General features: G+C 65.1%; 50 protein-coding genes and 1 tRNA gene (1 of these 51 running past the window's edge). 36 read left to right on the top strand and 15 right to left on the bottom strand.

The window, feature by feature from the left end:
* Nucleotides 1-36 precede the first annotated feature (36 nt).
* The 6 genes from A7Q26_RS11325 to A7Q26_RS11300 all read left to right on the top strand — a co-directional run bounded on the left by A7Q26_RS11325 (nt 37) and on the right by A7Q26_RS11300 (nt 8137).
* Nucleotides 37-2259: a S9 family peptidase gene (locus A7Q26_RS11325; protein ID WP_066859457.1), complete on the top strand. Its 2223-nt coding sequence runs from the start codon at nt 37-39 to the stop codon at nt 2257-2259.
* Between the two features lie 356 nt (nt 2260-2615).
* Nucleotides 2616-3641: an aspartate-semialdehyde dehydrogenase gene (locus tag A7Q26_RS11320; protein WP_066859456.1), complete on the top strand. Its 1026-nt coding sequence runs from the start codon at nt 2616-2618 to the stop codon at nt 3639-3641.
* A gap of 9 nt (nt 3642-3650) precedes the next feature.
* On the top strand, nt 3651-4289 hold the full coding sequence (locus tag A7Q26_RS11315; RefSeq protein ID WP_066859455.1) for a DUF2238 domain-containing protein: 639 nt from the start codon (nt 3651-3653) through the stop codon (nt 4287-4289).
* A 44-nt stretch (nt 4290-4333) separates the two neighbouring features.
* The gene (locus A7Q26_RS11310; RefSeq protein ID WP_066859454.1) at nt 4334-5095 is read left to right on the top strand and encodes an alpha/beta fold hydrolase; all 762 of its coding nucleotides are present in this window, start codon (nt 4334-4336) and stop codon (nt 5093-5095) included.
* A 53-nt stretch (nt 5096-5148) separates the two neighbouring features.
* Nucleotides 5149-6957 carry a M2 family metallopeptidase gene (locus tag A7Q26_RS11305; protein ID WP_066859453.1) on the top strand — a complete coding sequence of 603 codons (1809 nt, stop codon included), beginning with the start codon at nt 5149-5151 and terminating at the stop codon, nt 6955-6957.
* Nucleotides 6958-6988: 31 nt separating this feature from the next.
* On the top strand, nt 6989-8137 hold the full coding sequence (locus A7Q26_RS11300) for a GGDEF domain-containing protein (RefSeq protein WP_066859452.1): 1149 nt from the start codon (nt 6989-6991) through the stop codon (nt 8135-8137).
* A gap of 10 nt (nt 8138-8147) precedes the next feature.
* Here the strand turns inward: A7Q26_RS11300 and A7Q26_RS11295 are convergent, their stop codons facing one another.
* Nucleotides 8148-9602 carry an AMP nucleosidase gene (locus A7Q26_RS11295; RefSeq protein WP_066859451.1) on the bottom strand — a complete coding sequence of 485 codons (1455 nt, stop codon included), beginning with the start codon at nt 9600-9602 and terminating at the stop codon, nt 8148-8150.
* 82 nt (nt 9603-9684) lie between these two features.
* A complete protein-coding gene (locus A7Q26_RS11290; protein WP_066859450.1) occupies nt 9685-10167 on the bottom strand; it encodes a peroxiredoxin in 483 nt (160 codons plus the stop codon).
* 143 nt (nt 10168-10310) lie between these two features.
* Here A7Q26_RS11290 and A7Q26_RS11285 point away from each other — a divergent pair, with 143 nt between their 5' ends.
* The 9 genes from A7Q26_RS11285 (at nt 10311) to trxA (ending at nt 23811) form a co-directional block, all read left to right on the top strand.
* A complete protein-coding gene (locus tag A7Q26_RS11285; RefSeq protein ID WP_066859449.1) occupies nt 10311-10871 on the top strand; it encodes a YqgE/AlgH family protein in 561 nt (186 codons plus the stop codon).
* 135 nt (nt 10872-11006) lie between these two features.
* Complete coding sequence (ahcY, locus tag A7Q26_RS11280; RefSeq protein ID WP_066859448.1) at nt 11007-12416, top strand: adenosylhomocysteinase; 1410 nt, start codon at nt 11007-11009, stop codon at nt 12414-12416.
* Between the two features lie 170 nt (nt 12417-12586).
* Nucleotides 12587-14935, top strand: coding sequence for a sensor histidine kinase (locus A7Q26_RS11275; RefSeq protein WP_066859447.1), 2349 nt, complete (start codon nt 12587-12589; stop codon nt 14933-14935).
* Nucleotides 14936-14942: 7 nt separating this feature from the next.
* Nucleotides 14943-15386 (top strand): tRNA (adenosine(37)-N6)-threonylcarbamoyltransferase complex ATPase subunit type 1 TsaE, encoded by a 444-nt coding sequence (gene tsaE / locus A7Q26_RS11270; RefSeq protein ID WP_443018158.1) that lies wholly within the window; start codon nt 14943-14945, stop codon nt 15384-15386.
* On the top strand, nt 15383-16369 hold the full coding sequence (locus tag A7Q26_RS11265) for an aminoglycoside phosphotransferase family protein (protein ID WP_066859445.1): 987 nt from the start codon (nt 15383-15385) through the stop codon (nt 16367-16369). The genes tsaE and A7Q26_RS11265 overlap by 4 nt, the downstream gene beginning before the upstream one ends.
* Nucleotides 16366-17076 (top strand): nucleotidyltransferase family protein, encoded by a 711-nt coding sequence (locus A7Q26_RS11260; protein WP_066859444.1) that lies wholly within the window; start codon nt 16366-16368, stop codon nt 17074-17076. Before A7Q26_RS11265 ends, A7Q26_RS11260 begins: the two co-directional genes overlap by 4 nt.
* Nucleotides 17069-20041 carry a double-strand break repair protein AddB gene (gene addB / locus A7Q26_RS11255; RefSeq protein WP_066859443.1) on the top strand — a complete coding sequence of 991 codons (2973 nt, stop codon included), beginning with the start codon at nt 17069-17071 and terminating at the stop codon, nt 20039-20041. Before A7Q26_RS11260 ends, addB begins: the two co-directional genes overlap by 8 nt.
* Entirely contained in the window at nt 20022-23462 is a 3441-nt protein-coding gene (gene addA / locus A7Q26_RS11250) for a double-strand break repair helicase AddA (protein WP_066859442.1), read from the top strand. The genes addB and addA overlap by 20 nt, the downstream gene beginning before the upstream one ends.
* A 28-nt stretch (nt 23463-23490) precedes the next feature.
* Nucleotides 23491-23811, top strand: coding sequence for a thioredoxin TrxA (gene trxA / locus A7Q26_RS11245; protein WP_066859441.1), 321 nt, complete (start codon nt 23491-23493; stop codon nt 23809-23811).
* A 22-nt stretch (nt 23812-23833) separates the two neighbouring features.
* Here the strand turns inward: trxA and A7Q26_RS11240 are convergent, their stop codons facing one another.
* Genes A7Q26_RS11240 through argJ form a run of 3 tightly spaced genes read right to left on the bottom strand, consistent with a single transcriptional unit; the run spans nt 23834 to nt 26488 of the window.
* Nucleotides 23834-24442, bottom strand: coding sequence for a glutathione S-transferase family protein (locus A7Q26_RS11240; protein ID WP_066859440.1), 609 nt, complete (start codon nt 24440-24442; stop codon nt 23834-23836).
* A gap of 11 nt (nt 24443-24453) precedes the next feature.
* On the bottom strand, nt 24454-25251 hold the full coding sequence (locus A7Q26_RS11235; protein WP_066859439.1) for an inositol monophosphatase family protein: 798 nt from the start codon (nt 25249-25251) through the stop codon (nt 24454-24456).
* 13 nt (nt 25252-25264) lie between these two features.
* Complete coding sequence (gene argJ, locus A7Q26_RS11230; RefSeq protein WP_066859438.1) at nt 25265-26488, bottom strand: bifunctional glutamate N-acetyltransferase/amino-acid acetyltransferase ArgJ; 1224 nt, start codon at nt 26486-26488, stop codon at nt 25265-25267.
* Between the two features lie 133 nt (nt 26489-26621).
* Here argJ and A7Q26_RS11225 point away from each other — a divergent pair, with 133 nt between their 5' ends.
* The 3 genes from A7Q26_RS11225 to A7Q26_RS11215 all read left to right on the top strand — a co-directional run bounded on the left by A7Q26_RS11225 (nt 26622) and on the right by A7Q26_RS11215 (nt 31026).
* Nucleotides 26622-27683 carry a hypothetical protein gene (locus A7Q26_RS11225; RefSeq protein ID WP_066859437.1) on the top strand — a complete coding sequence of 354 codons (1062 nt, stop codon included), beginning with the start codon at nt 26622-26624 and terminating at the stop codon, nt 27681-27683.
* A gap of 135 nt (nt 27684-27818) precedes the next feature.
* Complete coding sequence (secA, locus tag A7Q26_RS11220; RefSeq protein ID WP_066859436.1) at nt 27819-30554, top strand: preprotein translocase subunit SecA; 2736 nt, start codon at nt 27819-27821, stop codon at nt 30552-30554.
* A gap of 115 nt (nt 30555-30669) precedes the next feature.
* The gene (locus A7Q26_RS11215) at nt 30670-31026 is read left to right on the top strand and encodes a PilZ domain-containing protein (protein WP_066859435.1); all 357 of its coding nucleotides are present in this window, start codon (nt 30670-30672) and stop codon (nt 31024-31026) included.
* Nucleotides 31027-31052: 26 nt separating this feature from the next.
* On the opposite strand, the gene A7Q26_RS11210 is transcribed toward A7Q26_RS11215, so the two are convergent.
* Nucleotides 31053-31142, bottom strand: a tRNA-Ser gene (locus tag A7Q26_RS11210).
* Between the two features lie 132 nt (nt 31143-31274).
* Here A7Q26_RS11210 and A7Q26_RS11205 point away from each other — a divergent pair.
* The 13 genes from A7Q26_RS11205 to A7Q26_RS11145 all read left to right on the top strand — a co-directional run bounded on the left by A7Q26_RS11205 (nt 31275) and on the right by A7Q26_RS11145 (nt 43221).
* Nucleotides 31275-32321 carry a lytic murein transglycosylase gene (locus A7Q26_RS11205; RefSeq protein WP_066859434.1) on the top strand — a complete coding sequence of 349 codons (1047 nt, stop codon included), beginning with the start codon at nt 31275-31277 and terminating at the stop codon, nt 32319-32321.
* Nucleotides 32305-33270, top strand: a complete 966-nt coding sequence (locus A7Q26_RS11200) for a septal ring lytic transglycosylase RlpA family protein (protein WP_066859433.1) — start codon at nt 32305-32307, stop codon at nt 33268-33270. The genes A7Q26_RS11205 and A7Q26_RS11200 overlap by 17 nt, the downstream gene beginning before the upstream one ends.
* 46 nt (nt 33271-33316) lie before the next feature.
* The gene (locus A7Q26_RS11195; protein ID WP_066859432.1) at nt 33317-34480 is read left to right on the top strand and encodes a D-alanyl-D-alanine carboxypeptidase family protein; all 1164 of its coding nucleotides are present in this window, start codon (nt 33317-33319) and stop codon (nt 34478-34480) included.
* Nucleotides 34477-35103, top strand: a complete 627-nt coding sequence (tmk, locus tag A7Q26_RS11190) for a dTMP kinase (RefSeq protein WP_066859431.1) — start codon at nt 34477-34479, stop codon at nt 35101-35103. Before A7Q26_RS11195 ends, tmk begins: the two co-directional genes overlap by 4 nt.
* Nucleotides 35100-36071: an AAA family ATPase gene (locus tag A7Q26_RS11185; RefSeq protein WP_066859430.1), complete on the top strand. Its 972-nt coding sequence runs from the start codon at nt 35100-35102 to the stop codon at nt 36069-36071. Before tmk ends, A7Q26_RS11185 begins: the two co-directional genes overlap by 4 nt.
* A 41-nt stretch (nt 36072-36112) precedes the next feature.
* Nucleotides 36113-37681 carry a methionine--tRNA ligase gene (gene metG / locus A7Q26_RS11180; protein WP_066859429.1) on the top strand — a complete coding sequence of 523 codons (1569 nt, stop codon included), beginning with the start codon at nt 36113-36115 and terminating at the stop codon, nt 37679-37681.
* Nucleotides 37682-37685: 4 nt separating this feature from the next.
* The gene (locus tag A7Q26_RS11175) at nt 37686-38459 is read left to right on the top strand and encodes a TatD family hydrolase (RefSeq protein WP_066859428.1); all 774 of its coding nucleotides are present in this window, start codon (nt 37686-37688) and stop codon (nt 38457-38459) included.
* Nucleotides 38456-39241 (top strand): MBL fold metallo-hydrolase, encoded by a 786-nt coding sequence (locus tag A7Q26_RS11170; RefSeq protein WP_066859427.1) that lies wholly within the window; start codon nt 38456-38458, stop codon nt 39239-39241. The genes A7Q26_RS11175 and A7Q26_RS11170 overlap by 4 nt, the downstream gene beginning before the upstream one ends.
* The gene (locus A7Q26_RS11165; RefSeq protein ID WP_066859426.1) at nt 39241-39870 is read left to right on the top strand and encodes a retropepsin-like aspartic protease family protein; all 630 of its coding nucleotides are present in this window, start codon (nt 39241-39243) and stop codon (nt 39868-39870) included. Before A7Q26_RS11170 ends, A7Q26_RS11165 begins: the two co-directional genes overlap by 1 nt.
* Complete coding sequence (locus A7Q26_RS11160) at nt 39867-41183, top strand: MFS transporter (protein ID WP_066859425.1); 1317 nt, start codon at nt 39867-39869, stop codon at nt 41181-41183. The genes A7Q26_RS11165 and A7Q26_RS11160 overlap by 4 nt, the downstream gene beginning before the upstream one ends.
* Before the next feature lie 161 nt (nt 41184-41344).
* Nucleotides 41345-42124, top strand: coding sequence for a nucleoside triphosphate pyrophosphohydrolase (gene mazG / locus A7Q26_RS11155; RefSeq protein ID WP_066859424.1), 780 nt, complete (start codon nt 41345-41347; stop codon nt 42122-42124).
* On the top strand, nt 42121-42600 hold the full coding sequence (locus tag A7Q26_RS11150; protein WP_198162911.1) for a GNAT family N-acetyltransferase: 480 nt from the start codon (nt 42121-42123) through the stop codon (nt 42598-42600). The genes mazG and A7Q26_RS11150 overlap by 4 nt, the downstream gene beginning before the upstream one ends.
* A gap of 90 nt (nt 42601-42690) precedes the next feature.
* Nucleotides 42691-43221 (top strand): tetratricopeptide repeat protein, encoded by a 531-nt coding sequence (locus A7Q26_RS11145; protein ID WP_157102531.1) that lies wholly within the window; start codon nt 42691-42693, stop codon nt 43219-43221.
* A gap of 79 nt (nt 43222-43300) precedes the next feature.
* Here the strand turns inward: A7Q26_RS11145 and hflX are convergent, their stop codons facing one another.
* The 7 genes from hflX to dusB form a co-directional block, all read right to left on the bottom strand.
* The gene (hflX, locus tag A7Q26_RS11140; RefSeq protein ID WP_066859422.1) at nt 43301-44635 is read right to left on the bottom strand and encodes a GTPase HflX; all 1335 of its coding nucleotides are present in this window, start codon (nt 44633-44635) and stop codon (nt 43301-43303) included.
* Between the two features lie 65 nt (nt 44636-44700).
* The gene (hfq, locus tag A7Q26_RS11135) at nt 44701-45183 is read right to left on the bottom strand and encodes an RNA chaperone Hfq (RefSeq protein WP_066859421.1); all 483 of its coding nucleotides are present in this window, start codon (nt 45181-45183) and stop codon (nt 44701-44703) included.
* 177 nt (nt 45184-45360) lie between these two features.
* Nucleotides 45361-46731, bottom strand: coding sequence for a nitrogen assimilation response regulator NtrX (gene ntrX, locus A7Q26_RS11130; RefSeq protein ID WP_066859420.1), 1371 nt, complete (start codon nt 46729-46731; stop codon nt 45361-45363).
* Complete coding sequence (locus A7Q26_RS11125; RefSeq protein WP_066859419.1) at nt 46721-48976, bottom strand: sensor histidine kinase; 2256 nt, start codon at nt 48974-48976, stop codon at nt 46721-46723. Before A7Q26_RS11125 ends, ntrX begins: the two co-directional genes overlap by 11 nt.
* Nucleotides 48977-49087: 111 nt before the next feature.
* Nucleotides 49088-50533, bottom strand: a complete 1446-nt coding sequence (ntrC, locus tag A7Q26_RS11120) for a nitrogen regulation protein NR(I) (RefSeq protein WP_066859418.1) — start codon at nt 50531-50533, stop codon at nt 49088-49090.
* Nucleotides 50533-51642 carry a two-component system sensor histidine kinase NtrB gene (locus tag A7Q26_RS11115; RefSeq protein ID WP_066859417.1) on the bottom strand — a complete coding sequence of 370 codons (1110 nt, stop codon included), beginning with the start codon at nt 51640-51642 and terminating at the stop codon, nt 50533-50535. The genes ntrC and A7Q26_RS11115 overlap by 1 nt, the downstream gene beginning before the upstream one ends.
* On the bottom strand, nt 51639-52661 hold the full coding sequence (dusB, locus tag A7Q26_RS11110; RefSeq protein WP_066859416.1) for a tRNA dihydrouridine synthase DusB: 1023 nt from the start codon (nt 52659-52661) through the stop codon (nt 51639-51641). The genes A7Q26_RS11115 and dusB overlap by 4 nt, the downstream gene beginning before the upstream one ends.
* A gap of 133 nt (nt 52662-52794) precedes the next feature.
* Between dusB and A7Q26_RS11105 the strand changes: the two genes are divergently transcribed.
* Complete coding sequence (locus A7Q26_RS11105; RefSeq protein ID WP_066859512.1) at nt 52795-53964, top strand: bifunctional 2-C-methyl-D-erythritol 4-phosphate cytidylyltransferase/2-C-methyl-D-erythritol 2,4-cyclodiphosphate synthase; 1170 nt, start codon at nt 52795-52797, stop codon at nt 53962-53964.
* Nucleotides 53965-53968: 4 nt separating this feature from the next.
* Nucleotides 53969-54481 (top strand): CinA family protein, encoded by a 513-nt coding sequence (locus tag A7Q26_RS11100; RefSeq protein WP_066859415.1) that lies wholly within the window; start codon nt 53969-53971, stop codon nt 54479-54481.
* On the opposite strand, the gene A7Q26_RS11095 is transcribed toward A7Q26_RS11100, so the two are convergent.
* Nucleotides 54433-54903: a type II toxin-antitoxin system RatA family toxin gene (locus A7Q26_RS11095; protein WP_066859414.1), complete on the bottom strand. Its 471-nt coding sequence runs from the start codon at nt 54901-54903 to the stop codon at nt 54433-54435. The genes A7Q26_RS11100 and A7Q26_RS11095 overlap by 49 nt on opposite strands.
* Before the next feature lie 7 nt (nt 54904-54910).
* A complete protein-coding gene (lipA, locus tag A7Q26_RS11090) occupies nt 54911-55909 on the bottom strand; it encodes a lipoyl synthase (RefSeq protein WP_066859413.1) in 999 nt (332 codons plus the stop codon).
* Nucleotides 55910-55918: 9 nt separating this feature from the next.
* On the opposite strand from lipA, the gene A7Q26_RS11085 reads away from it, so the two are divergent.
* The 3 genes in view from A7Q26_RS11085 to A7Q26_RS11075 are tightly spaced (at most 14 nt apart) and all read left to right on the top strand, a layout consistent with a single transcriptional unit that may run on beyond the window.
* Nucleotides 55919-56557 (top strand): carbonic anhydrase, encoded by a 639-nt coding sequence (locus A7Q26_RS11085; RefSeq protein WP_066859412.1) that lies wholly within the window; start codon nt 55919-55921, stop codon nt 56555-56557.
* A 14-nt stretch (nt 56558-56571) separates the two neighbouring features.
* Complete coding sequence (locus tag A7Q26_RS11080) at nt 56572-57345, top strand: NYN domain-containing protein (protein WP_066859411.1); 774 nt, start codon at nt 56572-56574, stop codon at nt 57343-57345.
* Nucleotides 57345-57347, top strand: the beginning of a protein-coding gene (locus A7Q26_RS11075; RefSeq protein ID WP_066859410.1) for an acylphosphatase. Its footprint extends 279 nt past the window's final position; 3 of the gene's 282 nt are visible here — the first part of the coding sequence; the start codon lies at nt 57345-57347; the stop codon falls past the right edge of the window. The genes A7Q26_RS11080 and A7Q26_RS11075 overlap by 1 nt, the downstream gene beginning before the upstream one ends.

Here is a 57347-nt window from a genome sequence, read left to right as displayed (position 1 = left end):
AGCGGCGTGTCCGCGCGCCGGCCTGAAAGGACGAATATGCCCCCCTATCTGAAAGGTAGCGCTGCTCTCGGCGCGCTGCTGCTGATCCCCGTCATTCCCGTCCATGCACAGGAAAGGCTGACGCTGGAGCGCGTCTTTGCCAGCCCCGATCTTGCAGGCCCCCAGCCGCGCGCGCTGAAGCTGTCGCCCGACGGATCGCTGGTGACCCTGCTCAAGCCCCGCGCCGAGGAGAAGGAACGGCTCGACCTGTGGGCGATCGACAGCAGGACCGGCGCCGAGCGGATGCTGGTCGATTCTAAGAAGACCGGGACGGGCGCCGAACTTTCCGAAGCGGAGAAGATGCAGCGCGAGCGTGACCGCTCCGTCGCGGGCAGCACGGGCATCACCAGCTATGACTGGTCGCCGGACGGCAAGAGCGTTCTGGTGCCGGTGGACGGCGATCTCTATCTCGCCGGGCTGGACGGGAATGTCAAACGGCTGACCGACACCCCGGACGGCGAACTGAACGGCGTGGTCAGCCCGAAGGGCGGGTTCGTGTCCTTCGTGCGCGGCGGCAATCTCTTTGTCCAGCCGATCGATGGCGCCGAACGGCAGGTAACGCAGGGCGCGAGCGAGACCGTAAACTGGGGTGTTGCGGAGTTCGTCGCGCAGGAGGAAATGGACCGGCGCACCGGATATTGGTGGTCGCCCGACGACAGTCGCATCGCGGTGGCGCGGGTCGATGAAGGCCCGGTCGGCATCGTCACCCGCACCGCGATCGGCGGGGAGGGGACGAAGGTCTATCAGCAGCGCTACCCCGCGGCCGGCACGCCCAACGCCGTCGTCGATCTCTATGTGCTGAAACCGGACGGATCGGCGCAGGTAAAGGTCGATCTGGGCAGCGATACGGACATCTATCTCGCCCGCGTGAACTGGTCGAAGGATGGGCGGACGCTCTATGTCCAGCGCGAGAGCCGGGACCAGAAGCGGCTCGACCTGCTCGCTGTCGATCCCGCGACCGGCAAGGCGAAGGTGGTACTGACCGAGACGGCGAAGAACTGGATCAACCTGTCCAACAACTTCCGCCCGCTGAATGATGGCAGCTTTCTCTGGTGGTCGGAAAAAAGCGGTCATGGCCATCTTTATCGCATCAGGGACGCCAAATGGACGGCGCTGACCGGCGGCGACTGGGAGGTGCGCGACGTGGTCGGTTTGGACGAGGCCAAGGGGCTGGTCTATTTCACCGGCAATCGCGAAACGCCGCTGGAACAGCAACTCTATGTGACTTCACTCGGCAAGCCTGGTCCTGCGCGTGCGCTGACTGCCAAGGGCTGGTGGAACGACGCCGTCATGGACGGCGCAGCCAGCCGGGCGGTGGTGACGCGCCAGAATAGCGACCAGCCCAAGCAGGTCTACCTGGCCGACAGTGGCGGCAAGCGGTTGCAATGGCTGTCCGAAAATGCGCTGACGGGCAGCCATCCCTATGCCCCCTATGTCGCCGGCCATGTGAAGACGACATTCGGAACGGTGAAGGCGGCGGATGGGACGACGCTTTATACGAAGATCATGACCCCGCCGATCGAGCCGGGTAAACGCTATCCCGTGTTCATGATCCATTATGGCGGTCCCGGCGGCGGGCGTCAGGTCACGAACACATGGTCCGGCGCGCTCAACCAATATCTGGTCGACCGGGGCTGGATCGTCTTTGCCATCGACAATCGCGGCACGCCCGATCGCGGCAAGGCGTTCGAGGATCATCTCTACCGCGCCATGGGCACGGTCGAGGTCGAGGACCAGTTGAAGGGTGTCGAATGGCTGAAGGACCAGCCCTATGTCGATCCGAAGCGGATCGCTACCTATGGCTGGTCCTATGGGGGCTATATGTCGCTCAAGCTGCTGGAAAAGGCGCCGGGCGTCTTCGCGGCGGCGGTGGCAGGTGCGCCGGTGACCAAGTGGCAACTCTACGACACCCATTATACAGAGCGCTATCTGGGCCGGCCGCAGGACAGGCCGAGCGCTTATCCGGCGTCGGGTGCGATCGATGAGGCCGCGAAGATCACCGATCCGCTGTTGCTGATCCATGGCATGTCCGACGATAATGTCGTGTTCGACAATGCCACCGCACTGATGGCGAAGATGCAGGGCGCGGCGGTGCCGTTCGAGATGATGGCCTATCCCGGCCAGACCCACCGCGTCGGCGGGCCGGGCATCAGCGTCCATCTGTGGCGCACGATCGGGCGATTTCTGGCTGCCCATGCCGGCGGGCCGGACGCAGACTGACGGGTAGGGCTATCGCCAGGCGTGGAAGATCGCCCGGCGATAGCGGTCCTTGCGCCGGACCGGCATCGCCCATTTGCGCCAGCCCTTGTTGTCCAGCGCTGCCGGCGTCACATGAAACCGGGAATAGCCAAATCTCGCGGAGGGCGAGGATGTAATCAACGCTGGGGCAGGGGTGGCAGCGGCATTGACTGCATCAACTGAAGATCCGGTGGTGTGAGGAGGATGGGAAGGGTTGGTCGGGGCTTGAGCGGTAATCTGCGCGCTATCGGGCCGGCAAGCCCTTCTTTCTGGACAAACGCCGCAGTATCGCTATGGCGCGCACTCCGCAATATTGCATTGGAGTGGAGACTTTAGTCATGGGTTACAAGGTCGTCGTCGTTGGTGCCACCGGTAATGTGGGCCGCGAGATGCTGACCATTCTCGCCGAGCGCGAGTTCCCTATTGACGAGATCGCGGCGGTCGCATCGCCCCGGTCGCACGGCACCGACGTCGATTTCGGTGACACCGGCAAGACGCTCAAATGCAAGAATATCGAGCATTTCGACTTCACCGGCTGGGACATCGCCCTGTTCGCCGCCGGCTCCGGCCCGACCGCCGAATATGCGCCCAAGGCTGCTGCGGCCGGCTGCGTCGTGATCGACAATTCGTCGCTCTATCGCATGGACCCGGACGTGCCGCTGATCGTGCCCGAAGTTAACCCGGACGCGATCGACGGCTATACGAAGAAAAACATCATCGCGAACCCGAACTGCTCGACCGCGCAGATGGTCGTTGCCCTGAAGCCGCTTCATGACGCGGCGAAGATCAAGCGCGTCGTCGTCGCGACCTACCAGTCGGTGTCCGGCGCGGGCAAGGCGGGCATGGACGAACTGTTCGAACAGTCGCGCAACATCTTCGTCGGCGACCCGGCCGAACCCAAGAAGTTCACCAAGCAGATCGCCTTCAACGTGATCCCGCATATCGACGTTTTCCTGGATGATGGTTCGACCAAGGAAGAATGGAAGATGGTCGCGGAAACCAAGAAGATTCTCGATCCGAAGGTCAAGGTCACGGCGACCTGCGTGCGCGTGCCGGTGTTCGTCGGTCACTCCGAAGCGCTGAACATCGAGTTCGAGAACGAGATTTCGGCCAAGGAAGCCCAGGACATTCTCCGCGAAGCGCCGGGCGTGATGCTCGTCGACAAGCGCGAGGATGGCGGTTACGTCACCCCGGTCGAATGCGTCGGGGACTATGCGACCTTCATCAGCCGCGTGCGGGAGGATTCGACGGTCGATAACGGCCTGTCGCTCTGGTGCGTCAGCGACAATCTCCGCAAGGGCGCGGCGCTCAATGCGGTGCAGATTGCCGAACTGCTGGGCCGCCGTCACCTCAAGAAGGGCTAAGTCGCCCCGATGACCTCCGGTGCTGTCGCGATGTGGAAGACCCTTCCGATCGCGCAGCGCCGGATGATCCTGTTGCTGCTCGCTGCGATCAGCCTTGCCAATGTCGCGCAACCCTATCCCGATCTCGCGCCGCTCCAGCATGGGCCGACGGTCGGGCTGATCTTGGCCGCGCCATGGCTGCTGCGGCGCTGGCCGCTCTCCACCGCCGCCTTTGCCTGCATCTGGCTGTTCCTCCTGCTTCACACTTTCGGCGCGCGCTGGATCTACAGCTATGTGCCCTATGACGAATGGGCGCGGGCGGTGAGCGGGCAGGATCTGTCCAGCCTCGTCGGCATGACCCGCAACGGCTATGATCGACTGGTTCATCTGGCTTTCGGTGCGTTGCTGACCTTGCCGGTCGCCGAAAGCGCGCGGCGGCATGGCGGGTTGTCGCGATGCTGGAGCCTGGCCTTCGCCTTCGCTGCCATCGGCCTGGGCAGCGCGGCCTATGAGATATTCGAATGGTTGCTGACCATCGTCGCCGCCGGCGAGACGGCGGACTATTATAATGGCCAGCAGGGTGATGTGTGGGACGCGCAGAAGGATATGGCGGCCGCACAGGTCGGCAGCGCGGTCGCGCTCATCGCGCTCTTGCGCCGCCGGGGATGACGCCATATCGGCAAGCCGACCCTGTCCGACAAGGAAATGCGCCGATGACCGACCTGCCGATCCAACGCCATGACATCAAGGGCCGGGATGGGCTGCCGATCGCGGTGCATGTCGTGGGCGAGGGCCGCGATCTCGTGCTGATCCATGGCTATTTCTCCAATGCCTGGACGAACTGGATTCGCTACGGCCATGCCGCGCGGCTGGTGGAGGCCGGTTTTCGCCTGATCCTGCCCGACCTGCGCGGTCATGGCGAAAGCGCCAAGCCGCATGACGCCGCGGCCTATCCGCCCGATGCGCTGACCGACGACAATCTGGCGCTGGTGGAGCAGATGGGCCTGACCGATTATGATCTCGGCGGCTATTCCCTTGGCGCGCGGACGACGGTGCGGATGTTGGCGCGGGGGGCAACGCCGCGCCGCGTGATCCTGGCCGGGATGGGGCTGCGCGGCCTCGTCAGGACGCTGGACAAGGGCGGCTATTACAGGAATGTGCTGACCAACCTGGGCACGTTCGAGCGGGGCACGTCGGAGTGGATGACCGAAGCGTTCCTCAAGACCACCAAGGGCGATCCGGTGGCGATGCTCAACATCCTCAACACCTTCGTCGATACGCCCGAAGATGTGATCGCTCGCTTCCAGCAGCCAACCGAAATAATTTGCGGCGCCGACGATCAGGACAATGGCATTGCGCAGGAACTGGCTGAAACTTTGCCCAATGGTCGCTATGTCGAAATTCCTGGCAACCATATGAATGCGGTCACGCGCAAGGAACTGGGGCAGGCTATGGTCGATTTCCTGACAGCTTGACTGTATCGCCTGACCAAGTCAGCTTCCCCGCATAAACAGATCAGGGGAACCCCATGAAAATCGCACTCTCGCTGGCCGCTCTTGCGGCCGCCCTCGTTGCTTCGCCGGCGGCGGCGCAGCAGGCGCCGACGGCGGCCGACGCCGAAGCCTTCCTCGCCAAGGCGGAGAAGAGCCTGTTCGACCAGTCCATCATCAGCGGTCGCGCGCAGTGGATCAATGCGACCTACATCACCGACGACACCGACGCGATCGCATCCTATTTCGGCGCGATCGACACGAAGATGCGGGTCGATTATGCGCTGGACGCGGCGAAATATGCTGCCGCGCCCGGCCTGTCGGAGGAGACGAAGCGCCGCCTGACATTGCTGCGTACCGCACTGACCCTACCCGCACCGACGACGCCCGGAGCGGCCGAGCAGCTCAACGATCTCGCGACCAGACTCCAGTCCGCCTACGGCAAGGGCAAGGGAACGCTGAAGGGGCAGCCGATCAACGGCAGCGACATCGAAGAACAGATGGGGGAGAATCGCAACCCCGAAGAGCTGAAGGAAATGTGGGTCAGCTGGCATGATAATGTCGGCGCGCCGATGCGGCAGGATTATGCCAGGCTGGTCGGCATCGCCAATGCCGGGGCGAAGGAACTGGGCTTTGCCGATACAGGCGCGATGTGGCGGTCCAAATATGACATGCCGGCCGATGATTTCGCTCGGCTGACCGACAAGATCTGGGCGGAGGTCAAGCCGCTCTATGACGAGCTTCACTGCTATACCCGTACCAAGCTCAACGAGAAATATGGCGATGCCGTGCAGCCGAAAACCGGCCCGATCCGCGCCGACCTGCTGGGCAATATGTGGGCGCAAGAATGGGGCAATATCTACGATATCGTCGCGCCTGCGGGCGCGGGTGACCTGGGCTATGACGTCACCGACCTGCTCAAGGCCAAGGCCTATGATCCGGTCAGGATGGTGAAGGCGGGCGAGGGCTTCTATAGCTCGCTCGGCTTCGATCCGCTTCCGCAGAGCTTCTGGGAACGGTCGCAGATCGTGAAGCCTCAGGACCGCGAAGTGGTCTGCCATGCGTCGGCCTGGGATCTGGACAACAAGAACGACATCCGCATCAAGATGTGCACGAAGGTGAATGGCGACGATTTCGTAACGATCCATCACGAGCTGGGCCACAATTATTACCAGCGCGCCTATCAGGTCCAGAAGCCGCTGTATCTGGACGGCGCCAATGATGGCTTCCATGAGGCGATCGGCGATTTCGTGGCGCTATCCATCACCCCCGACTATCTGGTGAAGATCGGGCTGCTCGATCCGGTAAAGGTGCCGGGAACGGACAAGGATCTGGGCCTGCTGCTCCGCCAGGCAATGGACAAGGTGGCGTTCCTGCCCTTCGGCCTCCTGATCGACAAATGGCGCTGGGGCGTGTTTGATGGGTCGATCCCGGAAAGTCAGTATGAAAAGGCCTGGACCGACCTGCGGCTCCAATATCAGGGCATCGTCCCGCCGGTGTCCCGCGATGAGACGAAATTCGACGCCGGGGGCAAATATCATATCCCCGGTAATACGCCCTATACGCGCTACTTCCTGGCGCGTGTTCTCCAGTTCCAATTCTATGCCGCCGCGTGTCGACAGGCCGGCTGGAAGGGGCCGCTGCATCGCTGCTCCTTCTACGGTGACAAGAAGGTGGGGGCGAAGCTGAACGCGATGCTGGAGATGGGAGCATCGAAACCCTGGCCCGATGCGCTGGAGGCATTTACCGGAAGCCGTGAGATGTCGGGCAAGGCGCTCGTCAATTACTTCGCGCCACTCCAGAAGTGGTTGATCGAACAGAATAAAGGCAAGTCTTGCGGCTGGTAAGCCCGAGTATATCTTGGTAAACGGCTGACGCATGAGCGTGTCAGCCGTCATCCTTTCTCTCCTTTTCGGCACCAGCATCGTCATGGCGATCGCCATGGCGGTGGCCTGGCTGCATTTTGGTCGCCAGAAGCATGTCCTGACCTGGACGGCCTCCTATGCGGTCGCGGTGCTGCAATGGCTGGCCAATGCGGGGGGCTATTTCCTTCAGAATCGTCCGCTGTTCGTGATTGCCGGCATCGGCTTGGTGACGAGCGCGACGCTGCTGGCGATCGGCATCCGGCAAAGGTCCGGGCGACTGGTGTCGATCCGGCTTTTCGCCATTCCGGCGTTGCTGGCGATCGTCGCCACGGCCATCGCCATTTCACCGATCGGCAGCCAGGTGATGCAGGGCATGATCACGCCCGCCTATGTGGGCGTGCTGATGGCGATCAGCGCCGCGTCGCTCTGGCCCAGGGACAGGCGCTTTACCTCGCCCGAACTTGCCTTCTTCGTGCTGCTGGTCGCATTCGCCCTTGTCCAGATAGCGCTGGCCGCTTCGGCCTCGATGATTCGTGGCCCTGAAGACGGCAAGCAATTATATCGCGCCATTCTGAGCCTCTTCATGCCGTCCATCTACGTCGGGACGGGCGTTGCCGCGGTCCTCGTCGTCGCGGGCGATCTCGCCCAGCAGTTGCGGCGGCAGATGCGGCATGATCCCCTGACGCAGGTTCTCAACCGCCGCGGCCTGGATGAAGCGGCCGAACGGGCTATCGCGCAGGCCCGGCGCCATGGACGGCCGCTGGCGCTGGTCGTGTGCGATCTCGACGGGTTCAAGGCGCTCAACGACAGCCACGGACATATCGCCGGCGACCAGGCGTTGCAGGGTTTTGCCCAACTCCTGACCCTGGCCGTGCGCCGTGGCGACATAGTCGGTCGGATGGGCGGGGACGAATTCGGCCTTCTACTACAGGATTCGGACGCCCGCGCGGCTGCCGACGTCATGGAGCGGGTGCGCGCGGAAGTCAGTCACCTGTCACTTCCGCGCGTTCCGGACATGCGCCTGCGCGCCAGCTTCGGCGTTGCCGAGTTGGCGACCGGCGACATGCAACTGGAGGACATGGTCGCGCGCGCCGACGAGGCGCTTTATGCGGCGAAGAAGGACGGGAAGAACCGGGTCAGCATCGCGCGCAGCGCGGCCTGATCCAACCCTCTCATCGAAATGGCGGCTCGTTGAACGCTCGCAGCTTGCGGCTGTGCAGCTTCGCACCCTCTTGTCGCAGCAGTTCGCAGGTCATCAGGCCGACCCGCAGGTGGCCCGCGATCGCTTCCTCGTAAAAGCGGTTGGCCTGGCCGGGCAGCTTGAGTTCGCCATGGATCGGCTTGTCCGACACGCAGAGCAAGGTGCCGTAGGGCACGCGGAAGCGATAGCCCTGGGCCGCGATCGTCGCCGATTCCATGTCGATGCCGACCGCGCGCGACAGGCTGAACCGCAGCGCGGAACTGGAATAGCGCAATTCCCAGTTGCGGTCGTCGGTGGTGACGACGGTCCCTGTGCGCAGGCGGCGCTTGAAGTCCTCCGGATCATTGCCGCCCAATATGGCCTCGGCCGCCGTTTCCATCGCAACCTGGACTTCCGCGATTGCGGGCACCGGAATTTCCGGCGGCAGCATATCGTCCAGCACCTTGTCGTCGCGCAGATAGGCGTGGGCGAGGACATAGTCGCCGATCCGCTGGCTCGGACGCAGGCCGCCGCAATGGCCGATCATCAGCCAGGCTTCGGGACGCACGACCGCCAGGTGATCGCAGATCGTCTTGGCGTTGGCCGGGCCGACGCCGATATTCACCAAGGTGATGCCGCTGCGATCGGGGGCGATCAGGTGATAGGCCGGCATCTGGTGCTTGCGCCATGCGCTGTCGGCGATCATGCCGGCAGGGTCCGCCGTTTCGGGGGTGACATAGACGCCGCCCGCGCCCGAAAGGGCCGTGAACCGGCTCCCCTCGCGCTGCAACTCGCCACAGGCCCAGGTCACGAACTCATCGACGTAGCGGTGATAGTTGGTGAACAGAATGTAGCGTTGTACATGCTCCGCCGGCGTGCCGGTATAATGTTTGAGCCGCGCCAGCGAGAAGTCGGTGCGCAATCCGTCGAACAGCGCGAGAGGCCGGTCGCCGCCGGCATCGGGCATGAACAGGCCATCGGCGATCTCGTCGCCGATCTCCGCCAGTTCGGTCGCCGGGAAATAGCGCGCCAGTTCAGTCGGCGGCGTGCCGTCCAGCGCGCTTATGTCGAGCCCGTCAAGCACATAGGGGAAGGGGATCTGCTGGTCGCTCAGTCCGGCTTCGACTTCCACGCCATAATCGCGGACCAGCAGGTCGATCTGCTCGGCCAGATAGTCGGCGAACATGGCCGGCCTGGTCACCGTGGTCGCATAGCGGCCCGGCTTGGACAGGCGGGCAAAGGAACGGCCGGGGGGCGGTGCGTCGCTGTCGCTATGATGGGTGATCCGCAGTTCCGGATAACAAAAGCGCCGATCCGTGCGTGCGTGCGCCGGGGGGATGCTGCCATCGCGGGCATAGGCGCGCATCGCCTCACGCAGATTTTCGATGGATGTCTGATAGATGCGGTCGAGTTGCGCGACCGTTGCGCTGCCGATGCTTTGTGTCATCGCCTCCTGTTATCGCCTTTGCACGACAGAAGGAAGACATTGAAAGGAATGCGCGCCGGGCAACCGCCCGGCGCGCAACGGATCAGAGCTGTTCCAGCATATGATCGGCCGACGACACCTTGAAATCGCCCGGCGCTTCTACATTGATTTCGGCGACGATCCCGTCCTTGACGATCATGGAAAAGCGCTGGCCGCGCGTCCCCAGGCCGAACTTGCTGCCGTCCATGGTGAGGCCGACGGCCTGCGCGAAATCGGCATTGCCGTCCGCGAGCATCGTCACCTTGCCGTCGGCGCCTGCGGACTTGCCCCAGGCACCCATGACGAACGCGTCGTTTACAGCGGTGCAGGCGATCTCGTCGACACCCTTGGCCTTGAGCGCCTCGGCCTTCTCGATGTAGCCGGGCAGGTGCTTGGCCGAGCAGGTCGGGGTGAAGGCGCCGGGGACGGAAAAGATGGCGACGGTCTTGCCGGCGAAATAATCTTCGGACGGGACGGCCTCCGGGCCGTTTTCTGTCATCTTGGTAAAGGTCGTGCTGGGAAGGCGGTCGCCCTTGGATATGGTCATGGTATGTCTCCTGGCCTGTAACGCGCCGCGGAGGTCGTGCCTGGAGCGTCGACTGTCAAGGCATGGGACGGAATATGTCGCAATGCCCCGTTGCTGCGATCACTCGTCCTTGGCAAGCGACTGCGGTGGGTTATATTCGACCCATGAACGATGCGCGCTTCTTTGGTGGGCATTTCCTGCTCGCCCTTCCCGGTATGCAGGACATGCGGTTCGATCATTCGGTGATCGCCCTGTGTGTGCATGATGCGCAAGGCGCCCTTGGCATTGCCGTGGGCGAGGAAATGGAGGGGGTGCGGTTGCGCGACCTGCTCGACAGTTTCGACATAGACGGCAGCGCGGTGCCCGATGTTCCGGTGCTGCGTGGTGGCCCGGTGGAGCCCCGCCGGGGCTTCGTGCTGCACTCGCTCGACTGGGGTGGGCAGGACATGGTTCAGGTCAGCGACTTCTGGGGGCTGTCCGGGTCGCTGGACATCCTCAAGGCGATAGCGGAAGGGCGCGGCCCTCGGCGCTATCTGGTCGCATTGGGCTATGCGGGATGGGGCGCCGGCCAACTGGAACAGGAAATGACCGGCGAAAGCTGGTTTCTCGCGCCCGGCGACGGGGATCTGCTGTTCGACACGCCGACCCGCCGCCGATGGTCTGCGATCTTTGCCGCCGCGGGTATCGATTCGTCCCATCTTGTGAGTGGCGCCGGATCGGCCTGATCCCTCTTAGGAGGTACATAAAGAAAACTTTATATTGAGTTGCCTTGGCATCGGCCCCTTGGTAATGACCGGTCCATATCGTCGTCGGATTGAGCCGTCGGCGTGGACACAATCTAGACCAACGGAGACACGCTCGTGGCCACTGCACCCGCCACCCTGGCGCAGGATTATGTGATCGCCGACATCGGCCTGGCCGGCTTCGGCCGTAAGGAGATCGAGATCGCCGAAACCGAAATGCCCGGCCTGATGGCCCTGCGCGCCGAATTCGGCGCTGCACAGCCGCTCAAGGGCGCCCGCATCACCGGTTCGCTGCACATGACCATCCAGACCGCTGTCCTTATCGAGACGCTGGCCGACCTGGGCGCGGAAATCCGCTGGGCCTCGTGCAACATCTTCTCGACCCAGGACCATGCCGCCGCCGCCATCGCCGCGCGCGGCATCCCGGTCTTCGCCGTCAAGGGCGAGACGCTGGAAGAATATTGGGACTATGTCATCCGCATCTTCGACTGGGGTGATACGACCTGCAACATGATCCTGGACGATGGCGGCGACGCCACCATGTTTGCGCTTTGGGGCGCCCGCGTCGAAGCCGGGGAGGAACTCTTCACCCCGACCAACGAGGAAGAGGAAATCTTCGTCGCGACGCTCAAGCGCTTCCTGGCCGAGCGTCCCGGCTACCTGACCGAGACGGTCAAGGCCATCAAGGGCGTGTCGGAAGAAACGACGACCGGGGTTCACCGCCTCTATGAGCTTGCCAAGAAGGGCAAGCTTCCCTTCCCGGCGATCAACGTAAACGACAGCGTCACCAAGTCGAAGTTCGACAATCTCTACGGCTGCAAGGAATCGCTGGTCGACGCCATCCGTCGCGCCACTGACGTCATGCTGGCCGGCAAGGTCGCCTGCGTCGCCGGTTTCGGCGACGTCGGCAAGGGCAGCGCCGCTTCGCTTCGCAACGGCGGCGCCCGCGTCCTCGTGACCGAAGTCGATCCCATTTGCGCGCTCCAGGCCGCGATGGAAGGCTATGAAGTCGTGACCATGGAAGAAGCTGCCAAGCGCGCCGACATCTTCGTCACCGCCACCGGCAATGCCGACGTCATCACGCTCGACCATATGCGCGAGATGAAGAATATGGCGATCGTCTGCAATATCGGCCATTTCGACAGCGAGATCCAGATCGCGGCGCTCAACAACCAGAAGTGGACCGAGATCAAGCCGCAGGTCGACGAAGTCGAATTCGCCGACGGCAAGAAGATCATCGTTCTCGCCAAGGGGCGCCTGGTCAATCTGGGCTGCGCCACCGGCCATCCCAGCTTCGTCATGTCCTCGTCCTTCACCAACCAAGTGCTGGCCCAGATCGAACTGTGGACCAAGTCGGGCGAATACAAGAATGAAGTCTATGTGCTGCCCAAGCATCTGGACGAGAAGGTCGCCGCGCTGCATCTGGAAAAGCTGGGCGTGAAGCTCAGCACCCTGACCCAGAAGCAGGCTGACTATATCGGAGTGCCGGTCGAAGGGCCGTTCAAGCCGGATCATTACCGCTACTGAGACGATAAAAAAGGGGGAAGGCTGCAACGTCTTCCCCCTTTTTGCTCGCGCTTCGCCGTTGCGAACGCAAATCTTTCGATCGCCCGCTTCCCGCTGCGCCCGACATGCGATAGGTCGGTGCCGATTATGAACAGGGTCGGGCAGGTTCAGCAGAAAAGGGGGGCGGTCGAATGACGACGCTGTCGCCCGTCGCTGCCATCATATTGGGGGTCGTGCTGGCCGTGTGGCTCGGCGCGGCATTATGGGCGCTGACCAGCGGCCAGCGGATGCGCCGCGAAGGCACGCAGGCGCAAGGAAAGCTGGATCGGTTGACGGTGCTGCTGGCGTCGGCGCCGGCCGCGCCCATCATCATTCATCCCGATGGGCGGCTGGAAGCCGCCGACCGACTTGCAAAATGGTTGGCCAAGCCGCGCGTGCCCGCCTTCGTGTCGGAACTGACTGCGGCCGATGGCGGACTGGAGCCGGATGACGCGGCGCTGCTGGCGCAGGAAATCGCGTCGGCGCAACGCGCCGGCAAGAGCTTTGCGCTGCCGGTGCGGGGATTGGGGTCGTCGCGTCTGTTGCTGGTGCGCGGCGCGCCGGCCGGACCGGGGCTGGCCGAAAGCGGCGGCGTCGTGCTGTGGATTTTCGACGCGACCGACAGCCAGAAGGAAATCCAGGGGCTGACGACGCAGGTCGAGCAGTTGCGCGACGCGCTGGAGGCGCTCGCGGGACTGGTCGAAGCCGCGCCCTTCCCCATGTGGCACCGCACACCCGACCTGCGACTCAGCCTGGTCAACAGCGCCTATGTCCGCGCAGTCGATGGGGTGGATGCCCGCGACGTCATCATGCAGGGCGTGGAACTGGTCGAATCGGTCGGCGGCGTGCCGCCGGAAGCCGCAGCGGCCGACGCCATGGCGCGGGACGAACTGGTCGAACGCATGGTTCCCGCCACCATCAAAGGCGAGCGCCGGACGATGCGCGTCGTCGACGTTCCGCTGGGGGAAGCGGGCATCGCCGGCTATGCGGTCGACCAGCATGAACTGGAACAGGCGCGGGTGGAGCATCGCCGCCTCGAAGCGGCGCAACGCGACCTGCTGGACCGGCTTTCCGCGGGGGTGGCGCGGTTCGGCCCGGATCGGGCGCTGCGCTTCTGGAACCAGCCCTTCATCAGCCTTTTCGGGCTGCGGCAGGAGTCGCTGGCGGACGCCCCGCTGTTCGAGCGTGTTCTGGACGAGATGCGCGACGCGCGGCGGTTGCCCGAGCATCGCGATTTCCCGGCCTGGCGGACGGAGCGGCGCAACTGGTTCCTGTCGCCCGAACCGATCGAGGAAAACTGGTTGTTGCAGGACGGCACGCATCTGCGCGTCTATGCGCAGCCGCTGCCCGACGGCGGGCTGCTGCTCATCTTCGAGGATCGTACCGAACAGGTGCAACTGTCGAGCGCGCGCGACACGCTGCTGCGGGTCCGTACCGCGACCTTCGACAATCTGTTCGAATCGATCGGCGTCTTTTCCGCCGATGGACGCCTGCAAATGTGGAACAGCCGGTTCCGCACCATCTGGGGCGCCAATGAGGAGATGCTGGCCACGCATCCGCGCATCGACGACCTGATGCGCGAAGTGCAGTCGCGCCTCGCCAAACCGCAGCAGTCCAACCTGGTGCGCGAACTGGTCCGCGCCGCCACGGTGGAGCGCAAGCAGCGCGTCGGCCATGTTGGTTTTGCGGACGGACGCATCTTCGAATTCGCCGCCATCCCGCTGCCCGACGGCAACGCGCTCTTCACCATGCTCGACGTGACCGACAGCCGCCGGGTCGAACAGGTGCTGCGTGATCGCAACGAGGCGCTGGAGCAGGCGGACAAGATCAAGACCGCTTTCGTGACCAACATGAGCTATGAATTGCGGACGCCCCTCACCACCATCGCCGGTTTCGCCGAGATGATGAGTGCGGGCTATGCGGGGGAATTGAGCGAGTCCGCCAGGGACTATGTCGACGGTATCCTTCAGAGCACAGGGCGCTTGTCGATGTTGATCGACAATGTTCTGGACCTGACCCAGGGGGAAGCGGGGACGCTGCCGATCGATCGCAGCGCGGTCGATCTCGCGACCGTCGCGAGGGCCAGCGCCGACCGGCTGCGCGCCGAGGCATCGGCAAAGGGCATCGACCTTGCCGTGCAGATCGAAGCCTCGCTGGGCAGCGTTCAGGGCGATGCCCGCCGGATCGGTCAGGCCATCGACCATCTCCTCGAAAATGCGCTGCAATATTGCAGCCGCGGCGCTCGCGTCCTGCTCCACGGCGACGGCGGGATCGACAAGGCCCGGATCGTGATATCGGACAATGGTCCCGGCATCCCGTCGGACCAGCAGGGCGCGATCTTCGATCCGGTCGCTCGGGCCGAGCAGGCGCGGGCCGGCAGCAAGGCGGGGATCGGCCTACCACTCGCCCGGCAACTCGCCCAGGCCCATGGCGGCACCCTCCAGCTCGTATCGGAGAAGGGCAAGGGGACCATGGTCGTGATCGAGCTGCCGCGTGGCTGATACGGACATGAAGCTGGCGGACGAAACCGCGATGCTCGATCTAGGCCGGCGAATCGCGGCCGATGTGCGGATCGGCGACGTGATCGCGCTGGAAGGCGGGTTGGGTGCCGGCAAGACGACCCTGGCGCGCGGCATCTTGGCGGCGCTGGGGCTGGAAGGAGAGGCGCCCAGTCCGAGCTTCGCCATCGTCCAGCCCTACGACCTGCCGGAGGTCCGGCTACCGGTCGCGCATGTCGATCTCTATCGGCTCGACGATCCGGCGGAGGCGCAGGAACTGGCGCTGGGCGATTATCTGATGGACAGCCTGCTGATCGTGGAATGGCCCGATCGGCTGGGGGAGGCGCTCTGGCCGCATAGTCTCCGCCTGCACATCGCAATCGAACCGGATGGCGCGCGACGCTTGACAGCGGACGTGCCGGAGGCTTGGACGAACCGATGGTCACAACTATGATCCCCCCGATTTCCGCGCCGGATTTTCTGGCCAAGGCTGGCTGGCCGGGCGCCGCGATCGTCCCGCTTGCTGGCGATGCCTCCTTCCGCCGCTATTTCCGCGTCGTCGATGGCGGGCGCCGCGCCGTCCTGATGGATGCGCCGCCTCCCCATGAAGACCCGCGCCCCTTCATCGCCATCGCGCGGCATCTGGTCGCGGACGGTTTCGCCGCGCCCCGGATATTGGCGGATGACCTTGACGAAGGCCTGGTGCTGATCGAGGATTTCGGCGACCATCGGCTGAAGGAACATATTGACGCGGCGCCTGCGGATGAACTGGCGGTCTATACCCGCGCTGTGGAACTGCTCGCTGCCTTGCATCGGCGTCCGCCCGCCGATCTCCCGCCTTATGACCGCGCCGTCTATCAGCGCGAAGTGGGCCTGCTGACCGAATGGTATTGCCCGGCCATCAACCTGGCCGTGGACGAGCAGGCCTATATCCGCGCCTGGAACGCGGTGCTGCCGATCGTGGAACAGTCGGCCAGCCCGGTCGTGACCGTGCTGCGGGACTATCATGCCGAAAATATCATGCTGATCGACCCGCCCGCCGCGCATGGCCTGGGCCTGCTGGACTTCCAGGACGCGCTGGCGGGCCACCCCGCCTATGACCTGGTGTCGCTGTTGCAGGATGCGCGGCGCGACGTCCCGCCCGAGGTGGAGGCCGCGATGCTCGCCCATTACAAGGCGCTCGCGTCGCCGCCCAATGATTTCGACGCGGCCTATGCCGTGCTCGGCGCGCAGCGCAACGCCAAGATCATCGGCATCTTCACGCGACTGTGGAAGCGGGACGGTAAGCCGCGCTACCTGTCCTACCTGCCACGGATGTGGGGCTTGCTGGAGCGCGATCTGGCGCATCCGGCGCTCGCTCCGGTGGCCGCCTGGTTCGACGCCAATATTCCGGCCGACCAGCGCCATGATGCGCTCCAGGAGTTTTCGCCCGCATGATCGAAACGGCGATGCTGATGGCGGCCGGTCTTGGCAAGCGGATGCGTCCGCTCACCGCCACCCGGCCCAAGCCGCTGGTGAAGGTCGCGGGCAAGGCGCTGATGGACCATGCGCTGGATCGGCTGGAGGCAGGCGGCATCCGCAAGGTGGTGGTCAACGTCCACTATCTCGCCGACACGGTCGAAGCCCATCTGCGCGCGCGCAAGGGGCCGATGGAGTTCGTGATTTCCGACGAGCGCGGCAAGCTGCTGGAGACGGGCGGCGGCCTGATGCAGGCCCGGCAGCTGCTGGGCGACCAGCCATTCCTATGCGCCAATAGCGACAATCTGTGGGTCGACGGTCCGCAGGAGACGCTGGGCATGATGCAGCGGCTCTGGAATCCGGAGCGGATGGACGCGTTGCTTCTGCTCATTCCGCTGGCCCGCGCCACCTGCCACATGGGACCCGGCGATTTCCACATGGACGCCAGCGGCCGACTCACCCGGCGCAAACCCGCCCACGTTGCGCCCTTCGTCTATACCGGGGTCCAGATCCTGTCCCCCGCCATATTGCGCGATCCGCCCGCTGACGCTTTCTCCACCAACATCTTCTGGAACCGCGCGATGGAGGCGGGCCGGCTTTACGGCGTCGCGCATCAGGGGCTGTGGTTCGACGTCGGCACGCCGCACGCCATTCCGGTGGTGGAGCAGATGCTCGCCCATGGGTGAGCGGAGCCGTCCCGCTCTTTATACCATCCCAGCGCATCGCGCCTTCGCCGATGCGCTGGTGACAGGCATATTGGCGCGTCATGGCGGTGACGTCCGCACCCTGGCGCAAGGGATGGTCCTGCTGTCCAGTAACCGCGCGGTCAGGGCGGTGCGCGACGCCTTCGTTCGGCAATCGGGCGGCGGCCTGTTGCTCCCTCGCCTTGTGACGATCGGCGATCCTGATCTGGGCGAACAGGTCGGCGGGGCGCTCGACCCGCTCGGCGAGGACGATCCCATTGCGCCCGCTATTGCGCCCGTCCGCCGCCAGATGATCCTCGCGCGCCTGGTGCAGGAGGTGAAGCCGGGCACCGATGCCGCGCTCGCCCTGCAACTGGGTCAGGCGCTCGGCAGCGTACTCGACCAGTTGCAGGTCGAGCAATTGCCCGTGGATGCGCTCCGAAATCTCGACCTGTCGGCCGAACTGTCCAGTCACTGGCAGGTGTCGCTCAACTTGTTCGAGATATTGTTGTCGCGCTGGCCAGCGGAACTTGCGCGACTGGGCTGCATCGACCTGGCCGAACGGCGAAACCGGCTGTTCGACCGGCTTGCTGCCCGCTGGCGAGAAGCGCCGCCCGCCGGCTTCGTGGTCGCGGCCGGCATTTCCACCACAGCGCCGGCGGTCGCCCGGTTGCTCCGCCGCGTCGCGGAGCTGCCCGATGGCATGGTGGTCTTTGCCGGGCTTGACCAGAATATGGACGAGACGGCCTGGGAAGCCATCGGCCCATTCGATCCGGACCCACTGACCGGCCGGTCACCGGCGCCGCATGAAACCCATCCGCAATATGCGCTCAAGCGCCTGCTGGATCGTATGGGCGTGACTCGCGACGATGTGGCGCAATGGCGATGGGGCAGCGAGCATGATGCGCGCGCCGTTCGCGGACGCAATATCTCCAACGCCATGCTGCCGCCGCGCCTGACGGGCCGCTGGCGCGATCTCAAGACGGCGGACCGGTCGCTGGCCGGCGTGGAGGCGCTGGAGGTCGCGGCCCCCGGCGAGGAAGCTCAGGCCATCGCCATCGCGCTGCGCGAGGCGGTGGAAACGCGTGAGCGCACGGCCGCGCTGGTGACGCCGGATCGCCAATTGGCGACCCGCGTGTCCGCCCATCTGCGGCGCTGGGGCATAGTGGCGGATGATTCCGCCGGCCAGCCCTTGTCGCGCCTGCCACCGGGAACCTTGCTGATCGCCATGGCGGAGGCCGTGGCGGAACGCTTCGCCCCCGTTGCGCTGCTGACGCTCCTCAAGCATCCGCTCGTGATGCGGGGCGATGCGCGGCTCGCCTGGCTGGAGGGGGTGCGTGGTCTTGACCTGCTGCTGCGCGGGCCGCGCCCACAGGCGGGGCTGGTCGGCATCGACCTCATGCTCGCGGCGCGCGGACCGGATGATCGCGACCGGCGACTGCGCGAAGCGGTGCGGGCCTGGTGGCCCGAGGCGCGCAGCCTGCTTGAACCGCTGGAGGAGGGCGCACGGATCGCCTCGGATCTTGCCGGGCAACTCGCGATGATCCGGACCCAGGCGAGCGCCCTGTCCGGCGACATGGTGTGGTCCGGGCATCAGGGTCATGCCGCAGCGGACATTCTGGCCGAGATGGAGGCTTTCGCTTCGGAAGGGCCGCGCCAGGCCGATATCCGCGCGCTTCCGCAATTGCTCGAACAGATGCTCGGCGGCGTCGCTGTCCGCCCCCCCCAGGGCGGCCATCCCCGCGTCGCGATCCTCGGCCTGATCGAGGCACAACTGGCCCAGGCCGATCTCATGATCCTCGGTGGCCTGAACGAAGGAACATGGCCGGGCCTGCCGGCGCCCGACCCCTGGCTTGCGCCGCGTTTGCGGCGGGAACTGGGCCTTCCCGGCCTGGAAAGCCGCATCGGCCTTGCGGCCCATGATTTCGCCAGCGCGCTTGGTGCGCCCAATGTGCTCATCACCCGCGCGCGGCGTGGCAGTGGCGGACCGGCGGTGGCCTCGCGCTTCTGGCTGCGGCTGAAGGCGATGGCGGGCGCGCAGTGGAAGACGGCGGACCGCTACGCCCTGCTGGCACGGGCGATCGACCGTCCAGGCAGCCACCGGCCCGAACGGCGCCCCGCGCCGGTGCCGCCCCTGGCGGTGCGGCCCAGGGTCATCCCCGTCACCGACGTCGACCGGCTGAAGGCCGATCCCTATGCTTTCTATGCCCGTCGCATCCTTCGCCTCGCGCGCCTGGATCCGGTCGATGCCGATGCCGGACCAGCCTGGCGCGGTACGGCCGTGCATGACATCCTTCAGCGCTGGGCAGAGGAAAAGAGGTTCGACCCGGCCGACCTGGAAGCGCGGGCGAGGGCCATGTTCGAACGGCCGGACGTGCATCCGCTGCTGCGCGCCCTCTGGCAGCCGCGCCTGATCGAGGCGATCCGCTGGATCGCCGCCGAAGTGGCGCGGGACAAGTCCGAAGGACGCACCATCGTTGCGGTCGAGCAGGAAGGCCGGGCCGAAGTTGCCGGGGTCACGTTGATGGGGAAGGCGGACCGTATCGATCGGCTGCCGGGCGGCCGCATCGGCATCATCGACTACAAGACCGGCAAGCCGCCCAGCGCGCGGCAGGTCAAGGCGGGCTTCGCGCTGCAACTCGGACTGCTTGGCGTCATCGCTGAACTGGGCGGCTTCGACGGTCTCGGACCGGCGCCCAGCGCCGGCGATTTCGAATATTGGTCGCTCGCCAAGAAGGGCGACCAGTTCGGCTATCGCGAAAGCCCGGTCGATCCGTTGGGCAAGCGCGACAAGATCGTCACGGACGCCTTCACCGCCCATGCCCATGAACAATTTGATGGGGTGGCGAGCGATTATCTGCTGGGATCGGCCCCGTTCCGCGCGGAGATCAACCCGGAAGTGGCCAATTATGGTGATTATGACCAGCTGATGCGGCTGGAGGAATGGTATGGTCGCGACGATGGCTGACCGGCCCCGCCCCTTGCAGCGTCTGCTCGGCGATCAGGCGCGCGCGGCCGCCCCCGCCGCCCATGTCTGGCTGTCGGCATCGGCCGGCACCGGCAAGACCCATGTGCTGACCGCGCGCGTGTTCCGCCTCCTGCTTCAAGGGGTGCGACCGGAAAATATCCTCTGCCTCACCTTCACAAAGGCGGGCGCGGCGGAAATGGCGGATCGCATCCATGACCGGCTGGCCGGGTGGGTCCAGATGGATGGTCCCGCCCTGGCCGCGGACCTGATGGCACTGGGCGAGGACCATGATCCGGCGATGCAGGACAAGGCGCGCCGGCTCTTTGCCGAGGTGCTGGAGTCGACCGGCGGCGGCCTGCGCATCCAGACCATTCATGGCTTCTGCCAGCAATTGCTCGCCGCCTTTCCGCTGGAGGCGGACCTTGCGCCCGGCTTCCGCCCCATGGACCAGCGCGAGCAGGCGAGCCTCGCCCGCGCGACGCTGGCCGATCTGTCCGTGCGGGCGCAGGAGCAGGGTGACGAACGCCTGATCGGCGCGCTCCAGGCGCTCAGTCTGCGGCTGGGAGAAGGCGGCGCCGAACGCTTCCTGCTACGCTGCGCGGGTTCGGGGGAGGCGCTGGAGACCCTGCCGGACTCCATCGCCCCCTGGCTGGCATCCGAACTCGGCCTTCCCGACGGCGACATAGATGAATGGCTCGGCGAACAATGTTCCGACGCCCTGTTCGACATGCGGACGCTCGATGGCATCGTCCGCGCCAATGTCGAATGGGGCAAGGGGCGGGGTCTGGAGCGGTGCGACCGGATCGCGGCCTGGCGGGCGCTCGATCCTGCGGCCAGGGCGGCCGGGCTTGCGGACCTGCATCGCGCCTGGGCGAAAGCCGATGGCGACCTGATCGATGCCAAGGGCTGGGTGCCGCCGGTCGACGGCTATCTGGAGATGGCGGCGCGGCTCCACGACCGATGCCGCGAGATGATCGCCGTCAAGCTGCGCGCGGACTATGCCGCGCTCCTGGCGCAGGCGCTCCATGCCGGACGGGCCTATGCGCGCGACTATGCGCAGGCCAAGGTGCTGGCAGGCGCGGTCGATTTCGACGACCTGATCGCCCGCACCGCACGCCTGCTGGAACAGGACGGCATCGCCGAGTGGATCCGCTACAAGCTGGACCAGCGCATCGACCATATATTGGTGGACGAGGCGCAGGATACCAACGCCGCGCAATGGCGGATCGTCCGCACATTGGCGGAGGAATTTTTCGCTAATGAATGGGAAGCGGGCCAAAAGGTCCGCACCATCTTCACCGTTGGCGACTTCAAGCAGGCGATCTTCGGCTTTCAGGGCACCAGTCCGGCCAATTTTGCCGCCGCGCAGATCCTGTTCCAGCATGATGCCGTCAGCTCCGGGCATGATTTCTTCAACCTCTCGCTGGACCAGAGCTTCCGGTCTACGCCGGCGGTCCTGGACGTGGTGGATCGCACCATCGCCACGCTCCGCGCCGAACGGCTGGGGTTGGAGCCGGGGGACGTGCGGCACATCAGCGCGAACCGCCATCCCGGCGAAGTGCTGCTGTGGAAGCCCGTGGTCGCCAACCTGTCCGAGGAGGCGGAAGGCGAGGAAGACTGGGTCGCCGATCAGGAGCGCGTCCTCGCCGCCCGGATCGCCGGCCAGATCCGGCAATGGATCGACGATGGCCTGATGCTCGAAAGCCGGGGACGGCCCGTGCGGGCGGGCGACATCATGATCCTGGTCCGGCGCCGCAGCGAACTGGCGCGCCTGATCGTCGCGCGCCTCTATGAGGAACAGGTCGCGGTCGCCGGCATCGACCGCCTCCGCCTCAACGCGCCGCTGGCCGTGCGCGATCTGCTCGCGGCGCTTCGTTTCGCGGTGCAGCCGGACGATGAACTGAACCTCGCCTCGCTCCTGGTGTCGCCGCTCATCGGATGGAGCCAGGACGAACTGATGGAGCGGCTGATCGGCCGCAGGGTTCCGCTGTGGCGGCATCTCAACCAGACATTGTCGGATGCGCAGCTCGCGCCGTTGCGCGGCCTGCTCGCCGCCGCCGACTTCACGACACCCTATCGCTATCTCGAGGCGATATTGTCGGGCCCGATCGACGGCCGCCGGCGCCTGGTGGAACGGCTGGGGATTGAGGCTGCGGACCCTATCGAGGAATTGCTGAACGCCGCGCTGGCCTTCGAAGGGGAGGCGCATCCCTCGCTCCAGCGGTTCATCGACTGGTTCGACCGGGGCGAGGTGGAGATCGTCCGCGATGCCGCAGGGCAGGGCGACATGCTGCGACTGCTGACGGTGCATGGCGCCAAGGGGCTACAGGCGCCTATCGTCATTCTCGCGGATGCGTGCATGGACCCGGATGCCGGCCAGCGCGCCGATTCGCTCGAATGGAACGGCCTTCCGATAATCGCGCCACGCAAAGGCGAGCGGCAGGGGCCGATCGGCGATGTCGCCGAACAGGCCGCGGCGGAGGAGCGTCGCGAACATTGGCGGCTGCTCTATGTCGCGCTCACCCGGGCGGAAGAAAAGCTGGTCGTCGCGGGCGCGCTGGGACCGCGCGCCAAGGGGGAGGTCAAGCCCGAAAGCTGGTTCGCGGCGGTGGAGGCCGCCCTGGTTTCGCTCGGCGCCGAATGGGAGGCGGACCCGCTGTGGGGCGCCACCCGGCGCTGGCGGGGGACAGAGGCATTGCCCGCGCGCAAGGCGGAGCGCGAATCGGGCGAGGCGCCGCCGGTCATCCAGGAACCGGCATGGCTGCACGCACCCGCGCCGGTCGAGGCCCGCCCGCCCCGGCCACTCGCGCCTTCCGCCGCGGTCGAGGACGACGTGCCCTATCCGCCGCCGTCTCCCGCCATGCGCGCGGCGGCCGAGCGAGGCCGCTGGCTCCATCGCCTGTTCGAGCGCCTGCCCGACCTGCCGGCCGACCGTCGTCGGGATGCCGCCGACCGCTGGCTGGCGCAGCAGGGTGCAGGAGACGCCGCCGTCCGCCGCGATGTCATGGACCAGGCCCTGCGCGTGATCGAGGCTCCCGCCTTCGCCGACCTGTTCGCCCCGGATGCGCTGGCCGAAGCGCCGATCGCCGCCGTGGTGGGGGAGGCCGTGATCGCCGGAACGGTGGACCGGCTGCACATTGGCGACGATCATGTCCAGCTGGTGGATTTCAAGACCGGCCGCATCGTCCCGCAATCACCCGATGACGCGCCGCTCGCGCATGTGCGGCAGATGGCTGCCTATGTCGCCGCGCTCGAAGTCATCTTTCCGGGTCGGACGATCAAGGCCGGGCTTCTCTACACCAGCGGCCCGCACCTGCTGACCCTGCCCCCCGACCTGCTCGCGCGCCACAAGCCGGGCTTTGTCCCCGCGCAGGAGAATTTGCCGCTCTGGCCGGTTGAGCCGGACACACGCGCATCCTAGATATCGCCCAACCAAAGGAGTTTCCGATATGGCCACAAAGGCAGTTACCGACGTCAGCTTCAAGGCGGACGTGATCGATTCCGATAAGCCCGTGCTCGTCGATTTCTGGGCCGAATGGTGCGGTCCGTGCAAGATGATCGGCCCGGCCCTGGAGGAAATCTCTGAGGAACTGGCGGACAAGGTCACGATCGCCAAGATCAACATCGACGAAAATCCCGACGCGCCCGGTCAGTATGGCGTTCGCGGCATCCCGACGATGATCCTGTTCAAGAATGGCGAAGTCAGCGCGACCAAGGTCGGCGCCGCGCCCAAGAGTGCGCTCAAGGGCTGGATCGAAAGCGTCCTGTAATCAGGTCAGGCCGGCGACTGGCCTATGTCAGCGGGATCATCACCGACCAGGCATAGGCCGGCCGCTCGCGCAGCCGGTCATACCAGGCGCGCACATGCGGCACGTCGGGCCGCTCGATAGCCAATGTGAACCAGGTGTGGGCGTAAACACCCATTGGCACATCCGCGACACCGAAATGGACACCTGAAAGCCATGGCTGGGCGGCCAGCGCTTGGTCGAGGACCAGCATCGCCGCGCCCGTCGCTTGGGCCGACTTCGCGATCAACTGTCCATTTCGCTGTCCATCGGGCGTCCGCACCAGTTGCAGGAAGGCGTCCCGCTGTGCATCGGCGAAGGCGAACTGCCAGTCCATCCACTTGTCCCCTTGCGCCCTTTCGACCGGATCGGCCGGCCATAGCGCAGGGGCGTGGCGCGCCGCCAGATAGCGCAGGATGGCGTTGGATTCCCACAGGGTCAGGTCGCCATCCTCGATTGTCGGGATCAGCGCATTGGGGTTCCTGGCGAGATAGGTCGCGTCCATGCCGAACGCGCCGCCCACGTCATGGCGGACATGGGGCAGGCCGATCTCGTCCGCGAACCAGACGACCTTCTTCACATTGTGCGAATTCAGCCGTCCCCAGATGGTCAGCATTCCCGATCCCTCTATCCGAACAATATCGACGCCGCCCGGTCCCACAGGCGGGGCGAGGACGCGCCCATCAGCCCGCGGCGCAGATCACCCACGACATAGGGCGTTCCGTCGATCCGCTGGCAACAGCCGCCCGCTTCATTGACGAACAGGGTGCCCGCCGCATGATCCCAGGGCAAGGTCCGCGCGAACACCGACACGTCATTCTGCCCCAGCACCAGCCGGGGATATTGTTCGGCGGCGCAGCGGGGAATATCCACCAGCGTGAAGCTGGCCTGCGAACGGCGCTGGATGTCGGTCCGCTCCTCGGGCGACATGAAATAGACCGCCAGTGCCGCGATCGGTATGTCGCCGCCGCTCTCCCGCGCCTGGACATGTTCGCCGTCGATATGGCTGCCGCCGCCCAGCATCGCATGGCACAGGCGGCCGGTCAGCGGGTCCAATATCCATCCGGCCAGCGTCGTCCCGCCATCGGCCAGCGACACCATGATGCCGAAGGGCGGTTGGCCCGCCGCGAAATTGCCGGTTCCGTCGATCGGGTCGATGATCCAGTTCAACCCTTCGCCCGCCCGTTCCAATATGGCGGGGTCGGCGGCGCAGGCTTCCTCGCCGATGATGCCCGCTTCCGGCAGGATATCCGACAGCCCCTCCGCGAGCCGCAACTCGCTTTCCCGGTCGGCGACGGTGACGAAATCGTCGGCCGCCTTCTCGCTGATCTCATGAGCGGCGAGATTGCGGTAGCGCGGCATCACGATGTCGCGCCCCACTTCGCGCATCAGCGCGACGACCGGTTCATGCAGTTCGAACAGCATCCGCCGCGCCTTCCTAGCTGCGATAGTCGGCGTTGATGGAGATGTAACCATGGGTCAGGTCGCAGGTCCAGATGGTCGCGCGTCCTTCGCCCAGGCCCAGCTCGACGCCGATGACGATGTCCTGTCCTTTCAGGTGCGCCGCGACGGGTGCCTCGTCATAGCCTTCTACTGCCAGGCCGCCGGTCGCGACCTGCGTGCTGCCGAACCGGATCGACAGCTTGTCGCGATCCGCCGGCTCGCCCGCCTTGCCGATGGCGGCGACCACGCGGCCCCAATTGGCATCCTCGCCCGCGATCGCGGTCTTGACCAGCGGCGAATTGGCGATCGACAGGCCGATGCGGTGCGCGCTCTCGTCGCTGACCGCGCCGTCCACGCTGATCTCCACGAACTTGGTGGCCCCTTCGCCGTCGCGCACCACCAGATGGGCGAGATGGCGGCAAAGATCGCTCAGCGCCGCGTGAAAGGCGTCAGCGCCCGCATCGTCCATGTCGGTCAGCGGCGCATTGCCCGCCTTGCCGGTCGCGAAGGCCAGGACGGTGTCGCTGGTGGAGGTGTCGCTGTCCACGGTGATGCAGGAGAATGTGCGTTTGTTGGCCGTCGACAGCATCTGCTGGAGCAAAGCGGGGTCGATCGCCGCGTCAGTGAAGATATAGCCCAGCATCGTTGCCATGTCGGGCGCGATCATGCCGGACCCCTTGATGATGCCGACCAGTTCGACCCGCGTGTCGCCGATCATGGCGGAGGCCGATGCTCCCTTCGGATAGGTGTCGGTGGTGCCGATGGTGGTGGCGGCCTCTTCCCAGCCGCAGGGCGCGGCGGTGAACGCGGCGTCCAGGCCCGCTTCGGCCTTGTCGACCGGCAAGGGCACGCCGATCACCCCGGTCGAGGAGATGAACACGTCCGACGGCTGGCAGGACAGGTGATTGGCGACCTTCGCCGCGATCGCCTCCACCGCCGCGCGGCCGCGATGGCCGGTAAAGGCGTTGGCGTTCCCCGCATTCACCACCAGAGCCCGCGCGGCGCCGAGAGGAATGGCGTCACGGCACCATTCGACTTCGGGCGAGGGGCATTTGCTCTGGGTCGTGACCCCCGCGACGGCGGTGCCGGCGTCCAGTTCGACATAGGTCAGGTCGCAGCGCTCCCACGCCTTGTACCCCGCGCGGGCGACGCGCAGCGTGACGCCGCCGATGGCGGGAAGGGACGGAAAGGCGGCTGGAGCGAGAGGCGATTTTTCCATGCCGCCGCCATAAGATGAGCCGCCGCCGATTGCCAGCCTTGCTGCACGGCTTCGGTCGAAAATGACGCATAGCTGCTTGTGTTCATCACGACGCCGGAGGCATAAGGCGCCATCATCACGAGTGCAGCTTTCCATGACAGTCACCGGCAATCGCCGCTTCGCCTTCTACGCCAAACGCTATTCCCGAAAGAAGGCCAGTATTCGGTTGCGCGTGCTGGAGCCGATGGCCGTGCTGCGCGAGGCGGGCGTGGATGTGCGCCGCTATCCCAAGCTGACGGGACCGAAAGGTCTCGACGCCGTCATCATCTCCAAGGCGTTCGGACGGGGCGCGGTCAAGGCGACGAAGGCCGCGCAAAAGGCCGGTTGCAGGCTGATATTCGACATTTGCGACAATCGCTTCGCCAATAACCGGGTGAAGGGATCGGCGCACCATGGACAGCGCACCAGCAGCCTTCTCGCTCAGGCGGACCTGGTCACGGTACCGACCAAGATGATGGGGCAGTTGCTCGTCGCCTCGACCCCGGAGATAGAGGGGCGCATCCGGGTCATTCCCGATATGCTTGAGGACATCTCCACCCTGTCGACACGGCGCCTGTCGATCACGGAACGGTACCATCTCGTGCGCCTGCAATCCTTTCTGGCGAGCCACCCTCAGGCTCTCCATATCGTCTGGTTCGGCAACAACATGGCGGGCATCGCCGGGGTCGGCCAACTGGACGATGCGGTCGCCCAGTTGCGCCAGTTCGCTGCCACGCATCCGGTTACGCTGACCATCATCAACAACAAGCCGGCCGTCTACCGCCAGGCGTCGGCCGGATGGGGGATTCCCAGCTTCTACATGCCCTGGTCGCTGGTGAGCTTTCCCGCGGCGCTCAAGCTGCATCGCGTGGCGATCGTACCGGTATCCCGCAATGATTATACTCTGGGCAAATCGATCAATCGCCCTGCGACCGCCATTCTGGCGGGGCTTGGGGTCATCGCGGATTCGATCGAATCCTACGAGGAGTTGAGGCCCTACATCGCCCTGGACGACTGGCAGGACGGACTTTCCCGCTACGCGTTCGATTGGGAAGGGGAGCAGGCCAGGCTGTTGCGGGCGCGGGAATATCTGGATCGGAATTACGGCCGACAGCGCATCGCCGCGCGATGGCTCGAGATTCTTGACGAACTCGCGCCTCGATCGGCAGATGATTAATTGCACTGTACGTCATTTCCGCGCCCGGAAGGACGGCGCTGAATTGACGTTCGGGCGACCGATCCCTATTTGCCGCACAATTGTTCATCGGCGTCGGCGCTTACGCCTTCAGTCTTTTTCGCTCAGGGAGAGCTCATGTTCGGCGCACTCGCCAAGTCCATCTTCGGATCGTCCAACGAACGTTATGTGAAGTCGCTGGGCAAGATCGTCGACAAGATCGCCTCGTTCGAACCTGCGGTCCAGGCGCTGAGCGACGAGGATCTGGCGGCTCAGACGGCGCGATTCCGCGAACGGCTGGCTGCCGGCGAGACGCTCGACGACCTGCTGCCGGAGGCCTTCGCCACGGTCCGCGAAGCGTCCGTCCGCGTTCTGGGAATGCGGCATTTCGACGTGCAGATGGTGGGTGGCATCGTGCTGCATCGCGGCGAGATTGCCGAAATGCGCACTGGTGAGGGCAAGACCCTGGTCGCGACGCTCGCCACCTATCTCAATGCGCTGGAGGGGAAGGGCGTTCACGTCGTCACCGTGAACGACTATCTCGCTACCCGCGACTGCGAATGGATGGGTCAGGTCTATCGCTTCCTCGGCCTCACCACCGGCGTCATCGTGCCGAACATCAGCGAGGACCAGCGGCGCGAGGCCTATGCGGCCGACATCACCTACGCGACGAACAACGAACTCGGCTTCGACTATCTGCGCGACAATATGAAATATGACCGCGGCTCGATGGTCCAGCGGCCGTTCAATTACGCGATCGTCGATGAGGTGGACTCGATCCTGATCGACGAGGCGCGCACGCCGCTCATCATCTCCGGCCCGACCGACGACAAGTCGGAACTCTATGTCGCGGTCGATGCGATCGTGAAGCAGATCACCGAATCCGACTATGAGAAGGACGAGAAGCAGCGCAGCGTCACGCTGACCGAGGACGGCACCGAGAAGATCGAGCGGCTGCTGGAGCAGGCGGGCCTGCTTCAGGGCGCGAACCTCTATGATTTCGAGAATACCGCCGTCGTCCACCATGTGAACCAGGCGCTACGCGCGAACGTGATGTTCCGCCGCGACATCGACTATATCGTCAAGGACGGCAAGGTCGTCATCATCGACGAGTTTACCGGCCGCATGATGGACGGCCGTCGCTGGTCGGACGGTCTGCACCAGGCGGTGGAGGCCAAGGAAGCGGTGAATATCGAGCCGGAAAATCAGACGCTCGCCTCGATCACCTTCCAGAATTATTTCCGCATGTACCCCAAGCTGGGCGGCATGACCGGCACGGCCGCGACCGAGGCGACCGAATTCTACGAAATCTACAAGATGAACGTCGTCACCATCCCGACCAACCGGCCGGTGCAGCGCGTCGACGAGGAAGACAGTTTCTACAAGAATCTGGAAGACAAGTTCCGCGGGATCGCGCGGACCATCAAGGAGCATCAGCTCAAGGGGCAGCCGGTGCTGGTCGGCACGGTGTCGATCGAGAAATCGGAAATGCTGTCCGAATTCCTCAACCAGGAAGGCGTCAAGCACGCGGTCCTCAACGCCCGCTTCCATGAGAGCGAGGCGCATATCGTGGCGCAGGCGGGCCGCAAGGGCGCGGTTACGATCGCCACCAACATGGCCGGGCGCGGCACCGACATCAAGCTGGGCGGCAATCTGGAGATGCGGGTCGAGGACGAACTGCGCGACATGCCCGAAGGGCCGGAGCGCGAAGCGGCCATCGCCCGGATCGAGGCCGAGATCGAGGCGGAGAAGCAGGAAGTGCTGGCCGCCGGCGGCCTGTTCGTGCTGGCGACCGAGCGGCATGAAAGCCGCCGCATCGACAATCAGCTGCGCGGCCGTTCGGGCCGTCAGGGCGACCCCGGCCTGTCGCGCTTCTATCTGAGCCTCGACGACGACCTGATGCGTATCTTCGGCCCGGACACGATGTTCGCGAAGATGATCCGCTCCAATCTGGAGGATGGCGAGGCGCTGCCGCCGTCCAAATGGCTCAGCAAGGCCATCGAGACCGCGCAGAAGAAGGTCGAGGCGCGCAACTACGACATTCGCAAGCAGGTCGTCGAATATGACGATGTGATGAACGACCAGCGCAAGGTCATCTACGAACAGCGCAGCGACATCATGGATGCCGACACGGTGGACGATGTCGTCGCCGACATGCGGCATGAAACGGTCAACGATCTGGTCGGTGCATCCTGCCCGCCGGGCACCTATCCCGAACAATGGGATATGGAGCGTCTCAAGGTCCGTACTGCGGAAATCCTGGGCCTGGAACCTGATTTTGATGCCTGGCTGGCCGAGGATGCCGTCGATCCCGAAATGATCGAGGAACGCCTGGTCGCCCTGGCCGACGAAGCCGTGGCCGAGAAGGTCAAGGAGATCGACGCGGCCGACTGGCACATGATCGAGAAGTCGATCCTGCTTCAGAGCCTGGACCATCACTGGAAGGAGCATCTGGCGACGCTGGACGCGCTGCGCCAGGTCGTCCATCTGCGCGCCTATGCTCAGAAGACGCCGATCAACGAATATAAGCAGGAAGCCTTCGCCCTGTTCGAGCGGATGCTGGAAAATATCCGCGAGGATGTGACCGGGTCGATCGCGCGGGTGCAGTTCCGGATGGAGCAGCCGCCGATCCAGGATTATGGCCTGCCGGTGCTGCCCGATTTCATCACCACGCACATCGATCCGTTTTCGGGCGAGGACAACAGCGCCGATATCGATGCTGGGCAGCTGGGCGGCATCACGACGACGATCCCGCGTGCGGCGCTCGCCCCGGCATCGCCAGGCGAGTTCGCCAATCTCGACATCAGCCGCAACGCGCCCTGTCCGTGCGGATCGGGCCAGAAATACAAGCATTGCCACGGTGCGCTGGCCTGATCCGACATGGGCGGCCGATGTCCGCCCAAGGCCGTCTTAACCATCGCGCTTAGGAATTTCGCAAGACAAGGCGGCGAGGCTGCATTCGTCCCGGGGGGGTAACCGGGAGATGGCGATGGACAGCATCATTTATCGCGCGCGCGCCGAACGACGGCGAGAAAAGCGCTTCGCCGCCGATGTCGAAGCAATACTCAGTTGGAGCGGCCTGTCCGAGCCGGTAGAGATCCGCAATATCTCGATCTACGGCGCACTGCTGGCGGGCGCGTGGCTGCCCCCGGTGGGCGAGCGCGTGACGCTGATCGCCGTCCATCTGGAGGTGTGCGGCACGGTGATCTGGAACGGGCCGGACCGATGCGGCATATTGCTGAGCCGGGCCGTCGATCCCGTGGCCATTATCGGAGAATCGGGCGCGCGGGCAACGGCGTCCGCTCCCATCACCCTCCGCCAGGTCGCGCCCGGCAGTTACGCCTGATGCAGATGAGCTGCCAGAGCGCAGGGTGGCGGACAGGGTGGGATTCGAACCCACGGTGAGCGTAAACCCACGGCGGTTTTCAAGACCGCTGCCTTAAACCACTCGGCCACCTGTCCGTTGCCCGCTTCCTAACGTGCCGAGCGGACTTGCCAAGCGCAAAATCACGCGATGCACGGTTCATCGCCTTCTCCGCCATCGATCCCGATAAGGGGTTTCCCGTCTCGCACCGGCTGTGCAACAACGGGGTCATGAGAGATTCTGTGCGCTCATCCGCTCTGGCGCTGCTTCTGGGGCTGGCCACCGTTACCGCTACGGTTGCTCCCGTGCCTGCCTTGGCGCAGGACAATGCGTCCTTCCAGGCCTATCTGGAAAGCCTGCGTCCGAAGGCGCGGGCCATGGGCATAGGCGACGGAACGCTGAACAGCGTCTTTCCCGGCCTGACCCCCAATGCGCGCGTAATCCAGCTTGACCAGAGCCAGCCCGGGGGCGGCGCCTATTCGCCGATCCCCAATTTCGAGCCTTATCGCCGCCAGCATGTCGACGCGGCGCGGATCACTCGTGGCCGCACCGCCTATCGGGCCAATCGCGGCCGACTGGCGCGGATCGAGGCGGAAACCGGCGTTCCGGAAGAGATCATGGTCGCGATCTACGGCCATGAAACCAATTATGGTTCCTACACGGGCGATTTCGACCTGATCCGGTCGCTGGCGACGCTGTCATGGGAAGGGCGGCGGCGAGCGCTGTTCGAGCCGGAACTGCTGGCGACGCTCAAGATGCTGGACAATGGCGTGCCGCGCAGCCGGCTGGTCGGCAGCTGGGCCGGCGCAACCGGCTATCCGCAATTCCTTCCCAGCGTCTATCTGCGCCTGGCCAAGGATGGCGATGGCGACGGCAAGGCTGACATCTGGACCAGCGAGGCCGATGCGCTCGCCTCGATCGCCAATTATTTCGTCCAATCCGGATGGCGTCGCGGCCAGCCCTGGGGCGTGGCCGTATCGGTTCCCGCCGGCTTGAACCGCGCGGCCATCGCGGCGCGGACCACGCCGCCCCGCTGCCCCCGCGTGTTCAACCGGCATAGTCGCTGGCTGACCATAGCGGAATGGCGCAAGCTGGGGCTGGCGCCGGCGAACGGCATTTGGCCCGCGGACAGCATGTTGGCCACGCTGCTGGAGCCGGACGGGCCGGGTCAGACCGCCTATCTGCTGACCAGCAATTATCGCGTGATCCTCGATTATAATTGTTCCAATTTCTATGCCTTGTCGGTGGGATTGCTGGCGGATGCGGTCAAACAATAGCGGGCGCGCGGCAGCCGCCTTGATGCTGGCAATGGCTTGTAGCGCGCTGGCGGCGCAGCCGAAAAAGACCGTAACGCCGCCGTCAGGCCGGATGGTCGCGGATGCGCCGGTCCTGCTGGGCGAGCCCTATGTCGTTGCCGGTACGACCTACACGCCGGCCGATCCGGTCCATTATGACGAAGTCGGCTATGCCGGCATCTCGGACAGCGGCAGCCTGGGGAAGGCGACGGCCAATGGCGAAGCCTTCGTGTCTTCAGCGGTCGGTGCCGCGCACAAGACCTTGCCCCTGCCCAGCTATGTCGAGGTGACGGCGCTCGACAGCGGCAGGACGATATTGGTGCGTGTCAATGATCGGGGACCGATGCGTGGCGACCAGGTGATCGCCCTGTCATCCGGCGCCGCAGCGCAACTCGGCGTCGGTGATGGGCCATTCCCCGTGCGCGTGCGGCGGGTCAATCCGCCCGAACAGGAGCGCGCTGCGCTCCGCGCCCACGGCCGCGCCGCCGACCGGCTGGAAACGCCGCCTGCCTTGCTCAAGGCGCTCAGGAGCAAACTTTCCGCTAGGCCGGTAGCCCCGCCGTCACCACCTCAGCCCCCGATCGCCTCAGCGGCGGCCTCGGCGCCCCGGCCGGGCGCTGATTTCGACAAGCCGACGCCGCGCCTTCCGCTGAAATCCCCTCTGGCGGCCCCGGCGGCCAGGCCCGCCGCACCCACGGTGGCAACCCTGGCGGGCAAGGGCGGCTATGTCGTGCAGGTCGGCGCCTTTTCATCGCAGGAACGGGCCGAAACGCTCGCGAGTAGCATGGGCGCCAGGGCCGAACGGGCCGGAAGCTTGTGGCGCGTGCGCTTCGGCCCCTATCCGACGCGCCAGGCCGCGCAGGCCGGCCTGCGCACGGCAACCGCCAAGGGCTTTGAGAATGTCCGCATCATGGCTAATGACGCGCGATAGGCATCGCGCATCGAAGCGATTCCATCTTGTTCGAAGGCAGTCCCCGATGAAGAAAAGCGTTGCCCTCCTCCTTGCCGTCGGGCTGCTGGCCCAGCCGCTGATCGCGGCCGCGCCGCCCTACACCAGCGAAGCGCCGATCGCCTATATGAAGGATCTGTCGTCCGGGGCGGTGTTGTACGACAAGGGGGGGCAGACCCGGATGCCGCCTGCCTCCATGGCGAAGATGATGACGGCCCATGTCGCGTTCCGCCTGATCCAGAAGGGCGAATTGAAGCTCGACACCAAATTCACCGTCCGCCCGGAGACATGGAAGCAGTGGCATGGGCCGCAGGCGGGATCGACCATGTTCCTCTCGGCTGGAGAGCAGGTTTCGGTGGAAAATCTGCTGCACGGCATCGTCACACTGTCGGGTAACGATGCCTGCGTAGTGCTGGCCGAAGGCATCGCCGGGACCGAGCAGGCCTTCGTCGCGGCGATGAATGAGGAAGCCAAGCGGCTGGGCCTCAAGAACAGCCATTTCGGCACCAGCAACGGCTGGCCGGATGAAGGCGTGACCTATGTCACCGCCGAGGATCTGGCCAAGCTGGCCCAGGCGACGGTCGAGGAGACGCCCGACCTCTACAAGAAATTTTATGCCACCCGGTCCTTCACCTGGGGCAAGACCCTGGGCGGCGCTGACATCGCCCAGGGCAATCGCAACCCGATCCTGGGCAAGATCGCCGGCGCGGACGGCCTCAAGACCGGCCATACTCAGGAAGCCGGATTCGGCTTCACCGGCTCGGCCGAACAGGATGGCCGCCGCCTGGTGATGGTGGTCGCGGGCCTGACCAGCTTCAACGGCCGCATCGCTGAATCGGTGCGCTTCATGGATTGGGGCTTCAAGGCGTGGAAGGCCCAGCCTCTGTTCAAGAAGGGCCAGACCGTCGAGACGGCGGAGGTGCAACTGGGCAGCGCGATGAGTGTGCCGCTGGTCGCACCACAGAATTTGGCCGTCACCCTGCCGCGCACCGCGTCGGCCAATGTGCAGGTGAAGGTCGTCTACACCGGCCCGATCAAGGCGCCGATCGCGAAGGGGCAGCAGATCGCCCAGCTCATCGTCCAGACGCCGGACACGCCGCCGCAGATCATGCCGCTGGTTGCCGGTGAGGAGGTCGCGGAGGCCGGCATCTTCGGTCGCCTGTGGAACGGCCTGAAGTCGCTCTTCGCTTGAACCAAGGGCGGTTCATCACGCTGGAAGGCGGCGAGGGCGCGGGCAAGTCGACACAGCTTCGTGCGCTGGCGGCGGCATTGCGCGCGCGCGGACTGGAAGTGGTCGAGACGCGCGAACCGGGGGGCAGCGAAGGGGCGGAGGCGATCCGCGCGCTGCTGCTGACCGGGGGCGCCGATCGCTGGAGCCCGCGCGCCGAGGCGCTGCTGTTCGCGGCTGCGCGCGCGGACCATGTCGAAAAGACGATCCGCCCGGCGCTGGCGCGGGGCGCCTGGATATTGTCCGACCGCTTCCTGGATTCCAGTCGCGCCTATCAGGGGCAGGGCGACCTTACCGACGCTGACATATTGATGCTGCACCGGATCGGGAGCGCGGGCTTCCTGCCCGACCGCACCTTGCTGCTGACCCTGCCCGAGGCCGAAGCGACCGGCCGGGCCAAGGCGCGCGACGGCGATGCGGCGGACCGAATCGGCGGGCGGGCAAGTGATTTCCATCGCGCCGTGGCCGACGCCTTCACCCGGTTCGCCCGCGAGGAAGGCGAGCGGGTCCGTGCCGTCGACGCGGCTGGTCCGCCCGAGGCCGTGACCGGGCGACTGTTCGACGCGATCGTAGACCTGCTGCCATGACGTCACTTCTGGGCCATGACGCGCAAGCCGATATGCTGATCGCCGCCGCGCGCGGCGGACGGATGCACCATGGCTGGATTTTCGCTGGTCCAAGAGGTGTCGGCAAGGGCAGCTTTGCAAGGGCACTGGCGCTGCGGCTGCTGGCGGACGCCGCCGGGCCGCTGATCGGGGGGGAGGGGTTGTCCGTACCGGAAAATCACCCGATCCGGCGGCTGATCGAAGCGACCGCGCATCCCGATTATGCCGAACTGGCGCCACTGGAGAAGGAAACCGGGACCGCACGCAACATCAGCGTCGATCAGGTGCGGGGGCTGCAAAGGCTGATCCAGTCCGCCCCTTCGCTGTCGAACCGCCGGGTGGTGGTTATCGACAGCGCCGACGATCTGGAGCGGGGCGCGGCCAACGCGCTGCTCAAGACGCTGGAGGAGCCGCCGGCCGACATGCTGTTCCTGCTGGTCAGCCATGCGCCGGGGCGACTGCTGCCCACGATCCGATCGCGGTGCCGCACCCTGCGCTTCGATCCGCTCGATGCGGCGACGATGCGGGCGGTGTTGAAGGCCAGCGACGAAAGGCTGTCACCACAGGAGATCGACGCGCTGGTGCGGGCAGGCGAGGGTTCGCCGGGGCAGGCGCTGCGTTTTGCCGGCCTCAACCTCTCGGAAATCGAACAGACGCTGACGAGTCTCGCGATGCAGGGTGATCCGGGCAATCGTCAAAGGCTGGCGCTGGCCAAGGCGCTGGCGCTCAAATCGGCCAAGCCGCGCTATGAGGCCTTTCTGGAACGTGCGCCTGCCTTCATCGCGCAGGCGGCGCGGACGCGGCACGGGCCCGCGCTCGGCCAGGCGCTCGACCATTGGGAGAAGGCGCGGCATCTGGCGGGCGGCGCGGTGATCCTGTCGCTCGATCCGGCCGCGGTGGTGTTCGAACTGTCCGGGCACGTTGCGGCGCTGGCGCCAAAGGGGGCATAAAGCGGCTTTGCGACGGCGCGAACTGCGGGTAGGGAAGCGCCATGTCCAAGCCCTTCACCATCACCACCGCCATTTCCTATCCTAACGGCCGGCCCCATATCGGCCACGCCTATGAGGTGATCGCGACCGACGCGGTCGCCCGCTTCCAGCGGATGATGGGCCGCGACGTCTTCTTCCAGACCGGCACTGACGAACATGGGCTGAAAATGGCCCAGACGGCGCGTGGACGCGGTATCGAGCCGCGCGAACTTGCGGATGAAATGGCGTCTTATTTCAAGGATATGAACGACAGGCTGAATATCAGCTATGATCGCTTCATCCGCACCAGCGAACCGGATCATCACCGCGCCAGCCAGGCGATCTGGCAGGCGATGGAGGCCAGCGGCGACCTGTATCTCGGCCGCTACGAAGGCTGGTATTCGGTCCGCGACGAAGCTTTTTACGACGAAAAGGAAATTACGGAAGGAGAAGGCGGCGTCAAGCTGTCCCCCCAGGGTACGCCAGTCGAATGGACGGTCGAGGAAAGCTGGTTCTTCCGCCTTTCCGCCTATCAGGACCAACTGCTGGCGCTATACGAAAGCCAGCCTGACTTCATCCAGCCCGACAGCCGCCGCAATGAAATCCTCCGCTTCGTGGAGGGCGGCCTGTCCGACCTCAGCGTCTCGCGGACCAGCTTCGACTGGGGCGTCAAGGTGCCAGGATCGGATGGCCATGTCATGTATGTCTGGGTCGACGCGCTCACCAACTATCTGACCGGCTGCGGTTATCCCGACGATGCATCTCGGATGGCGCGCTATTGGGCTGAGGGCGGCGACATAACGCACATCATCGGCAAGGATATCGTGCGTTTTCATACAGTTTACTGGCCGGCTTTTCTGATGAGCGCGAAGCTGCCGTTGCCAAAGCAGGTATTCGGCCACGGTTTCCTGCTCAACCGCGGCGAAAAAATGTCCAAGTCGCTGGGGAACGTCGCCGATCCGATGGAACTGGCCGACCGTTTCGGCGTGGACCAGTTGCGCTATTTCCTGCTGTCCGAAGTGACCTTCGGCAATGACGGCAGCTATAGCGCGGAAGCGATCGTCCAGCGGGCGAACAGCGACCTCGGCAATGCCTTCGGCAATCTGGCCCAGCGGACCTTGAGCTTCATCGCCAAGAATCTGGACGGTCGCCTGCCTGCGGTCGATGGGCATGACGCCGCCGACCGCGAGCTGTTCGCGCTGCTCGACAAGACGATCCGCACCGACATGCCCGCCGCCTTCGCCGATCTCGCGCCGAGCGTCGCGATCGAGGCTTGGCTGCGCGCCTGTTTCGCCTGCAACCAATATATCGACGCGCAGGCACCGTGGGCGCTGCGCAAGACCGATCCCGAGCGGATGGAGACGGTGCTGGCGACGCTCTATATCGCGATCGCCCAGCTGGCGGTCGCGATCCTGCCGGTCATCCCGGCGAGCGCCGCCGCGTTGCTCGATCATATGGGCGTGCCGGCCGACAAGCGCGGCTATGCGGCGATCGGCGATCACTGGTATTCGCCGCTGGCCGATAGCGATTTCCTGCTTGCCGCCCCCAAGCCGCTCTTCCCACGCCTCGACCTGGCCGAAGCGGACGTCTGACGCCATGTTAATCGACAGCCATTGTCACCTGAATTACAAAGGCTTGATCGAGGATCAGGCCAATGTGCTGGAACGGGCACGTGCGCGCGGCGTCGGGCTGATGCTCAATATCGCCACGCGCGAAAGCGAATGGGACGCGGTGCTCGATACCGCGGTGCGCGAACCGGATGTCTGGGCCACGGTCGGCATCCATCCCCATGAAGCCGACGAGCATCCCCATGTCGACACCGCCAAACTGGTCGCGCGCGCCGCGCATCCCCGCGTCGTCGGTATCGGCGAGACGGGGCTCGACTATTATTACGACCATAGTGACCGCGAACGGCAGCAGAACAGCTTTCGTTCCCACATCGCCGCGTGCCGTGAGACCGGCCTGCCGCTGATCGTCCATACCCGCGACGCGGAGGATGATACGCTCGCCATCATGCGCGACGAGATGGGGAAGGGCGCCTATGGCGGCGTCATCCATTGCTTCACCGCCAGCGGTGCCTTTGCCGACGCGGCGATGGAACTGGGCTTCTACATCAGCATTTCGGGTATCGTGACCTTCAAGAACGCGAAAGATTTGCAGGAAACGGCGGCCCGTCTGCCGATCGACCGGCTGCTGGTGGAAACCGATTCCCCCTTCCTCGCGCCGGTGCCGCATCGCGGCAGGCCGTGCGAGCCTGCCTATGTCGCCGATACCGCCCAATTCCTCGCCACCCTGCGCCGCGAAAGCGTTGAGGAACTGGCGGCCGCGACATCGGCCAATTTCCGCGCCCTCTTCTCGAAGGTCGCATGAGCCTGAAACTCACGATCCTCGGCAGCGGCACGTCGTCGGGGGTTCCCCGGATCGGCAATGACTGGGGCGAGTGCGATCCCGCCGAACCGAAGAACCGGCGGACGCGCGTTTCGATCCTGGTCGAAAGCCCGACGACCCGCCTCCTGGTCGACACCTCGCCTGACCTGCGCGCGCAATTGCTGGCGGCCGATGTCGTTCATATCGACGCGATCCTGTGGACGCACGACCATGCCGACCATAGCCACGGCCTGGATGATGTCCGGCAAATCTACCACCACCGCCGCAGTCCCGTTCCGGGCTATGCGCGGGCACAGACGCTAAAGCTGCTCCAGCGCCGCTTCGCCTATGCCTTCGAAGGCGCGAATGGCTATCATCCCACGATCGACGCCCATGTCCTGCCCGACGGGCTGCGGATCGGCGACATCGACATTGCCTGCGTCGATCAGCCCCATGGCGACATCTGGTCGACCGGCTTTCGTTTCCGTCATGATGGCCACTCCATCGGCTATGCTACTGATTTCCATGCCATGACGCCGGACATGCTGGCGCTGTATGACGGATTGGACATCTGGGTGGTGGATGCGTTGCGGGAAAAGCCTCATCCGACCCACCCCCATCTCGCGCTGACACTGGACGCCATCGCCGCCGCCCGGCCGGGCCGTGCGATCCTGACGCACATGGACCAGAGCATGGATTATGCGACCCTGTGCGGCACCCTCCCCAATGGCGTAGAGCCGGGCTATGATGGCATGGTGGTCGAATTGAACGGGCAGGGGGCTTGATGGACGGCACGGATCAGACGGCATCGATCATCTGGTATGTGCTGGCGATCATGCTGGTCGCATCCTCGCTGATCGGTCGGCGTCTGGCCTGGGGCGGCCTTTTGCGCATGGCGTTGCTCTGGGTCGCGATCTTTGCCGGATTGCTGGGCCTCTTCAAATTCGCCCAGAACCAAGGCTATCTGACCGGGCGATGGGCCGAGCAAGGCGGCGTCGGCGCACCCGGCGAAACCCCATCCGCGCTGCCGCCCGCCCGGACCGAAGGGCAGGCGCTGCGCGTCCCCGTGGCGCCCGATGGCCATTATTGGGTCGAAGGCTCGATCAACGGTACGCCCGCCCGCTTCCTCATCGATAGCGGCGCGACCTTCACCGCCTTGTCCGAAACCACGGCGCGCGCGGCCGGGCTGAACTATGACGTCGGCTCGCCCGGCGTCATCATGTCCACCGCCAACGGCAAGGTGGAGGCGCGGCGCTCCAGCATTGCCACGCTCGCGATCGGGCCGATCCGCGCAGCCGACCTGCCCGTCGTCGTTTCCCCCGCGTTCGGCGACGTCAACGTGATCGGCATGAACATGCTGTCCCGCCTTCGCCAATGGGGCGTGCAGAATGGGGAAATGGTACTGACGCCATGACGTCACCGGCAGGACAGGGTGCTTCGGCCCCGCAAGCCCCGACACAGCGCGAGCGGCTGAAGGCGATCATCGGCGGTTCCACCGGCAATCTGGTGGAATGGTATGACTGGTATGCCTATGCCGCCTTCACCCTCTATTTCGCGCCGCATTTCTTCCCCAGCGAGGATCGCACCGCGCAGTTGCTGAGCGCGGCGGGTATCTTCGCCGTCGGCTTCCTGATGCGGCCGATCGGCGCCTGGCTGATGGGCGTCTATGCCGACCGGCATGGGCGCAAGAGCGGGCTCACCCTGTCGGTGGCGCTGATGTGCGCCGGGTCGCTGCTGATCGGCGTCACGCCCGGTTACGAGACGATCGGAGTCGCCGCGCCGCTGCTGCTGGTGCTGGCGCGGCTGATGCAGGGGCTGTCGATCGGCGGCGAATATGGCGCGAGCGCCACCTATCTGTCGGAAATGGCGGGCAAGAGCCGGCGCGGATTCTATTCCAGCTTCCAGTATGTAACCTTGATCGCTGGCCAGCTGGTTGCGATCTGCGTGTTGTTGCTGCTCCAGGCGACCCTCAGCGAAGCACAACTCGACGCCTGGGGATGGCGGATACCCTTCTTCATCGGCGGGGCGCTGGCGATCGTCGTCTTCTGGCTGCGGCGCGGCCTGTCGGAAACGCAGAGCTTCGCGGTGGCCAAGGCGGAGGGCGCGCCCAGGTCCGGCTTTGTGGAACTCGTCACCCGGCATCCGCGCGAGACGTTGACGGTGATGCTGCTGACGGCGGGCGGGACGATCGCTTTCTACGCCTACAGCATTTACATGCAAAAATTCCTGGTGAACACGAGCGGCCTGAGCCGGGAAACAGCGTCGCAGATCAACGCGGTGACCTTGTTCCTGTTCATGTTGTTGCAGCCGGTGGCCGGCGCGCTGTCCGACCGAATCGGGCGCAAGCCCCTGATGGTCGGCTTTGGCGTTCTTGGAATGTTCCTGACCTATCCGATCTTCGCGACCCTGGCCGAAACCCGCAATCCACTGGTGGCCGGATTGCTGGTGATGGCGGGCCTGGTCATCGTGACGGGCTATACGTCGATCAACGCGGTAGTGAAGGCCGAGCTGTTCCCGGCGCATATCCGCGCGCTGGGCGTGGCGCTGCCATATGCGCTTGCGAACACGCTGTTCGGCGGGACGGCTGAGCTGGTCGCTCTGTGGTTCAAGCAGGCCGGCCATGAAGAGGCATTTTATGTCTATGTCACGGTGATGATCGCGATTTCGCTGACCGTCTATGTGCGGATGCGGGACACGGCGCGGCACAGCATGATCCGGGAGGATTGACGCGCGAAAGCCGACAGCGATCTGGACAGCTGAACGACATTGTACGGCGTGACGGGATTTAACATAATCCTTATTATCGAACTTATATTGCGGGGCTGGTCAGCTCGGCGTTAAGCCCCTATCGCTGCGGCTAGTCTTCATCTCCGCCACGAGTTCATCCCATGTCCAACGCAAGTCCCGCCGACATCATGCCACTCGCCAAGGTCATGGCCAGGCTGCGCGATCCCGACACGGGTTGTCCATGGGACATAGAACAGGATTTCGCGTCGATCGCACCCTACACGATCGAGGAAGCCTATGAGGTCGCCGATGCGATCGAGCGTGAGGATATGGCGGCGCTGCGCGATGAACTGGGCGACCTGCTGCTCCAGGTGGCGTTCCACAGCCGCATGGCCGAACAGGCCGGCCATTTCGCCCTGCAGGATGTGATCGACGCGATCACCCAGAAGATGATCCGGCGCCACCCCCATGTATTCGGCGAGGGCGCGCGCCGTGAGGATGGTCATGCCCAGTGGGAAGTCATCAAGGCTGCCGAGCGCGCCGAGAAGGAGCCGGACCCGAGCGCGCTGGCCGGAGTCGCGATCACCCTGCCCGCGCTGGTGCGGGCGGAAAAGTTGCAGAATCGCGCGGCGCGGACCGGATTCGACTGGCCCGACACGGTCGGCGTGATCGACAAGATCTTCGAGGAACTGGACGAAGTCCGCGAGGCCGAGGACCAGGACGCGCGGGAAGAGGAGATTGGCGACCTGCTCTTCGTCGTGGTCAACCTCGCACGCCATCTCAAGGTCGATCCGGAAGTCGCGCTGCGCAAGGCCAACGGCAAGTTCGATCGCCGCTTCCGGACGATGGAGCAACTGGCGGGCGATGCCTTTGCCGGCCTGTCGCTCGACGACAAGGAAGCCTTGTGGCAACAGGCCAAGCGGCGGGAAAAGACGGAATGATCCGCCGCGTCGCGACGGCGGATCATGACGCCATCTGGGCGATCCTGGAGCCTGTGATCCGTGCGGGCGAGACGCTGGCCATCCCCCGCGACATGAGCCGCGAGGCCACGCTCGCGCTCTGGCTCGCGCCCGACCGGACCGTGCGGGTGTTTGAGGAGGATGGCCGGGTGCTCGGCCTCTTCTACATCCGCGCCAACCAGGCCGGCGGCGGCGGCCATGTAGCCAATGCCGGCTATGTCGTGGCGCAGGACGCAACCGGACGCGGCATCGCGCGACGCATGTGCGCCGCATCCCTCGACCTGGCGCGCGACATGGGTTTTCGCGCGATGCAGTTCAACTTCGTGATCGCGACCAACAGCCGCGCCGTCGCATTGTGGCAGGCCATGGGCTTTGCCATCGTCGGCCGATTGCCCGGCGCATTCCTTCTCCCCGGCGGCGTTTATAGCGACGCTCTCGTCATGTATCGCGACCTCTAGGCCGGCTGCCGAAAAGTCCTTCATTGCAATGCAATTTGACAAGTGCTTGCGATCGCGATAGCTTTTCCTTGTCTGATGGAGGATCATGCTATGCGCTGGACGTCCCTGCTCTCCGCCTTCTGTGTTTTTGTCGTGCCTGCTTACGCGCAGACCAGCGGAAGCATCACGCAATCCCCATTCACGCCGATGGTCCAGCCTGTTACGGGCTACGCGTCCTATGATTTCGCTGGCCCTTCCGCCTCGATACCGGGCCGCGACATGCAAAGGGCGCAGGGGTTCATCGCGAGCGGCAATTTTGCCGAAGCAGACAAGTTGCTCGGTTCGCTGATTGGCAAGACCAGCAGCCGGCAGGTCCGTTTCCTGAAGGGCGTCGCGAAGCTCGGCCTGAACGACGCGGAAGCGGCACGGCGCTATTTTGAACAAAGTCTATATACAGGACGCAATGGGCATCCCGGCGCCATGTCGGGCCTGGCCCTGGCGGAAATCCGCCTGGGTAACAGAGATGCCGCTCGCGACATTCTCCAGAAACTGCGTTACCAGCAGGAAAAGTGCGGTAGCGACTGCGACCGCGCCAAGCCTCTGGACCAGGCAGTGTCGGTCGTTGAAAAGGCGCTGATCTGATACGGAAGAATTCCGGCGGCGGGGACATTGTCTCCGCTGCCGGACGCCCTATCCAGCGGCGCGCGTCCGCCCGTAAATGCTACCCCTGCCCCCGCTTGGTAAAACGGGCGAACGCGGCGTCGGAAAGGCGCACGTCGATGCGCGTTTCCTCATCTTCCATGATGGTCGAGAGCACTTCGCCATGTTCGTGCAACCAGGCAAGCGCCGCGCCGTCGGATACCGGGATGCGCAGGCCATAAACTTTTGCGCCGCGCGTCATGCGGTCGCTGATCGTGCGCTGTAGCGCGTCGACGCCTTCACCCGTCAGCGCCGACAGGATCACGACATCATCCCGTCGCGCGGCCTGTTCACGGATCAGCGCCCCATCCTCCTCGCCCAGCAGGTCGAGCTTGTTCCAGGCTTCGATGATCGGTGGCGCATCCGGCTCGCCTTCCGCCCGCTCCAGCGCCGCCTCCCCGGCAACGCCCAGTTCGCCGAGCACATCCAGCACGTCATCGCGCTGTGCTTCGGTATCGGGATGGGCGATGTCGCGAACATGGACGATAAGGTCGGCCGACAGGACTTCCTCCAGCGTCGCGCGGAAGGCCGCGATCAACTGGGTCGGAAGGTCGGAAACGAACCCCACCGTATCGGACAGGATCGCCTTGTCGAGGCCGGGGAGCGATATCTGGCGCATGGTCGGATCAAGCGTGGCGAATAGCAGGTCTTCCGCCATGACGTCCGCGCCCGTCAGCCGATTGAAGAGCGTCGACTTCCCGGCATTGGTGTAGCCGACCAGCGCGATCACCGGCCAGGGCGCGCGCTGGCGCCGGGCGCGGTGGAGTCCGCGGGTCCGCGTAACCTGGTCCAGTTCACGGCGAATCTTGGCCATGCGGTCTCGGATCATGCGGCGATCCGCCTCGATCTGGGTTTCGCCGGGGCCGCCGAGGAAGCCGAAGCCACCGCGCTGTCGCTCCAGATGGGTCCAGCTGCGCACCAGGCGCCCGGCCTGATAATCGAGATGGGCCAGCTCGACCTGGAGCCGCCCCTCATTGGTGGCGGCGCGCTCGCCGAAGATTTCGAGGATCAGGCCGGTTCGGTCGATGACCTTCGCCTCGCACGCCTTTTCAAGATTGCTCTGCTGTACCGGCGACAGGCTGTTGTCGACGATGACCAGCTCGGCATCTTCCTGCCTGACCAGCGTCGCGATCTGATCGACCTGTCCGCTGCCGAACAAGGTGGCCGGCTTGCGGTCGCGGACGCGAAAAGCCTGGGCCGCGCGCACGTCGATGCCGATGGCAAGCGCGAGTCCGCGCGCCTCCTCCAGCCGCGCATCGCTGTCGCGGCGATCTGCACCATGGGTTTCGGCATGGACGACGACGGCGCGCGCGCCGCGCGCCACCTCGTCATCGGAGTCGCGGTTGAATATGGCCATGGCGGCTTAAAGCACCTCGCCGCGCGCCGGTCCACTGCAACGGAACCGACGCGCGGCGGAAAGGATCAATCGTCCTGTTCGTTCTCGCCGGTCAGGTCGAGCGCGTGGAGCGGCTGGACCGTCGAAATGGCGTGCTTGTAGACGAGCTGCACCATGCCGTCGCGTTCGAGCAACATGCAGAAAAGGTCGAAGGCGGCGATCTCGCCCTGAAGCATGACGCCGTTCACCAGAAACATCGTCACCGGGCTGCCCGATTTGCGGACCGCGGACAGGAAGATTTCCTGCAACAGCTTGGGCTTGCCATTGCTTTCGCTCGATTTACGCAGGTCGGTCAGGTCCATCGACTGGGCCGGCATCACGGTCGAGATTGCGTGCTTATACACCAGCTGCGACTGGCCGTCGCGGCGCAGCAGCACGGAGAAATTGTCGAACCAGGTGATGATGCCCTGCAACTTCACGCCCTTGACCAGAAACATGGTCACCGGGGTCTTGCTCTTGCGCAGGCTGTTCAGGAAAATATCCTGAAGATTGTTCACTTTATCGGCCATGGTCGTCGCCAGTCCTGTATTCTTGGCGGGACGTTACCCGCTCTCGCACCCTTAAGCAGGATGTCTTGCCTGCCCCCGCGCACCGGAGGCGGGGGCAGTTCTACCGCAATTGCGAAGAGGCGTCCATGGTCGAGATATGCCTTGGCCAAATTCCGCCGCGGATCGACCAGACCCGCGCTATTCCTTGCCTTCGGTGATCCCCAGCAGCTTCAATTTTCGGTGCAGCGCCGATCGCTCCATGCCGATGAAAGTGGCCGTGCGCGAGATATTGCCGGAAAAGCGGCGGATCTGGATGCGCAGATATTCGCGCTCGAAACTCTCGCGTGCCTCGCGCAGCGGGGCGCCCATGATGGCGGACTGGCCGATCCCCTCCCCGCCGCCGCCGCTGGTCAGTTCAGGCGGCAGCATGTCCAGCTCGATCCGGCCGATCCGGTCGCCCGGCGCCAGGATCATCGTGCGTTCGATGACATTACGCAGTTGCCGGACATTGCCGGGCCATTCATTGGCCTGGAGCGCGGCCATCGCGTCGCTGGCGATTTCCGGCGGCGGTACGCGTCGGTCAGCGGCGAAGCGGGCGAGATAATGTTCGACCAGCGGCGGAATGTCGTCGCGGCGCTCGGACAAGGGCGGGATGGCGAGCGGGACGACGTTGAGGCGATAGAAGAGATCCTCACGGAAACGTCGTTCCTCGATTTCCGTCGCCAGGTTGAGCGCGGTCGAGGAAATCACCCGCACATCAACTTTGACCTGCCGCTGGCCGCCGACGCGGGTGAAGCTCTGGTCAGTCAGCACGCGCAGGATCTTGCCCTGCGTCGTCAGCGGCATGTCGGCGATTTCGTCGAGATAGAGGGTGCCGCCATGCGACTGCTCCAGGAAGCCGGGGCGCACCAGGCCGCTGGGGTCTTCCAGGCCGAACAGTTCCTCCTCCACCCGATCGGGGTCCATCCGCGCGGCGGCGACAATGATGAAGGGCGAATCCGCGCGGCCGCTCCAGCTGTGGAGCATCCGCGCGGCGACTTCCTTGCCAACGCCGGCGGGGCCGGAGATCAACACGCGACTGCCGGTTCCGGCGACCTTCTTGATCGTGGCGCGAACGCTGTTGATCGCCGCCGACGTGCCGGTCAGCTCGTCATCCTGGCCGAAACGCGCCCGCAGCACCTGGTTCTCCCGCCGCAGCCGCTCCGTCTCCGTTGCGCGGGCGACAAGATGGAGCAGCCGGTCGGCCTCGAACGGCTTTTCGATGAAATCGGCCGCGCCCTTGCGGATGGCGGCGACGGCTGTATCGATATTGCCGTGCCCCGAAATCATCAGCACCGGGATGCTAGGGTCGCGACGCTTGATCTCGTCCAGCAATTCCAGCCCGTCCATCCGCGATCCCTGGAGCCAGACGTCGAGCAGCACGAGCGAAGGGCGGCGCGAATCCAGCGCATCGATCGCGCTGTCGCTGTTGGCGGCGGTGCGGGTGGTGAAGCCTTCGTCTTCCAGGACGCCCGCGACCAGATCGCGAATATCCTCTTCATCGTCCACAATCAGAATATCAAGCGCCATTGGCCGTCACTTTTCCTTTGGGCAGGGTTATCACCTGCCCTTCTTCCAGTTTTTCCAGCGCGCCGGCGGCGAACCGCAGGGTCACGCACGCGCCGCCACCTTCGGCATCGTCGAAGCGGATCTCTCCCAGATGCTCCTCGACAATCTTCTTGACGATCGCCAGGCCAAGACCCGTCCCCTTGGACCGCGTCGTCATATAGGGTTCCAATATTCGTTCGCGTTCGGGCGGCAGGCCGATGCCGTCGTCCCGCACGCTGATCAACAGGTCGTCTCCGTCCCGCATGAGCCGCATCCGGACATGGCCACGCGGCCCTCCTTCGTCCGGAACCGTTTTTGGTTCAATGGCTTCCACTGCATTCTTGACAATATTCGTCAGCGCCTGGCCCAGCTGGCGCCGATCGCAGACCAGGTCCATTTCCTCGGCATCCGCCGAATATTCGAAACGGATGTCGGGGTGCGCCACCTCGTGCAGGAACAGCGCATGACGGGCGATGTCGCCGATCGCCTCGCGCCGGAACACCGGCTTGGGCATCCGCGCGAAGGACGAAAATTCGTCGACGATCCGACGCAGATCGCCCACCTGCCGCACGATCGTGCCGGTCAGGCGGGTGAAGGTCGCCTTGTCGCTCGTGATTTCATCGGCATAACGGCGCTGGAGCCGCTCGGCGGCGAGCTGGATCGGCGTCAGCGGATTCTTGATCTCATGGGCGATGCGGCGCGCAACGTCGGACCATGCGGCGCGGCGCTGGTCGGACAGCTGCTGGGTGATGTCGTCGAAGGTCAGGATATGGCGCGACGCGTCCTGCGCGAGCTTGACGGCCAGCGTGCGCAGATCACCATGGGCGCGCACCTGGACGATGCCAGCCGCTTCCTCGGATTCGACGAACTCCGCCAGTTCGGGCGACACGTCCGCCAGCGGGCGACCGACCGGATCATCCCCCTCCTCGACCAGGATCGCGGCGGCGGAGCTGTTGAGCAGCAGGATCACGCCCTGGAGATCGACCGACAGCACCCCTGCGCTGACGCCCGACAAGATCGCCTCGATGAAGGCGCGGCGTTCGTCCAGCTGGCTGTTGGCCGCGACCAGGGCGCCGGTCTGGGCCTCCAGCCGCTGGGTCATGCGATTGAATGCGGCCGCCAGTGTGCCGATCTCGTCCCGGCTCTGCGGACTGGTGACGCGCGCCGACAGGTCGCCCGCGGTGATGCGCCGCGCCGCCGTCACCAGTTCGTTGACCGGGCGCACCATCCAGTCGGCGACCGCGAGCGCGATGTAGACCGCAATTCCCACCAGCAGCAGCGAACCGACGAACAGGGCGATGTTGAACCGCAACTGGAGCGCGCGTGACTGAGCCGAGAAGATGTCATAATCGGCCAGCACCTTCTGCGCCTGCGTCACATTGCTGAACGAAGAGGTGCCGGCATTGCGGGTGGCGTAGAGATAGATTTTGGAATTGGGATAGAGCAGCGTCACCGCCTCGACCTGGTTGGGGCGGGCCTGGACCACGATATCCTCGCCGGCCGCCAGCCGCTTCACCGCTTCGGGCGAGAGCATTTCCGACGCGGGACGATTTTCCGGATCGACGGTCGCCGCAGTGCGGGCGATGCCGTCCTTGCCGACCTCGATGATCGCGGACCGGTTCAGCTTGCGGGTGACGACCTGGTAGATATAGCCTTCGGCGAAGCGCGGGCTGGAGACTTCCGACTGGTTGAGATAGTCACGCAGGTCACCCGCCATGGTCAGCGTTTCGTCCCGCACTTCGCGCAAATTCTGCTCATAATAGCCGCGCGCCAGGTCACTGGCATTCTGCAACATGCCGCGCGCGCTGTCCGAGAACCAGAATTGCACGCCATATTGAAACAACAGCGAGGCGAAGATCACGACCAGCAGCATCGGCACGCTGGCCACGATCGAAAAGATCGCGACCAGGCGAACGTGCAACTGCCCGTCGCTGCCGATCGCCGACTGGGCCGCACGACGCTTGGCCACGCGTCGCCCGAGAAGAACCAGCAGGGCGATCGCCGGCACCAGATTCGCCACCAGCAGCAACGCCACGATCGGCGGTGTCAGCAATGTGTAGGATTCGCGACTGCCCGACAGGAGATGATAGGTCAGACCTGCCATTCCGAGGAAAAGCGCCAAGGTGACGCCCTCCACCAGCGGCGCCAGGCGGCCCTTGCGCAGGAAGGGCGGCAAGTGCCTCCGCCATGCGGAGGCCCGCCTGCGAAGGGTAGTCGCGCCGGTCATAGTGGCTTTGTTACAACAAGCCCGTGCCCGTTCAAACACAGTATTTGGGACAAGCCATGTCGCTGGTCGATGCAGGTCGTCATTTCGTCCCGATTTGCCACCGAAATCCCGTCAATCCCCCAGCCGCAGCTGGAGAGGGTCCAGGCCATGGTCGGTCAACTTCTTGCGCAACGTATTGCGGTTGATCCCCAGCAGGGCCGCCGCGCGGATCTGGTTGCCATCGACACTGGAGAGAACCTCCTCCAGCAGGACCGGCTCGATCACCGCCAGCAGATCGTCATACAGGCTACGTTGGGGCTGGCCAATGCCCACGCCCAGTTGCCGCTTCGCCCAGTCGCGCACGGCATTAACCAGCAGGTCGGCGGGTGCGGCATAGTCTGCCGGCACGGCGTCGATCGGCAGCATGTTCCGCAGCATCTCGCCGGTAATGACGTTTTCGCGGGTGAGCACCGACAGGCGCTGCATCATGTTCTGCAACTCGCGCACATTACCCGGCCAGTGCCAGGCCATCAGCAATTGCGCCGCATCGTCCGAGAGCGTCTTGCGCGGCAGCCCCTCCTGCGCCGCACGCTCCAGGAAATGGCGCGCCAACAGGATCACGTCCTCGCGCCGCTCGCGCAGCGCCGGCAGCGCGATGGGCACGACATTCAGGCGATAATAAAGATCCTGACGGAAGCGGCCATCCTCGATGAGCAGCGGCAGATCCTTGTTTGTGGCGGCGATGATGCGGACATTGACCCGCACCGGCTTCGACCCGCCGACCGTCGTGACCTCGCCCGACTGGAGCACGCGCAACAAGCGAGTCTGCGCCTCCATCGGCATGTCGCCGATCTCGTCCAGGAACAGCGTGCCGCCCTGCGCCTGTTCGAACTTTCCGGCGGTCCGGGCGTGCGCGCCGGTGAACGCTCCTTTCTCATAACCAAATAGTTCTGCTTCGATCAGCTCGCGCGGAATGGCCGCCATGTTGATCGCCACGAATGGCTTGGTGCGGCGCTGGCCCAGGCTGTGAATCGCTTCGGCCACCAGTTCCTTGCCCGTCCCCGATTCGCCCAGCACCAGGATGGACAGGTCGTTGGACAATACGCGGGCGATCGTCCGATACACTTCCTGCATCGCCGGCGAACGGCCGACCAGCGGCAGGCCGTCATGGGGCAGGCCGCCCTCTCCGTCCGCTTCCTCCGCGCTGTGCCGCATCCCCAGCGCATCGGCGACGGCGCGGGTCAGTTCGTTGAGATCGAAGGGTTTAGGCAGATATTCAAACGCGCCCTTCTCGGTCGCGCGGATTGCGGTGTTCAGCGTATTCTGCGCCGACAGGATGATCACACTCAGTTCCGGCCTGTTCGCCAGAATCTCGGCCACGCCGTCCAGCCCGTCGCCATCGGGCAGCATGACATCGGTAATCAGAACATCAGGCGCGAAACTGTCCATCAGCGCGGACCGCTCGCGGATGGAGGCTGCGGTCTTGACCTTGTGCCCCTGCCGCCGCAGCGCCTCGCCCACCACCACGCAGATGGCGGGATCGTCGTCCACGACCAGGATCGTGCCCGTCACGGCCATCATGCCATCCCCATGGGCAGGAGGATGCGAAAGGTCGATTCGCCCGCCTCGGCGTCACGCGAATATTGAACGAATCCGCTCATGTCGCGCACCAATTTGTCGACCAGCGCCAGCCCCAGCCCCTGCCCGTCGCGCTTGCCGGTGATGAACGGATTGAACAGATGGTCCAGGATATGCTCCGGCACACCCGGTCCATTGTCGATCACGACGATTTCGATCGGCAGGACGGCGCTGCCCTTGCCGCCGCCGACCACGACCGACACGCCATGGCGGAAGGCAGTCTCGACCCGGATGCGCGGCTTGGCGACATGCTCCAGCGCTTCGGCCGCGTTCTTGAGCAGGTTGATCATCACCTGCACCAGCGCATCCTCATTGATATTGGCGAATGGCAATGATGGATCATAATGCTTTATGATTCTTATATTTCTTGCAAATCCTGCGGCCGCGATCCCGGCCGCGCGATCGATCAGCGGATAGATGTTGCCGGGCCGGCATTCCAATGTCCGGTCGGTGGTGAAATCCTGCATCCGGTCGATCAAAGCGGCGATCCGGTCCACTTCGTTGCAGATGAGCTGCGTCAGCGCCGCATCCCGTCCGCCATGGCTGGATTCGAGCAGTTGGGCCGCGCCACGAATGCCCGACAGCGGGTTCTTGATCTCATGCGCCAGGATCGCCGCGGCGCCCATGGCGGACCGGGCCCCGCCCGACGAGCCGCGATGGCCGATCTTGCGCGCCTGGCTCTGGGCATGGAGGGACACCACGCGCCAGCCGTCATGATCGACGATCGGCGCGATCATCAGGTCGACCTCCATTTCCGCGGTGCGGCCGGCATGGACCTTGATGTCATAGGCCGCAATCGGCTTGTTGTTATGCCAGATGTCGAAGCGGGCGCCCGCTTCCGCGATCCGGATGGTGCGCGCCACATCGCTGCCGATGATCGCAGAGCGTGCCATGTTGAGCAGGGTTTCAGCGCGGACATTGGCGTCCGCGATGCTGTTGTCGGGTTTCACCACCAGCGTCGCCACGGGCAGCGCGGTCATCTGTTCGGCCAGTGAGGGTCCGTCCTGCTGCACGCGAAGCGGCGGGACGGACGTCATCGCCCCGTTCATGCAGCCCTGCGCAGCTCCGCGGGGTGGAGGCCGGTGGCGATCAGCGGCTCATAGAAGCGGGCGAGCATGTCCAGCACGGTCTTCGCGTCCGGTTCCTGGTTGACGCTGTGGCGAAACTCGGCCGATCCGGGCAGCCCCTTGGTGTACCAGCCGATATGCTTGCGGGCCATGTTGACGCCGGTATAGCTGTCATAATGGTCGAGCATTGCATGATAATGCCCGATGATCGCCTGATATTGTTCCGCCAGCGTCGGATCGGGGATGCGGGTGCCGTCGGTCAGCCAAGCCATGACCTGGCCGATCAGCCACGGGCGGCCATAAGCCCCCCGCCCGATCATGACGCCATCCGCGCCGCTCTGCTCCAGCGCCGTGTCGGCATCTTCGATGGAGCAGATGTCGCCATTGACGATCACCGGCAGCTTGACCGCATCCTTGACCGAGCGGACGAACGCCCAGTCGGCGCTGCCCTTGTACATCTGGCACCGGGTGCGGCCGTGGACGGTGATGAGCTGCGCGCCCAGATCCTCGGCGATATGGGCGAGTTCGGGGGCGTTGAGGCTCGAATGATCCCAGCCCATCCGCATCTTGACGGTGACGGGAACGTCGACTGCCTCGACCGTTGCCTTGATGAGCGCGGCGGCCAGCGGCAGGTCGCGCATCAGCGCGCTACCGGCATCGCCATTGACGACCTTCTTGACCGGGCAGCCCATGTTGATGTCGATGATCGCCGCACCGCGATCGGCGTTGAGCTTGGCCGCCTCCGCCATTTCGGTCGGCGAACATCCCGCCAGCTGCATCGACACCGGTTCCTCCAGCGGATGCCAGGCGGCCTTCTGCAACGACTGGCGCGTCTCGCGGATCATCGCTGCGGATGCGATCATCTCAGTGACGTTGAGGCCCGATCCGTAGCGTCGGACCAGCGTGCGGAAGGGCATGTCGGTGACGCCGGTCATCGGCGCCAGCACGACCGGCATGTCGATCGTTACCGGACCGATGGCGATGGGAGAAAGCCTGTGCATGATCTACTTTGGGAAAACTGCCTAAAAAACAGGCAGCCTTTAGCGGAAATCGCGTCCGGCGGCAAGGCGCGGACAAGACGGGTCCATGGCGCCGCCCCTTTCAGTCCGCCGCGCGACCCGCTATGCGCCGCGCATGACAGCAAGCAGAAAGATTGTCGCCCTGATCGTCGCCGCGGGCCAGGGGAACCGGGCGGGCGGCGATGCCCCGAAGCAATTCCGAATCGTCGCGGGCAAGCCCGTCCTCGCCCACGCCCATGACGCGCTGGCGGCGCATGGCCGGATTGACGCCATCCATGTCGTCCTGGGCGAAGGGCAGGCGGAGACGGCGCGCGCCCTGCTGGGCGATCGTGCGGCCGCCTTCGTCACTGGGGCGAACAGCCGGCGCGGCTCGGTCCGCGCGGGGCTGGAGGCGATCGCGGCGGCGGGCGGCGCGGACATCGTGCTGATCCACGACGCGGCCCGCCCCTTCCTGCCCGGTGCTGCCATCGACCGGCTGCTCGCGGCGCTCGACCAGGACGAAGGCGCAATCCCTGTTCTGCCCGTCGCCGATACGCTGGTGCGGGGTGTCGATGGCGTGATGGGCCAGGGCGTGGATCGTGCCGGACTGCACAGGGTGCAGACCCCCCAGGCATTCCGTTTCGAGTCCATCCTCGCCGCCCATCGCGCCTGGGACGATGCGCGGGAAGCCACCGACGATGCACAGATATTACGAGCGTGGGGCCGTGACGTCATGATGGTGCCAGGCGATGAAAGGCTGGAGAAATTGACCTATCCGCAGGATTTCGCGCGCGCCGAAGCCCGATTGGCGATGGCGTGCACCACGCGCGTCGGCATGGGGTATGACGTCCATCGGCTGGCCCCTGACGAGGAATTGTGGCTGGGCGGCATATTGGTCCCGCACGATCGCGGCCTGGCCGGGCACAGCGATGCCGACGTGGCCCTCCATGCCATTGTCGACGCCCTGCTCGGCGCGCTGGCGGAAGGGGACATCGGCAGCCATTTCCCGCCATCCGATCCGCAATGGCGCGGCGCTTCGTCCGATCGCTTCCTCGCCTATGCGCGCGACCGGGTGACGGCGCGGGATGGACGGATCGAGCATGTCGATCTGACGATCATCTGCGAAGCACCCAAGATCGGCCCGCATCGCGAGGCCATGCGCGCGCGGATCGCGGAGATACTGGCGGTGCCGGTCGACCGGGTCAGCGTCAAGGCGACGACGACCGAGCGGCTGGGCTTTGCCGGCCGGCGCGAAGGCATCGCCGCGCAGGCTGTTGCCACCCTGTCCCTCCCCGCGCTATCCTGATCCCATGCCCGATACCGTCCTCCCGACCCAATTGGTCGAACTCGCCGAAAAGGTCATCATCGCCAATCGTCGCGCCGGGCGCACGATCGCCGTCGCGGAGAGCTGCACCGGCGGGCTGGTGTCGGCGGCGCTCACCGAAATCGCCGGCTCGTCCGAGGTGTTCGAAGCCGGTTTCATCACTTATTCCAATGATATGAAGGCAGAACTTCTGAAAGTTTCGCATGATGTGCTGGACACGTTCGGCGCGGTGTCCATCGCCACCGCCTGGGCGATGGCGCAGGGCGCCCTGAACAAGAGCCATGCCCATGTCGCGGTCGCCATCACCGGGATCGCCGGACCGGGCGGCGGCAGCGAGCAGAAGCCGGTCGGCACGGTCGTCTTCGCCCGCGCCGAACGCGGCGCCAGCCCGGACAAGGTCGTGGCCGACATGCGCCACTTCGCGGACAATGGCCGGGGCGGTGTCCGCCTTCAGGCGGCGCTGTGCGCGCTGGAACTGCTGTTGCCCGAAGGGGCATAAAGCTCGGCCGCCCGCGTCTCGAATGCGCCGATCATCTTGCGCAGCGCCTTGTCGAAGAACTGCCCGGCGAGCATCTCGAACAGGCGGTTCTTGAATTCGAACTCCACTTCGAAATCGACCAGCACGCCGCCCTGCCCGTCGTCGCGAAACCGCCATTCATTGTGCAGATGCTTCAATGGCCCGTCGAGATAATCGACCCGGACATGATCGGGACGGTGCTTGTGGACGCGGGAGGTGAAGCTTTCCTTCACCCCCTTGAAGCCGACGATCATGTCGGCGACCATTTCCGTGTCGCTGTCGGCGCGAACCCTGATCGCGCTCACCCAGGGCAGGAATTGCGGGTAGGCCGCGACGTCCGATACCAGATCGAACATCTGCCTGGGGGTATAGGGAAGCTGGCGCGTCTCTTGATGCTTGGGCATTGACGGATCAGGCCTTCGCCGCCGCCTTGGCCAGCTTCGCGTCGCGCGCAGCCTTCATCTCGGCGAAATCCTGCCCGGCATGATAGCTGGAGCGGGTCAGGGGGCTGGACGCCACCTGCAGGAAGCCCTTGGCCCGCGCGATCGCCGCATAGGCGTTGAAGGCGGCCGGCGTCACGAATTCCATCACCTTGGCGTGCTTGGGCGTGGGCTGGAGATATTGGCCCATCGTCAGGAAGTCGATGTCGGCCGATCGCATGTCGTCCATCACCTGGTGCACCTCCAGCCGTTCCTCGCCCAGGCCCAGCATGATGCCCGACTTGGTGAAGATCGACGGATCGAGCTTCTTCACCGACTCCAGCAGGCGCAGCGATGCATAATAGCGGGCGCCGGGACGGATGGTGGGATAGAGGCGCGGCACCGTTTCGAGATTGTGGTTGTACACGTCGGGCCGGGCGGCGACGATCATCTCGACGGCGCGCTCATGCTTGTTGCGGAAGTCCGGGGTCAGGATCTCGATCGTCGTGTCCGGGGTCGTCCGGCGCAGCGCCTCGATCACCTTGACGAACTGCGCGGCGCCGCCGTCGGGCAGGTCATCACGGTCGACCGAGGTGATGACGATATGCTCCAGCCCCATTTCTGCACAGGCGTCGGCCAGATTCTGCGGTTCGTTGACATCGACCTTGCGCGGCATCCCGGTCTTGACATTGCAGAAGGCGCAGGCGCGGGTGCAGACATCGCCCAGGATCATCACCGTGGCGTGCTTCTTGGTCCAGCATTCGCCGATATTGGGGCAGGCCGCCTCCTCGCAGACCGTGTTCAGCCCCTTGTCGCGCATCAGCTTGCGCGTCTCATGATAGGCGGGGCTGGTCGGAGCCTTGACGCGAATCCAGTCGGGCTTGCGGGCGCGTTCCGGCTTGGCGATGCCGGGAATGGGGGCGATGTCGGTCATGCGCCCCAGATAGCGATGCGCGGCCGCTCTTGCCAGCCCCCTATTTGTGCGGCACATCAGGCGGCCATGACCGACTTTGCCGACATGCTCCAGGGCTATCACCGCTTCCGCGACACCGGCTGGAGCCAGCAGCGAGAGCGATGGGACGAACTGAACGAGGGGCAAAGCCCCAAGGTGATGGTGATCGCCTGTTCCGACAGCCGGGTCGATCCCGCGCAGATTTTCGACACCAGTCCCGGCCAGATTTTCGTCGTGCGCAATGTCGCCGCGCTGGTGCCGCCCTTCGAGACCAATCCGGGCCATCATGGCGTGTCGGCGGCGCTGGAATTTGCCGTGCAAGTGCTCAAGGTCGGCGAGATCGTCGTGATGGGCCATGGCAAATGCGGCGGTTGCAAGGCGGCGCTCAGCCATGACCTGAAGGATGCGCCTCCGGGCGAAGGCGGCTTCATCCACAACTGGATCGAATTGCTGGATGGCGCGCGCGAGACGGTGGTGGGCCGCTATGGCGAGCAGCGCGACCGCGACGTGGAGCGCGCGATGGAACTGGAGGCGGTCAAGGTCAGCCTCGCCAACCTGCGCACCTTTCCCTGCGTCCGGTCGAAGGAACGCAAGGGCGAACTGAAACTGGTCGGCAGCTTCTTCGCCATTTCGGACGGGCAACTGCACGTCCTGGATGAGGAAAGCGGCGCCTTCTCGCCTGCCTGAAGGGATCAGCACCGATGGCGACACCGCTGGAAGGTCGGGGCAATATCGCCCTCCTGATCGATGCGGACAACGCGTCGGCGGCGCATTTCGACTCGGTCATGACCGTGCTGGCGGAGCTTGGCACCGTCAACATCCGCCGCGCCTATGGCAATTGGAGCAAGGCGACGCTGAAGGCCTGGGCGGCGCTGTCCATCACTCAGGCGATCGAGCCGCAGCAGCAGTTCGACCTCACCAGGGGCAAGAACGCCACCGACATGAAGATGACCATCGATGCGATGGACCTGCTGGCCAGCGGGCGCGTCGACGGTTTCGGCCTCATGTCCAGCGACAGCGACTTCACCCCGCTGGTCACGCGCCTGCGCCAGAACGGCATTCCCGTCTATGGCTTCGGCAATGCCAACACGCCGGAGGGCTTCCGCCGCGCCTGCACCCGTTTCATCGACGTCGCCGCGCTGGAGGCGGCCGAGGTGCCGGTGGCGAAGCCGGCCGCGAAGCGAACGGCCAAGGCCGCGCCTGCCAAGGCCGTGGCGGCCGAAACCGAAGACAGCAAGGCCAAGCCCGTCGATCCCGAGGTGGTGAAACTGCTCATCGACGCCTATGACGCAGTGAAGCGCGACGAAAAGGGCTTCGCCGCGCTGGGCAGCGTCGGCCAGCTGGCCGGCAACCGGTCCAGCTTCGACGCGCGCAACTATGGCTATAAACGCCTGTCGGATCTGGTCCGCGCCATCCCCAATTTCATCGTCGAGGTGCGCGAGGGCGGACAGACCTGGATCAAGCGGCTGCACTGATG

Origin of the sequence: Sphingobium sp. TCM1 (genome assembly GCF_001650725.1) — a bacterium.
Classification (GTDB): Bacteria; Pseudomonadota; Alphaproteobacteria; order Sphingomonadales; family Sphingomonadaceae; genus Sphingobium.
This window is presented reverse-complemented; position numbering and strand designations above follow the sequence as displayed.

Bases quoted from the DNA above. Each gene is read 5' to 3' on its own strand.
- A7Q26_RS11325 (WP_066859457.1), top strand. From the start codon at position 37: ATGCCCCCCTATCTGAAAGGTAGCGCTGCTCTCGGCGCGCTGCTGCTG.
- A7Q26_RS11320 (WP_066859456.1), top strand. From the start codon at position 2,616: ATGGGTTACAAGGTCGTCGTCGTTGGTGCCACCGGTAATGTGGGCCGC.
- A7Q26_RS11315 (WP_066859455.1), top strand. From the start codon at position 3,651: ATGACCTCCGGTGCTGTCGCGATGTGGAAGACCCTTCCGATCGCGCAG.
- A7Q26_RS11310 (WP_066859454.1), top strand. From the start codon at position 4,334: ATGACCGACCTGCCGATCCAACGCCATGACATCAAGGGCCGGGATGGG.
- A7Q26_RS11305 (WP_066859453.1), top strand. From the start codon at position 5,149: ATGAAAATCGCACTCTCGCTGGCCGCTCTTGCGGCCGCCCTCGTTGCT.
- A7Q26_RS11300 (WP_066859452.1), top strand. From the start codon at position 6,989: ATGAGCGTGTCAGCCGTCATCCTTTCTCTCCTTTTCGGCACCAGCATC.
- A7Q26_RS11295 (WP_066859451.1), bottom strand. From the start codon at position 9,602: ATGACACAAAGCATCGGCAGCGCAACGGTCGCGCAACTCGACCGCATC.
- A7Q26_RS11290 (WP_066859450.1), bottom strand. From the start codon at position 10,167: ATGACCATATCCAAGGGCGACCGCCTTCCCAGCACGACCTTTACCAAG.
- A7Q26_RS11285 (WP_066859449.1), top strand. From the start codon at position 10,311: ATGAACGATGCGCGCTTCTTTGGTGGGCATTTCCTGCTCGCCCTTCCC.
- A7Q26_RS11275 (WP_066859447.1), top strand. From the start codon at position 12,587: ATGACGACGCTGTCGCCCGTCGCTGCCATCATATTGGGGGTCGTGCTG.
- tsaE (WP_443018158.1), top strand. From the start codon at position 14,943: ATGAAGCTGGCGGACGAAACCGCGATGCTCGATCTAGGCCGGCGAATC.
- A7Q26_RS11265 (WP_066859445.1), top strand. From the start codon at position 15,383: ATGATCCCCCCGATTTCCGCGCCGGATTTTCTGGCCAAGGCTGGCTGG.
- A7Q26_RS11260 (WP_066859444.1), top strand. From the start codon at position 16,366: ATGATCGAAACGGCGATGCTGATGGCGGCCGGTCTTGGCAAGCGGATG.
- addB (WP_066859443.1), top strand. From the start codon at position 17,069: ATGGGTGAGCGGAGCCGTCCCGCTCTTTATACCATCCCAGCGCATCGC.
- addA (WP_066859442.1), top strand. From the start codon at position 20,022: ATGGTCGCGACGATGGCTGACCGGCCCCGCCCCTTGCAGCGTCTGCTC.
- trxA (WP_066859441.1), top strand. From the start codon at position 23,491: ATGGCCACAAAGGCAGTTACCGACGTCAGCTTCAAGGCGGACGTGATC.
- A7Q26_RS11240 (WP_066859440.1), bottom strand. From the start codon at position 24,442: ATGCTGACCATCTGGGGACGGCTGAATTCGCACAATGTGAAGAAGGTC.
- A7Q26_RS11235 (WP_066859439.1), bottom strand. From the start codon at position 25,251: ATGCTGTTCGAACTGCATGAACCGGTCGTCGCGCTGATGCGCGAAGTG.
- argJ (WP_066859438.1), bottom strand. From the start codon at position 26,488: ATGGAAAAATCGCCTCTCGCTCCAGCCGCCTTTCCGTCCCTTCCCGCC.
- A7Q26_RS11225 (WP_066859437.1), top strand. From the start codon at position 26,622: ATGACAGTCACCGGCAATCGCCGCTTCGCCTTCTACGCCAAACGCTAT.
- secA (WP_066859436.1), top strand. From the start codon at position 27,819: ATGTTCGGCGCACTCGCCAAGTCCATCTTCGGATCGTCCAACGAACGT.
- A7Q26_RS11215 (WP_066859435.1), top strand. From the start codon at position 30,670: ATGGACAGCATCATTTATCGCGCGCGCGCCGAACGACGGCGAGAAAAG.
- A7Q26_RS11205 (WP_066859434.1), top strand. From the start codon at position 31,275: ATGAGAGATTCTGTGCGCTCATCCGCTCTGGCGCTGCTTCTGGGGCTG.
- A7Q26_RS11200 (WP_066859433.1), top strand. From the start codon at position 32,305: ATGCGGTCAAACAATAGCGGGCGCGCGGCAGCCGCCTTGATGCTGGCA.
- A7Q26_RS11195 (WP_066859432.1), top strand. From the start codon at position 33,317: ATGAAGAAAAGCGTTGCCCTCCTCCTTGCCGTCGGGCTGCTGGCCCAG.
- A7Q26_RS11185 (WP_066859430.1), top strand. From the start codon at position 35,100: ATGACGTCACTTCTGGGCCATGACGCGCAAGCCGATATGCTGATCGCC.
- metG (WP_066859429.1), top strand. From the start codon at position 36,113: ATGTCCAAGCCCTTCACCATCACCACCGCCATTTCCTATCCTAACGGC.
- A7Q26_RS11175 (WP_066859428.1), top strand. From the start codon at position 37,686: ATGTTAATCGACAGCCATTGTCACCTGAATTACAAAGGCTTGATCGAG.
- A7Q26_RS11170 (WP_066859427.1), top strand. From the start codon at position 38,456: ATGAGCCTGAAACTCACGATCCTCGGCAGCGGCACGTCGTCGGGGGTT.
- A7Q26_RS11165 (WP_066859426.1), top strand. From the start codon at position 39,241: ATGGACGGCACGGATCAGACGGCATCGATCATCTGGTATGTGCTGGCG.
- A7Q26_RS11160 (WP_066859425.1), top strand. From the start codon at position 39,867: ATGACGTCACCGGCAGGACAGGGTGCTTCGGCCCCGCAAGCCCCGACA.
- mazG (WP_066859424.1), top strand. From the start codon at position 41,345: ATGTCCAACGCAAGTCCCGCCGACATCATGCCACTCGCCAAGGTCATG.
- A7Q26_RS11150 (WP_198162911.1), top strand. From the start codon at position 42,121: ATGATCCGCCGCGTCGCGACGGCGGATCATGACGCCATCTGGGCGATC.
- A7Q26_RS11145 (WP_157102531.1), top strand. From the start codon at position 42,691: ATGCGCTGGACGTCCCTGCTCTCCGCCTTCTGTGTTTTTGTCGTGCCT.
- hflX (WP_066859422.1), bottom strand. From the start codon at position 44,635: ATGGCCATATTCAACCGCGACTCCGATGACGAGGTGGCGCGCGGCGCG.
- hfq (WP_066859421.1), bottom strand. From the start codon at position 45,183: ATGGCCGATAAAGTGAACAATCTTCAGGATATTTTCCTGAACAGCCTG.
- ntrX (WP_066859420.1), bottom strand. From the start codon at position 46,731: ATGGCGCTTGATATTCTGATTGTGGACGATGAAGAGGATATTCGCGAT.
- A7Q26_RS11125 (WP_066859419.1), bottom strand. From the start codon at position 48,976: ATGACCGGCGCGACTACCCTTCGCAGGCGGGCCTCCGCATGGCGGAGG.
- ntrC (WP_066859418.1), bottom strand. From the start codon at position 50,533: ATGGCCGTGACGGGCACGATCCTGGTCGTGGACGACGATCCCGCCATC.
- A7Q26_RS11115 (WP_066859417.1), bottom strand. From the start codon at position 51,642: ATGAACGGGGCGATGACGTCCGTCCCGCCGCTTCGCGTGCAGCAGGAC.
- dusB (WP_066859416.1), bottom strand. From the start codon at position 52,661: ATGCACAGGCTTTCTCCCATCGCCATCGGTCCGGTAACGATCGACATG.
- A7Q26_RS11105 (WP_066859512.1), top strand. From the start codon at position 52,795: ATGACAGCAAGCAGAAAGATTGTCGCCCTGATCGTCGCCGCGGGCCAG.
- A7Q26_RS11100 (WP_066859415.1), top strand. From the start codon at position 53,969: ATGCCCGATACCGTCCTCCCGACCCAATTGGTCGAACTCGCCGAAAAG.
- A7Q26_RS11095 (WP_066859414.1), bottom strand. From the start codon at position 54,903: ATGCCCAAGCATCAAGAGACGCGCCAGCTTCCCTATACCCCCAGGCAG.
- lipA (WP_066859413.1), bottom strand. From the start codon at position 55,909: ATGTGCCGCACAAATAGGGGGCTGGCAAGAGCGGCCGCGCATCGCTAT.
- A7Q26_RS11085 (WP_066859412.1), top strand. From the start codon at position 55,919: ATGACCGACTTTGCCGACATGCTCCAGGGCTATCACCGCTTCCGCGAC.
- A7Q26_RS11080 (WP_066859411.1), top strand. From the start codon at position 56,572: ATGGCGACACCGCTGGAAGGTCGGGGCAATATCGCCCTCCTGATCGAT.